The following is a 57,671-nucleotide window of genomic DNA, read 5'->3' as shown; positions in this document are numbered from 1 at the left end:
TTGAATATAAGCAGCGTGCTGGTGATACCTTTTATCGCGCCACAGGTCTCAAAACTGAGTGGAGATGGGGAATTACCTCCCAAACAGCTCTTAATATTGAACTTGAGCACAAACAATTGCGCCATCAGCAACATTACCGCAGGAAAGATGGTGAACTCACCTCTTCTTACCTCACTTTATCCCACGCCATCAACAAAGAATTTATCCTGTTTGGCGGCGGTGACTGGGTTTACCGAGATAACGATCTGCATCCCGCAGACCGTTATCAACAATGGGGTGGACGTGCCGGGATTGCCGGTCAAATCTACCCCGGTATCAATGGCTCACTGTTTGCCACACTGCGGGATCGGCGTTTTGGCGCTTACAGCCCGATGCTTAGGGCCAGACGTCAGGATACGGAGCAAATTTACACTGCTGTTATCAAAATTCCTGCCGCTGAAATATTGGGCATGACTCCCTCTGTGACTTTCCGCCACCGACGCAATCACAGCAATGTGGATTGGCTGTACAGCTTTAACAAAAACGAAGTGCTAATCAGGCTGGAAAAATATTTTTAAGCAAAATCTGATGATTTTCATTGGCGCGATGATAATTGATAAATGAGACGAGGGATATCAATGGTATATCGAATTAAAACCCGGCTTACCCCCATCACAGTAGCTCTGTCACTGACATTTTCACTGGCAGCACCACCTCTGTTTGCTGAATCCAAACCTGCCACCACTGCCCCAAACGGCAAGACTGATTTAGGTAAGATTCGGGTTACAGATAACAGTAATAAAGATGAAGCCGGTTATGATGCGGTCTATGACAAAGATATCTCTAATATTTATATCGGCAAAAAGCAGATAGAACGCTACAAAGGTGCATCTCCTGCCGATGTAATTAAAGGTGCCGCGGGTGTATACAGCGGTGATGCCCGCAATAGTGGTGCCTTAGATATCAATATCCGTGGCGTTCAAGGGCAAGGGCGTGTTCCCGTCACTATTGATGGAACGGAACAGGCCATTACCGTTGGGCGTGGTTACAACGGTGCCAATAACCGCAACTATATTGACCCTAACTTAATCAGCAGTATTGAAATCGAAAAAGGCCCCTCCCTGAATCGTAAAGTCAAAGGATCTATCGGTGGTGCAGTCGCTATCAAGACACTAAATATTGATGATGTGGTGCCGGAAGGTGAAACATTTGGCATCAATACCAAACTGGAAACCAGCAGTAACTCAGTCAGGGAACGAATTCCTTCTTTGTCACTAGGGCAAGATTACCGTGATATTCCCAACTTTACCTACAAAGATGCTGAAACTGATCCTGTCTTGAAAATCACGCCACATTCGTCAAAAGACAGCAGGCTGTTTGGATTCAAAGACAATGCGTTCCGCATCGCCGTGGGCACAAAGCAAGAGTATTTTGACCTAATGCTGGCTTATGCTTACCGCCGTCAGGGGAACTATTTTGCCGGTAAAGGTGGTGCCCATCGTTATGATGAAGCCGTTACAGAAGCTGATAAAAAACTGATGACTGAACCAAAAACAAGTTTAGATCCTTATTTGCCCTTTGCTGCCCGCATCTACCGCCCCGGTAATGAAGTTCCTAATACTTCCAGTGAGATGCAATCTGTGTTAATTAAAAACACCTGGCACTTCACCGATGATCAAGCACTACAACTCGGTTTTCGCAATACTCGCATGGATTTTGGCGATATTATGCCTTCAAGACTGGCAATGGTACTTGCTGAAGATAATGTGGTTCCTCAATGGCCGCTGGCCAATGTCCGTCAACAAGCGGCCAACCTGACTTATAAATGGCACCCTGCTGAAAATCCCTATATCGATTTCGATATGAACTTGTGGACAACCCGTACGACAAGTAATACCAATACCGCAGGTGGATATCCCCGTAGCCCGGTTAGCCGGGATTATAAATGGGAACAAGAGCGCGACAAAAAGACTCCCAATATTGATGGCACACTGATAAATACAGCTGTCACCAATTCCCAAAATAATCGCTGGGGCGTGGATATTTCTAATAAATTTGAATTAACCCATAATCTGGACTTGACCCTGATGGGAAATTTCCAACGCGAACACCTGGATTCCAATGATGAATATAATCCCCAAAATATGTATTTTTTCCAGTCACCGGCAAGAAAAGGACAGCGCCAAGAAGTCAATCTCGCCTTTAACTTTGATTGGCGTCCTGCTTCATGGCTGGCATTAAGCGCTGGTGCTAAACGTGTTTCCTATTGGTCCAAAGATGATTTTCTCAATGAACGTCGTGCCGCGAGAGATGGACGTTATAAAAAAGTGGGTGATACCATTGGGCATGAGATGAGTTATTGGCGAACACCAACGACAGAAGAATCGGAATATTTTAAGAAAAAGCAGAATAACGATTATTATTCCAAACTCAACAGAAAAGAAAAAAAAGAGTTACGTAATAAAGTAAAAAAAATTAAATCCAGAATTGATCGCCATGAGCAGATGCGTTGGATGGTTCAAGAAGAATTCACTTGGGAATATGATTCCAGTAATGGTCAGCTTAAAAAGAACCAAAACCCCTATTTCAACGGTCAACTTGATATGAATGAGAGAATCATCGATCCAATAAGTGGCAAAGAAGTTTATAAATATGAATATGGGATGAAAGTCGATGCAAATAGTGTATCTGGCTCTGATGCTACCGATCCCTGGGAACCGGCTCCAAAACGTAAGGATCATGCATGGGCCCCGACATTTTCTGCTACGGCCTATATCACCGACAATTTCCGAATCTATACCCGTTATGCTGAAGCAGTAAGAATGCCGAGTATTTTTGAAGATACTGTCGGTTTTTCAGGCGTTAAAGAAAATTACACAGGCCTAAACTTCAAACCAGAACGAGCCAAAACCACAGAAGTGGGCTTCGTTTATGATTTCAGCCAATTAGTTAATGCTGAACGCAATGCCGATATCAAACTCTCCTATTACAACACCGTCATTGAAAATGTGTTCGACCGGGATAATACCTATCGTTTCTCCCAATTGGATAAACAAAAACTGGCTGGTCTGGAATTACAAGCGCGTTACGACAACGGTAGCGTCTTTACCGATATTGGCTTGGTCTACAATATGAGAAACAAGGTATGTGACAATAACTCAGTCGCAAGAATGGACTCCCAGAATCGTTACGGTATCTCTGAATGTATTGATGGCGGTTTTCCGGGGGGTTATTTGCGTACTTCCATTCAACCGAAATATTCAGCTAATCTGAATATCGGCGGACGTCTATTTGATGAAAAACTGGAACTGGGCAGCCGGATGCTCTACCACAGCGGAGCAGAAAACAAAGATGAAAAATGGCTGATGGATATCTTACCCAATGAATACAAAGGGCAATCTAACAACCCAATGCGCTGGAATCCGGTATTCACTGTTGATGCTTATGTTAGCTATCAGATCACCCCTACCATATCAATGGAGCTGACTGGTACTAACTTAACCAACCGCTATTATCTTGATCCGTTGACCCGCTCAATGATACCGGCACCGGGCAGAACCTTTAAACTCAGTCTTACCAGCCAATTTTAGAGAACTATATGATCAATACAGCCATATCGGACAATTCTGTTAACTATGTTCCGTTGACGCTCAATAAACGCTTTCTGGTTGGTATCCTGATTGCTGTTTTAGTGCATACCAGTCTGATATGGCTGTTAAACCGACATACAGATTCTTACGATGATAGTGCTCACTATCTCAACCAAAATTTGCCTGAGAAAGAATTTTCGATCACTATGATAGCGGCTTCAACATGGATGGAGGAACCGGAACCTGTTGAATTATCTCAGCCACTGCCAACTGCTCCTGAATCACCAACAACGCCAGCAATTACACTAGATAAAGAGGTACAAACAGAAAAAAAGATCGAGAAGCCTGTCGAGCCAGTCAAAACTCAAAAGCTGAAAAAGCAGCGGAAAGAAAAATCAAAAGAAAATGTAGAAAAACAATCTGTTCAACCCGCTCAGAAACAGAGCCTAAAAGAGCTGGAAACCAATGGCATTGAGCAGATCAATTCACAAGGCGGCATGAGCAGAGCGACAACTTCACAACCAGTGATGGGTCAAGGTAATAGTGAATCGGATAATTACCGCACAAAACTCAGACAGGAAATTGAACGCCATAAACGTTATCCCCGCAAAGCAAAACGAATGAGACAGGAAGGTACAGTTACCGTCAATTTTATGCTGCAAGATGATGGTTCCATCACCACAGCCAGAGTCACTCAATCCTCCGGTTACAGTGCAATGGATAATGAGGCTTTAAAAGCCCTCGGTCTTGCTAAATCCGTTGGCCCGAAACCTGCAAATCTGGCAGCAGATATAACACTGAAAATTAGCTTTGAGTTGAATTGACAAATAAAAAACCCTCCTGAGTTTAATATGTCCAAAGGGTTAAAGGGTAAAGTTGCACTAGTCACGTTCCTTGCGAGTGATAGTGCTGTTTATATTACCGGGCAATCAATTATTACAAGAAAATAAGTCAATCCTTCCAAATAACTTTTTCAATATCTGATTAACATGTTACACAGCTTCATGTCTTGGTTCCAAAAAGATACCCAGTACAATTGAAGGAGTTCTTTTCAGGAAACTCCAGATTCTGGATGCCGCAACTCAGGAGTCAGATCTGAGGATCCCGCCAGGAAACCGTTTTGAGCACCTTCAGGGTAATCTTTCGGGATGGTGTTCCAGCCGAGTGAATAAGGGGGTTTGGGTGAGTAGACCTATCCGGTCACCCAGATAGGCCCCTTGTATCTTGAAATTCGACTATCATAAAAATGATTTGGCACAGTGTATGCAACTCGCCAGCCCCTGAGGGTTTTAAGCCCGTTGAGGAGCTATTGACGCCTACACTGAGCCACTCATCTGAAACCCGAACAGTTGTCCGTCATCCATCACGTATTTGCAAGGCAGGGTAATATGAGTCAGCCAAATCCACTTTGCGTGGGCATTGATGTTTCTAAAGCTTCTTTGGATATTTCTGTCAGCAGTGGCGCAGAGGTATTCACCGTCAGTAATGATATTGACGGCTTTGATGCCATTCTGTTCGCACTTAAGCAACACACGGTGTCTTTGCTTTTGATGGAGGCAACCGGTGGGCTGGAAGCGGCTGTCGCTTGTGCACTACAGGCTGAAGGTTTTGATGTCGTTGTCATAAATTATTGTTCAAGACAGTTGCTCCGCAGAACCGGACGTGCGGAACTACCGCATCCGGCTCCCGACAAATCTGTGTCCCCACACATATTCAGCGAGAACTGAACATTGAATGCGTTTTCCAGCGCGATGGATAACCCAGCATTTTCAGGATCAGATTCAGCTTCTTCCACGTCAGTCGGCGACGCCCACCTTGACGGTTGAACCATCGGTAGATTATTCGCGTACTTTGGTAGATAAACTGTCCGACTCGCCTCTGGTTATCAGATATACCGTGATAATTTATCCAGCCTCTAATTGCCCTGATGACGATATTCAAGGTAAGCCTTTTGTCGGTTGTATTCAGATTCTTCCAAAGGAAGTCCCTGAGTCCCTTTAATTTGGCGGCAAAACGGTCTTTTCGGCTGGTTAATTTCAGCCGCCAGTGCCCTTTTCGCGTTTTCCCTCAATAGCAGGTAAATCCCAGAAAGTTAAACGTGGGCAGGCGGTTCCCTGACTGATTGGCTCTCATTGCCGCTATGTGACCCGCAGGAATTAATTGCGATTTGTCACGGTGTAATTCCAGCCCATATTTATTCAGTCTTTTGGGTAACACCTTATAGAAACGTTTGGCTTCGCTCGGGTACTGGAAGGTAAATACCATGTCATCAGCATACCTCACCATCTCTGCCCGCCCGTGAACATGTGAACGGTTGATTTCATCAAACCATTCATCTATTACATGATGCAGGTAGATGTTGGCCAGTACCGGCGACAGGATTGAACCTTGTGGGCATCCGCGCATATTGCTGGATGTCTCTTTACCCACTATAACGGGTGCCGTAATTAATACCTCGATCAATCTGAGGAAACGGCGATCTGATATTTTCTTCCGCAGTAAATTCATCAGCTCATCATGAGGTATCATGTTGAAATACTTTCGGATATCAATTTCCACTACGGCACCATTCCAGTTACGGTAGGTTTGCTGCTGTAGTGCCTTTAATGCCGCATGACAATTTAGTCCCGGTCGGAAACCGTAGGAGCAGGGCATAAACAACGGTTCATAAATCCGGCTGAGGATATCACTGACTGCAAGCTGGATAAGTTTGTCCTCTATGCACGAAATGGCTAAAAGCCGTTTACTGCCGTTCTCTTTTGGAATTTCAGTGATCCGGGCGGCTTTCGGGTGGTACGTCCCTCTGCGTAACCGCAGGATGAGATTTTGGATATTCTCATCAAGATGTTCACCGTAAGCGGCTTTTGTCATGCGATCGATACCCACGGCTTTATTCCCGTCAAACCGCAGAAATTGCCCTTTCAGCATGTCACTGTTCAACAGGTGCCCCAAATTATTGAACACCCGTTGTTTGTTACCTGCTGACTTCTCGCCTATACGCTCAAGTTTTGTTAACCATGATAACCCGTCGTTGCTGTGTGCGGTCATTGTTGCCCTCTTACGTTCGATCTGTCTGCCGGCCCTTCGCTCCACGGTCATTACTCGCTTCATTGCTACTATGGCTGACTTCGACTTCCTGATATTCATTTCTCAGGCCTTGTGTTTGGCACTTGTGCCCGAAATACTCATTCCATTGAGAAATATCAGGATCTCCTGGGTTCGGCACACACGATCAAATGTATTTCGGAGCTATCACGTTCACCCTGTGGTTTCGGCTCGAATGTTTCGCTGTCTACGCTTCGTCTCCTTTGTTACCGCCGGAAACGCAAGACTCGCTACGTAGTGGTCTGGCTAACCCCTTTCTACGACGGGACTCTCACCCGCAAGATCAGTACAGCTTTGCCCAGCGCACCGTTCATTACATTCTTCCGGAAGAAGCGCATTTAACAGGAAAGGCGTTTACCCAACGTATAAAGATAAATAATCTCACTCATCGAACCCGCATAAAAAGGTTAAATCGAAAAACGATTGGCTATTCAAAATCGGAAGAAATGCACGATAAAGTGATAGGGACGTTTATTGAGCGTGAGAACTACGTTTAATGAGCAATCTAACTATTTAATACATGACCAAAATATAGAGTCTAAATAAAAAAACAATCAAATAATTAACTATTGTATAATTTACAGATGCACTATTATACGCGCGAAATTTATTAAAAAATTAATTGAAAATATAGAGGACAAATAAAAAAACAATCAACTAATCAACTAATCAACTAATCAACTAATCAACTAATCAACTAATCAACTAATCAACTAATCAACTAATCAACTAATCAACTAATCAACTAATCAACTAATCAACTAATCAACTAATCAACTAATCAACTATTTTATAATTTACAGGTGTATTATTATACGCACAAATTCATTGATAAATTACCTATATTGCGTTAATTTACAAAAAATAATACTGATATATATATACTAATGTCATTTAGTTTTTTATTATTCTCATCTAAATTTATTTCTTCGAAGGTTAGTGCTTTAAATTTTAATTTAGATTATCGGTAATGTCAGCGATTATGTCACCTAGTGAAAAATTTAAACTCTTAAAGGAACGCTCATATGTTTTTTTATAAAAAAGCCTTGTACACGGAGGAGATAAATAACAACCTGTTTCTTGGCTCAGTCTAAAATTTGTCTTTGACTATTACACATTCATTTTCAATAGCCTTATTCAGACTGGGGTTACAGTAATGGTTCATTTCTTGGCAATGAACCATTACTTTTCATGTTAAGAAATCACTAAATAGAATGGAATATAAACGTTGTTTTCATGATTATTTGATGTGCGAATAATCACCAGACCTCCAACATTGTTAATGGGGGAGGAGTATAAAAAAGGAAATTGCTAATCATGAACGAAATGCCTGTCTTTGATTTTATTTGTAATGACTACCATCATTTCAATGCTGGAGCTTTAAAACGAGCATTGTTTGATTATCATAAACATATTAGTGCTGGCGGAAAAATGTTCTGGTCACTGGCCGGTGCTTTATCCACTGCACGTCTCGGTATTGTATTGGCTCCTGCCATACGTGCTGGTTTAATTCACGGTATTTCTGTTACTGGTGCGAACCTCGAAGAATCCCTCTTGCATATGCTATACGGAGATAGCTATCAATATGACTGGAATTATCGCTACTTGAGCTTACAGGACGATGCCGCTTACCTGGAAAAGGATTTTTCTAGAGTGACAGACACATTAGTACCAGCACAAGTATTTGATAAATTGGGTGCTTTGCTAAAAGAAAGTTGGCTTAATGCGCAACAGCAGGGTGAGCGCCATTTTTGGCATGAGTATTTTTATGAACTGGCTTTACGAATGGCACAAAAGCCGAATTATGCTGCGCGTGCTAAAGAATGCTGGTTACTTGCAGCAGCACAACAACAACTGCCCATATTAGTAGGGGGTCATGCAGACTCATCCCTAGGTAATTTTTTTACATCGGAATGTTATCTGAAAGAACTAACGCCAGGCATCATTAAATCCGATATTGAATATATGATGGAATTCTATGATACCTATCAGCATCAACTTGCACCGGATTCTGGCTGTGGTTATATGCAAATCGGTGGCGGTATAGCAGGTGATTTCGCCATGTGTGTCGTGCCCGCCCTTCGACATGATTTGAACCTGTCGGTTCCGCACTGGGCATATTACTGCCAGGTTAGTGACTGTACCACCTCTTTTGGCTCGTACTCAGGAGCTGGGGCCAACGAAAAAATAACCTGGGACAAAACTAATGCAAATACACCAGCCCATTTGATAGAAAGCGATGCCAGCTTGGTAGTACCGCTTTTGCTTGAGGCCCTGCTGGAAGCAAAACAAAACCCCCACGCGGCGGCACAACGTATCGCACAATTTATCTGATTCTCCGGTGAGGATAGCGCAATGCATTCCGGTTTAATACAGGGCAAAATGGGAACTGTCTATGACACTCAGTCTCAAGATGGTGGTCTTGCAGCAATCAGTCGCTTGGCAAAATTGAACGAACCATCGCAAGCAGATACACCTCTCTTGCAAATGGCTGCGCTCAATTACTGGAGACAACAAAGAAGTTCGTTGCTGGCGGCACCATTCGAAGATGCACAATTAGTACGAGAGAAGCAGTTCGCTCAATTGCGATTGTTGGTGGATTACGCATTTCAGTACATTCCCTTTTATCGTTCTCTATATGGCAATGTCGGCTACGAGCTTGGCGATCTGCAAACCTGGCGAGATTTCGAATTTCTACCGGTGATCAATAAAAGTATGCTAGCAGCGCAACCGGAAGCCATGCGACTAGCTCCAGGAATGTTGAGAGAAAGTAGCTTTTGTAGCCGCAGCTCTGGTTCTAGTGGTATCCCATTCACCACATGGCTTGATCAACAAGATGTAATCCGAGATTTCGCCGAGCAAATTCGCTTTTTGCACTTCGCTAGCGATGGTCGCCTGCTCCCACAAGATTGGATTTACACCTTACATCACGGAGGTTTTTGGTATTCCTCTGTGCTCAGCCAATACCGTGTGTTCCGTTTGATGGATATAAAGGCAACAGATGTTCCCGATCTCGCACGCCATTTGCAATGGATGCGGCCAGCTTTATTGACTACTTTGCCCTCATATCTGACATATTTAGCGGAGCTTGGCCCTCTAGAGAAATATGGAATCCGCGCCCTTACTACAAATTCCGAAATGAGCAGTCCATCTGAGCGTCATCGCTTCTGTCGCATATTTGGAGTGCCAGTATTGGATGAATACAGCTCAGAAGAAATTGGCTTAATGGCAACTGAATGCCTGCATGGCAGTTATCACGTTGTTGAAGATGGGGTGTATCTAGAGATTTTAGACCCTGATAGCCAAGGGTTAGGGCGTGTAGTGGTGAGTGATTTGGGTAATTATCTGATGCCGTTAATCCGCTATGACCATGGGGATTTAGCGAGTTTCGACAGCACACCTTGTTCTTGCGGACAACGTTTTCGCCGCTTGTCAACGTTGCACGGACGAAGCGATGACGCTTTTCAAACCGCTAACGGTCAATACATACCCAGCGCATCGCTGCTAGCAATTTGTGACGATGTACTGACTGATGAGTCATCTGGTATACACGAATATAGGCTGATTCAACAAGGTCCAGCACATGTGGAACTTCAATATACTGGCTCCATCAATAATGCTAACCAAGCAAAATTGATATCCGATTTCAAACAGCGTTTAGAAGTACTCTTCGGCTACAGAATTGAATTACGCACAAAGTACCAGCAAAAATTGCCAGCAAACGCAAGTTTTAAACGACGCTGCCTGTTGCGCATTTGGAATCCAAGTTTATGAAAAAGAAACACAACTCCACCTTGTTGCTGACGGGTTGCAGTTTAAGTAAAGAACAATATTATCGATATGAAAAAAATTATCAGAGAATTATTGAGTTACCTCAACCGATCAGCAAGTCTGCTATTTTAGCTCAAGGGGCTTGTGTTACCGACTATATCTTGGGCGGGCCAGAATATATCGATGATGCCGCTTTAAAGAATTTCCCAAAATTGCAACGTTTGGTTTTGCTTGGCACAGGAATACCATCATTTGTTGATCAGAAAGCGGCAAAAGAACATGGTGTTCTTGTCATGAATACTCCGCATATGAATGTGCAGAGCGTAGCTGAATTCGCCTTGTCAATGATAATCACATGTGCGCGGTGCACCGGCGGCAGCTGAACACGTGCGAGAAGGCAGCAGTTGGCCACAACAAGCGTGGAAAACCTTAAACGAGCAGCATATAGGTATATTTGGCATGGGACATATCGGTCAAGCCTTAGTAGAGAAGTTGTACGCATTAGGGGCTCGCCAGCTGACATACACGAGTCGAAGTAGGAAACCACAATTAGAAGAGAGATACGCCTTGCGCTTTGTAACACAAAAGGAATTGCTTAATGAGTGTGATAGTGTCTCCTTGCATTTAAGCTATAACGAGCAAACACATCATTTAATTAACCAGTCTGCACTTCAAAAGTGTAACCCCAGATTACGTTTGCTGTGTTTTTCTAACCCACATGTTATTGACCCAAAAGCGGCACGTGCTGCGCTGTTAAAGGGTAACTTAAAGCAACTGTATATAGATGGTTATTATCGAGAGTGGCAGGAAAATCTTGGCCAAAATCACGATCCCGAAGGTTTGCTAAATCTGCCAAGGGAGCTCTTTTGGGCTACTTCACATTTAGCTGCGCAAACTAACCGCGCCATTGAGTGCCAATTGGCGGCAGCACTTGACTTATTACATCCTGGCACTAATTAAACGGTGCATCTGCGCCCACCTTTCCCGATCGGCGCTGCGTTATTAACGAAAATAATAAAGAGTAAATAATGATGTATGATTTACATAGAAAACAGCTACAACAGAGTTTAACCGATCCGAACAAATTGACTTCAAATGAAGAACTCCAAAAAAATTATCCAGCTAGCGGCTTTCATATGATGGCTGATGTCTGGGGAGCTTCCAAAACACAGCTTAATGATGTCCATGCCTTGCAAGAACGCATGAAAAATGCCATCGTCAAAGTTGGTGCTACTTTACTAAAATTGGAGGCTGTACAATTCGAGCCAAACGGCGTGACCATAGTAGCAGTATTGGCAGAGTCTCACGCTTCGATTCACACTTACCCTGAAAAAGGCGTTTTGATGGCAGATGCCTTCACATGCGGAGACATTGACCCAGAACCACTACTGCTCGAACTTGTAGAAGGTCTGGGAGAAGAGCGTGTAATCCGACGCACTGCACGTGGAGATAGTTTCCCCTGCCATATAGAAGAAGAGTTGAGTCCGGGTTTATCACGTATCTGGGAGTTACAAAGTGTCATAGCACAGAAAAAAACGGATTATCAGAATGTACTGATAGCTCGTACCCACCAGGGTGTCACCTTATTTTGCAACCAAGAGCGCCAGAGTTCTGAATTAACACAACTAATTTATCACGAGGGGCAATTTATTCCAGCTGCACTATTGGCTAGCGAGTGCCAAAACGTATTGATCATTGGCTCAAGTGAAGGTGTGATAACACAATTAGCACAATGGTGTGGAGCCCAACGAGTAGTCCACGTAGATATTGACCGCGAATGCGTCGAGTTGTGTGCTGAACACTTGCCTTATGGATATAAACCGTTTGATGTTGAACGTTACGCTGAAGGTACCCCAGAAGTACAATTGATTTTTGCTGATGGCTTTGAAACCGTTCGCAAAATGCAAACCGAAGGTGCAACATTTGATATCATAGTAATGGATTTACCTGATGAGGAGTATGACCCGAACTTACAGCATAATCGGCTTTATGAACCCGATTTTTTGCGTGACTTGCAAACTTTGCTCACTCCACAGGGGGTACTGATCACTCAGGCTGGTTGCGCCAGTTATTGGCGAAATCAAACGTTGCTTCGAACCTATCAACGATTCTCCAACCTATTCCCAACCACAGTGTATTTTGAAATGACCGAACAAGACTGGGTTTGGGTTATCGGCTGTCGTTCCAAGCTGGAAGATCCATTGACCAAAATGCAAGCCCGCCTGAAAAATCTAGACTACACCCCTGAATATATTGATAGCAAGTTGCTAGGGGCAGCTACTGTGCTCCCTACTGGTTTACGTCGCCTGTTAAATCATACTGTATGAGGAAGTCAAGATGAATTCTATGGTTACCCAAAACTCCGACCTATTACAAGCAATAGGGCAAAATCTCGACTGTCCGGTGCATGTAGACAATGAATGGGACAGTCTGCAGGAAGTTATTGTGGGCACGATTGAAACCGCGCGTTACCCAACCTGGCACGTAAGTGTGGAAGCACCGTTACCTCGAAAATCGCACCCAGAATTCATCCGCAAACAGGGGCAACTCTTTGATGCAGAATTATTAGATCGTGCGAGAAGAGAAGTTGATGGTCTTGCCGAATTTTTGCAGCGTTTAGGAGTGAAAGTACGGCGACCTAACTTCAGTGGTCTGGATTCGCCTTTCGTGACGCCAATGTTCTCTAGTCGAGGCGGTTTGTATTCTGCAATGCCACGTGATGGATTGTTTGCGGTAGGAAATAGTATCCTCGAAACCCCAATGGCTTGGCGCGATCGCTATTTTGAGAGCTTTGCCTACCGTGATATTTTAATGGACTATTTTAAACGTGGGGCGCGATGGCGAGCAGCACCAAAACCACAATTATCAGACGCGTTGTACCGCCAAGATTATGACAGTTCCGTGGAACATTTCGATTCGGTTTTAACAGAAGCAGAGCCTGTATTTGATGCAGCAGATTTTGTACGCATTGGACCAGACATCATTGGTCAGTATAGCCATGTGACTAACCGCACTGGGGCTCAATGGCTGGCGCGCGAACTAGGGCCAGATTACAAAGTACATATGTACAATTTTGATGATGCTGGTCCTATGCATATTGACACAACCTTACTGCCTATTGCTCCGGGGAGAGTCCTAGTCAATAAATCTTGGGTTTCGCGATTGCCTGATTTCTTTAAAGACTGGGAAATATTGACCCCACCGCCATCTACTCTACCTGACTCGCATCCATTACCTTTCACCAGCCGCTGGATCAGTGTGAATATTTTAATGTTAGATGCGCATCATGTTCTGGTAGAAGAAAGCGAAACACCATTGATAGAAGCGTTTAAATCCTGGAAAATCGAAGCGATTCCTATACCTTTTAAACATTTTCAAACATTTGGCGGCTCGTTCCACTGTGCGACTCTTGATGTGCGACGCGGTGCGTCTAGCGCGCCTATTTAAATTGGAGCATTAATGCGAGAACCCAACCCAATTTTCAGTAAGCTACCGGCACTGCAATTGCAAGCAGTCAGTCGTATTTACCGCAGTCGCCGCCATCAAGGAGCATGGTGGAAGCAATTGCTAAAACCGGAATTCGATCAACATTTGGTTCTCGATCAAATAGATTTAAAAATCTATGCCGGTCAATGCTTAGGTTTAGTCGGCCCCAACGGGGCCGGCAAATCAACCTTGGTTAAGCTATTAACTGGAATGCTCCAACCTGATACCGGACAAATTTCGGTGTTGGGTTTTGAGCCTTCGCGACGTCAAGTTGATTTTTTAAGCCAAATAGGCGTGGTATTTGGCCATAAAACCTCTTTGTGGTGGGATCTACCGGTTCGCCATTCTTTTGAGGCGATTCAAAAGATTTATCAAACCCCCTCTGAGGTTTTTCTGCGCGATATGCAGCACTATGCCAACTTACTACATATCGAACATTTGATGGAACGAGCGGTGCGCCAACTCAGTCTTGGAGAACGAATCAAGTGCGAGCTGGTATTGGCTTTGGCACACCAACCACGCGTTTTACTGTTAGATGAGCCGACCATTGGCGTTGATATGGAGTCTAAGCAGCAATTGCGCGCTGTAATAAATCACGTTGTGCAGGAAAAACAGATAGCGGTGTTACTCACCAGTCATGATGTTAATGATTTATTATCCTGTTGTAGCCATATAGCGCTCCTGCAAGCTGGTCGGTTGTTTGAAAATTGCACCTTAGACGAGTTGTTGAAGCGATTCAATATTAGCCCTAATAATAGCCGAAGTCTTGAGGAAAGTTTAATAAACACTTTTCGTGCGAATCATGCTAACGATGAGGAATTCATATTTGGTAATGAACTAATGCACGAAATTCCGGGGGAAGATGAAGATGATTGAGCGGCATAAACCGTATATGCTCAACGGATTGCGCTTATTAATAGTCGATCGCGGGGTGCTGCTGGTTGATTTTTTCATTGCCACTGGAGTCGCTTTTTTTATTCAGTTTCTCGTGTGGACTTCAATTTATACCCAAGATGAGGAAATTAACGGATTTTCCTTCAGTGCTCTGATGGTTTATTGTGCGTTAACGATCTTTTTATCGCGGCTACACAACTGTTATGACTTGATTGAAGAAATGGAGCACGAAATCATTGACGGTAGGCTAGAGGTTTTAATAGCACGTCCTACCCACTTATTAATTCAGAAGTTTTTTACCTATCTTGGTGGTGGTGTGCTGTATGTTTTTCCAGTTCTTTTGGTATGCACGCTATTTTGGATACGGCAAGACTTTTTTTTTGCTTCAACGTTTAGTAGCGCTCTTCTCTATCTAATAATACTTTGCTCTTTTTTATTAATAGGTGTGATTCTGAGCTTTTCTATCGGAATGATTCTAGCGACGAGCGTATTTTGGCTGATGAAAGCAGATTTTGTTCTTACATTCTTAACAGCGGTTGTGGCGTTTTTAGGTGGTGCTATTATTCCGCCAATGTTTTGGCCTGAGTTTATACGCCCATTGATGGAATACAATCCTTTTCAGTATTTCATTTCAGCACCTGCTCAATTCATTATTCATGGTGATATCCATAAGGGATTGCAAGACCTAGGTATTAGCCTGTTATACGTGTTTGCACTGTTGCTGCTATTAAGGTGCCTATGGAATCGAGCGCTCAAAAACTACAGCGGGGGAGGAGGTTGATATGTGGACGTTGTTGCGTAAAGCTTATGCTACTCAATGGCACTATCCCGGTAACTATGTGTCTTTTCTTGCTATACAGAGTGTGACTCAATTACTTACTCTTTTCTATCTGTATACAGTTTATACCTATACCGACCAGCTAAATGGTTGGAAACGAGAAGAAGCTGTTTTCGTCTTTTATTTGGCGAATATAGTGATTTTATGCGCGGAATGCTTTACCTGCTCGTTAGAGCAATATTACAGAAAATTAGTGCAAGGAAAGCTCGATCCCATGCTTGCCCTACCGATTAAACGACGCTTCTTGCAGCTATTACGATGGTCAGAACCAGGGTTTATGATACCGGTGTTATTTTTGCTCTGTATTTGGCCTTGGGTTGATCCTTCTCCTCAGCGAGGGTTACTAGAGTGGATTAGTGGCGTTCTGGCGCTTGGTTTAGGCGTGTTGACAATTATCATCCTCTTTGCGTTGATTTCGTTGCCAGCGCTTTTAACACAACGGCAAGCACCGGCTGATTTCATGATATCTGAGCTGAGTCGAATGGTGTTTCTTCCTTCCGGTATTTTACCTCAAGGCGGATGGAAATTCGTGCTTGGTATTTGCATACCGTTGCTGTTTTCGGCTAATGCTGCTGGGGAAATTCTGGTTAAGGGAGAATATGGGAGTGCCTTAGCATTGCTGATGGGCGGGCTCACTCTGGGTACGATACACCGGGTGCTGGAGGCACGTTTGCTGCGTTCTTATAGTTATCCTGGGAGTTAAGGTAGCGCTATGTCAAAACAATACACGATTTTTAATCAACAAAGCGATGCTCCACAGTTCTGGCTTAGTCAGCGTGATAGGAACTTTCAACCGAACACATTGGAGCATTGGTTAAAGCAATATGGTTCGCCTCTGCTAGTTTATTCTGAATACTCACTGCACGCTTTAGTGACGTCATTTCAAGAGTTTTGTGCAGCTAGTGGTCGCCATACACAAATTGCTTTTGCGTTAAAAGCTTGCCCCAACCTTAGTATTTTACGTCTTTTTCACGCGTATGGTTTGCTAATTGAAGTTAATAGCGCACAGGAATATAGAATAGCCCTTGACGCTGGTTTTAAACCTCAACAAATCCATATCAACGGGGTGGCAAAAAATACTGAACTGATTGATCTCGCAATCCTAAAAGGGTGCCGAGCACTGCATCTAGACAGCGTAGAGGAAATTGACATTATCGCCGCTCGTGTCGCTGCCAGAGGTAGTCGACTAGCTGTACAATTGCGTATCTGTCCAGATTATTAAAGAAATTTAGCTGGCGTACGGCTCTGGTTGAACCAACCTTCGACAATCTAGCGTTAATTTTGCGCCGCCGTGGCGTACCACCGCTTTGCGCAATTTCTGAGAGCATGGTTTTCGACGCTGAACCACAAGAGCTGCAACAGTGGCTTAAAAATAACCGTATTGATATATTATTTATCGTATCACCCACTAATCCGAGCGGACGCTGTTTGAGTGTTCAAAGACTTGATATAATTTCCAGTCTAGTACATAGACTGGGAATAACATTGGCTTTGGATTCAAGTTTTCGACTTTATAACCGAGAACTATTCGACGATGTTGACATTTTGCTACGTAATCAGACCCGTTTCATTGCCTTTGAAGATACTGGTAAAACTATTCCAACATTAGATACAAAGGCAAGTTTAATTTATTCCTCTGCAGACTTGGCAAAGGAATTGGAAGAGTTGTACAACGAAGTATATCTATGTTGCTCAGGCCTTTCGCTAGCGCTGATAACGCGTAGTTTTGAACTGGCAAAAGATGCCGGTCTCGAAAACGTTTTGTGGCATTTGGTTGACCAGCGTCGTAGTCGATTACGCTCGGCTTTAGTCGGCACGGGATTGTCGGTCGCACCTGAGAGTATGCATTCGGTGACTGGCTTGGAATGGCTGACCTTCGATGCTAAAGAATACAACGACTTGCAAGTCTGCACACTCTTGGAGGAGTATGGCATCGCGACTGTAAGTGGACGTCAATTTTATTGGGCGTCGTCATTTCTAGCAGAACATCAATCCCGTGTGCGTCTAAGCATGATGAAACCAGAGCACAATTTCGAGCGCGCTTTACAGATTTTGCGTTTACTAGGCAACCAAGGAGGCTTGTTCTGTCGCAGTAAGAAGTAACAAAGCTAGCTCAAAAGTGCCAATGATACGTCTGATAGGTTCTGTCGCATTAACAAAAATAGTGTGAAAGAAAGTAATGTGATGGATTTTTATGCTACCAATTGATAGAAAAAGGCAGCCGATGAAAGAGGAGATCCCGGCGCTTGCGAATATTGTCCTTTGCGCAACATGTTGACCTGTTCAATCGAGAGCATAAAAATCTATGGTCACTATATGAACGCATCCCATTTGCAAGACAGAAGTTATTGTGACATTAAAGGTAGATTTCTCACTGTTGTAGCTTACCGGCACAACAGATTGTGCCGGTTCTGCTGAATCACCATACAGCGATGCATATAATAATTCAGCATCACTTGCGGCCAGACTCTGGCCGCATATAGCAAATAGCATCATCAAAAGGGTAGGTTTTTTCATGGTGCAATGCCCGGAGCGGTGACGTTCTGGCTATGAGCACACCCGCACACCGTCGTCACGATATCTCTGACCGTGTTTGGCGTTTACTTGAACCTCACCTACCAAGACGTCAGGGCGCTTGGGGACGTGTCGCTTATGATAATCGACTATTTATTAATGCGGTATTCTGGGTTTTACGGACAGGCGCCCCCTGGCGAGATTTACCCCCCGATTATGGCGATTGGAAAAATACGCATCGCCGTTTTTGTCGGTGGCGTGACAAAGGCGTCTGGGAAGCGGATTCCGCCGAAGAATCCCCAAAAGTGACGATTCTGAGTTTATGACTTCCAGAATACTTGTTTTAAGTGCTGTTCCAGTAGGTCAGCCAGTGCAGAAATGTCAATGGCATTCTTACTCGCTTTTTTGAAGTTGTACCGACCGGTAAAGAACAGGTGCTGCCACGCAATGGGTGAAATTCTTACAAATTTATCCCGTATTTCCTTCGGAATACTTTCAGATACCATTTGCTCATACACTCGGTTAAGGATCATGGCGTTGTATGCCACAATACAGTTGGCGACCAACCTAGCGGCATGGGCGCTGACTCGGTTGTCGGTGATTTTTCTGCCTTTGAACACATTATTGTAGATTTTACGGATAATGCGTTGTAATTGATGGTACGACTCTGTACGATTTCTTGCCGTCCGTATAGCCTTTCTCAGGTGCATGTCATCAATGAGGTTGAGTACATGGGTGCTTTTGAATATTTTGTTGTACTCATATAATGCAGCCCGTAGCCGGGCATACCGCGTGTGAGAGTTTAGCTTTCTGATAAGGTGACTTTGCGTATTCTCCTGCAATACCAACGAGAGCAAAACATGCTTAATCCCCCTGCGTTGAGAACGAATAAGTCCGGCATCAATAGTGCCCACTGGACGCAATGGCCCTTCAAAATCCCCAATGGAATGAGTGGAATAAAGGTTTTCCGAAGCTTCGCGAACGTTTTTGATACTGGGAACATAGTGGACATCAATGGCATCCAGCGCCACAAAATTGATCTTATTCAGAGAATGGTTATCACCCGTTACCGAATGAATATCAATGTCAGTCTTGTTGCCGTACACCATGTCATAGAGACAATGGCCTTCGTATTCATTCAAACCCAAATTCGAAGCGTTCACAGCAACATGATTGGCGATCAAGGTGTAAAGCGATATGCCACGCCCCTTGCCCAGGTACTTTTTAGAATAGCGTGATTGGATCGTGCTATCCGTGGTCGCAAATTTTTGACCATCTGCATCAGCCAACAGCTTGTCGTCCAGCAGATCCCAAATTTTGAAGATAGACAAGCCGTTGACGAAATTGCTCACCCGGTCATTGGCTGTGCACAGCGTCTCAATCCGGACAAAGTCTTCGTGCGTTGAACGTAGTACACTGTAATTGATGTCTGACATTTCCGACATTTTAATGATGCCAAATCCAAAGGCTTCGGAAAGAATGCAGGCATTCAACGCCAATGGGGCAGGTTTTCTCCGTTTGGTGTAGCGCTCTTTCAGATGTGTGAAACCATGCCACATCCCTGTCAACTCGCCAATAAACATCATGACATCGGCGATTTCTGTCTTTGGCAAGGTGCGGAAAAAGCTATCATTAAGCTTTTCACTCCTATCGTACAATAGCCTCCAACGGAGTTTTCCGTCAGCCGTTTCTTGAATCTGGAATCCAGCGTTTTGCTCCAGGCGAATATTTTCTGTCGTCAATGTCCAGGCTTGATTGAGTGCCACAATCGCATCGTCCAGCCTTGACTCGCAGTACATGGGCAATTTTCTCGATATCATCAACCAGTGAGTCATTGATCAAATCATGATTGATATCGCAGTAAGAAACACTGGCATTGCAGCAGAGTTTGCCTCTATTAATCAGGTGATACCTTTTCTGATAAATGAAAAACTCAAACAGGTAAGGATCCAAGTTAGCCTCTTCCGGTTTGCGTTTCAAGTAAGCGCGTAGGCGCCTAGGAACTGTCAGACCCAGATCATCCGCGATCTTCAGGGTTTTGGGTGATTTTCCTTTGGTATAATGCGTTTTGATGAGATCAATGAGTTCCACTATAGCAGAATAAATATAATTAGGCATAGATTATGTATTCCATAAATAGTTCATCAATTGAGCACCTTTCTCGTCTTCTTATCGCTTTTGCTTCGGCCCATTTGGATTCGATGGGGTTCAAATCTGGACTGTAAGGCGGTAGCCATTCCAACTGGAACCCGTGGTCCGCTATCGCTTGTATCGTGTCATGTCGTTTATGGAATGAGGCATTATCCATGACAATCACTGCCCTGTTCGGGAGCTTTGGCAGCAAATCCTGTGTCATCCAGGCATGAAAAACATCAGCATTAATGCTCCCGGCAAACAAGCTTAAAGTGACGAAGGTCTTTTTGAGGATAGCGCCAATGACATTAATGCGGCCTTTGGCCTGCCAGTCGTGTGTACCGAAACAGCGCAGCCCTTTTGCCGAATAACCGTGTGTGCGTAGCATAGACTGCGTAAACCCGCTTTCATCCAGATAAACAATCGGTCTGCCCGCGTGTTCATGGTGGCGAATGCGCTCGACAAACGCCTAGCGAGTCTGAGCGTCAGCGTTGGGGTGTCTAAGCGTTTTTTTTGAAGGTAATCTTAAGCCGTTTCAAGGCGTAATGGATAGCTGACTGCGTGACCCCCAGGCGTTTTGCTCTTTCCCATTGATAGTCATCGGGGTAATTTTGGGCATCAATAATGAGCGTCTCATCACTGATTTTAGTGGGGGATTTATTACGCGTTATACAGGGTTCTATTTTGTGACTCCACCGAAATAAGGTACACATAGAAATGTCAAAATGGGATTCTCGTTTGTTCGAAAGTCAACGAATATTTGTCTTTGTACGCCAGTAGGAGAGCATAAAAAATCTATACAAGGCTTACGAACAGGAGGCAAAGAATGTCAAACTAAAATTTTTCAAATCAACCTATTAATTTGAAGTAGCTTTATGTTGTTGGGGCTTTCAGAATATTACTTCCCAATACAAAAACTCGAAAAAATCCGTCCAAGCAGATCATCGGAAGTAAATTCTCCCGTGATTTCACTCAATGCCTGTTGTGCCAAACGCAGTTCTTCCGCCAACAATTCCCCTGAACGGGCAAATACCAATTGTTGATGACCTTCCTGCAAATGTTCTGCTGTGGTATTCAGTGCCTGTAAATGACGGCGACGGGCAAGGAAGCCGCCTTCAATATTACTGTTGAAGCCCATGGTTTCTTTTAGATGATCGCGCAGCAAATCAATCCCTTTACCTTCACGGGCAGAAAGGCGGATCAATGAATGACCATTGCCCTCTGATACACCGATTTTTTCCCCGGTCATATCTGTTTTGTTACGAATAACCGTAATAGGCAGAGATGTAGGTAGTTTAGCCATAAATTCCGGCCAGATTTGTGCAGGTTCGATAGCATCGGTTGTCGTACTGTCCACCATAAACAGCACTCTGTCGGCTTGTTCGATTTCTTGCCACGCACGTTCGATACCAATGCGCTCCACTTCATCACTGGCTTCACGCAAACCTGCGGTATCAATCACATGCAGCGGCATACCATCAATATGGATATGCTCGCGCAAAACATCACGTGTTGTACCCGCAATATCGGTGACAATCGCAGCTTCACGACCAGCCAACGCATTTAGCAAGCTGGATTTACCCGCATTCGGGCGACCTGCGATCACCACGTTCATTCCTTCACGCAAAAGACTACCTTGACGTGCTTGTAAACGAACATGTTCAAGTTCTGCAATCACTTCATCCAACTTGGCTTCTATCTTGCCATCGGAAAGAAAATCAATTTCTTCATCAGGAAAATCAATCGCCGCTTCAACGTAGATGCGCAGATTAGTCAGCGCTTCTACCATTTGATGAACCTGTCTGGAGAATGCTCCTTGCAAGGAATTCATTGCAGAACGGGCAGCCTGCTCCGAGCTGGCATCAATCAGATCCGCAATTGCCTCAGCCTGAGCTAAGTCAAGTTTATCATTCAGAAATGCGCGCTCAGAAAACTCCCCCGGATTCGCGATACGCACACCGGAAATTGCCAGAATACGTTTCAACAGCAAATCAAGAATAACCGGCCCGCCGTGCCCTTGGAGCTCCAGCACATCTTCACCAGTAAACGAGTTAGGACCTGGGAAATAAAGAGCAATACCTTGATCTAATACAGAACCATCCAGATCACAGAACGGCAGGTAATCGGCATAACGGGGCTTCGGGAGTTTTCCCAATACCACCTCAGCAACTTCCGCAGCTTTGGGGCCAGAAATACGCAGAATGCCTACACCGCCTCGTCCCGGAGGAGTGGCCTGAGCGACTATAGTATCGGTGGTATTCATGAAATTCTCTCTTTTACCAATTTTCTGAAATAGCAAAGGCGGCCAATGACCGCCCTCTATATATTTTTTTAAAAAATCTATTTTTAAAAGACTTATTTTTTAGAAAGGTCTGCTTTCTTTTCGCGAGTATGTAAACCGCGTTTTTCCAGACTGCGGAAAATAACCTGCTGCTGGATAATAGTAACCAGGTTACTGACGATGTAGTACAGCACCAGACCTGACGGGAACCACAGGAAGAAGATAGTAAACACGACAGGCATGTAAGTCATGATCTTCTGCTGCATTGGGTCAGTCACGGTAGTTGGTGACAGTTTCTGGATCACAAACATAGTCACACCCATCAGCAATGGCAGGATGTAGTACGGGTCTTGCGCAGACAAGTCCTTAATCCAGCCCATAAATGGTGCATGACGTAATTCAACAGATCCCATCAGCATGTAATACAATGCCAGGAAGATTGGCATCTGAATCAACAGAGGCAGACAGCCACCCAATGGATTTACTTTCTCTGTTTTATACAACGCCATCATTTCCTGACTCATGCGCTGACGGTCATCACCGTAACGCTCACGCATCGCAGTGATTTTCGGCTGCAACAGACGCATTTTCGCCATAGAGGTATATTGCGCCTTAGTCAGCGGATACATGATACCGCGCACGATAAAGGTAATGGCAATAATGGAGAAACCCCAGTTACCAATGAACTCATGCAGGAATTTCAGTAGCTTGAACAGAGGCTGGGAAATAAACCACAACCAACCGTAATCAACAGTCAGATCCAGATGTGGAGCAACCGCTGCCATTTTGTCCTGAATTTCAGGGCCAACCCACAGGGTAGAGGAGATATTCTGCTTACTGTTTGGTGCAATATCAATGGTTTCACCTTTGTACCCGATAATCGCCATTTTCTGGTTTTTCAGGTCAATGGTATAGAAATTACTGGTTTTACCTTCTCCCGGAACCCAGGCTGTAGCGAAATACTGCTGGAGCATCGCTACCCAGCCGCCTTTTGTGGTTACGGAAAGCGGTTTACTTTCAATTTCATCAAATTTGTATTTTTCGTATTTTGCTTCATCAGAAGAATAAGCAGCACCACGATAGGTATGCAGAGCAAAGTTACTGCTGCTGGTATCGCGATGTTTCGGCAGGTTAACGCTCTGCTTCAACTGACCAAAAAACGCCATCTGCAACGGTTTATTGGTCACGTTATCAATGCTGTAATCAACAGAAACAGCATAGTTACCACGTTTCAACACAAAAGTTTTAACATATACAACACCATCTGGTGCGGTATAAGTCATCGGAATACGCAACTCATTCTGACCATCAGCCAAAACATAACTATTCTGAGTGGTAGTATAGAAAGGACGCTCAGCTTGATTATCTGGGCCATTAATGCCAGTTAATCCACTTTGAGCCTGATAAGTGAACTCTGGGGTCGTTTCCAACAGTTTAAACGGCGTTTGGGAACCAAGAGTATCAGGATAGGCCAGCAGGTCAGCCTCTTCAATATCACCACCATGGGTATTAATGTGCAACGTAAGCACATCCGTTTTCACGGTGATCAGTTTGCCTTGCCCATTGCTTGCTTCGCTACTCAGCGTATTTGCTTGTTGCGTGATCTGCGTCGCCGGTTGTGGGTTCTGGTCCTTCTCCCACGCCTGCCAGACCAAGAACGAAACAAACAGCAAAGCGATGAGAAGAAGATTGCGTTGCGAATCCATCGTTAATGTTCTCTGTTATCTTCGTTTTTTCTAGGTGGGACAGGATCATCACCACCTTCGTGTAAAGGGTGGCATTTTAATACGCGTTTCACCGTTAACCAACTGCCTTTTATCATTCCAAACCTGCGTAATGCCTCAATGCCATATTGGGAACAAGTAGGGTTGAAACGACAACGAGGCCCCAGTAGTGGACTAATCACTAACTGATAACCTCTGATTAAAGTAATCAAGAGGCGCGAGCCAACCGACTGTGACGACGCCATAATTTGCCTAACGTTTCCGTTAGCTCACGATTATCAAGCTCAGCGACCCCTTTCCTCACCAAAATCACAAAATCCATGGAAGGTAATTTATGTTGGTTTAAACGAAAACTTTCACGAGCCAATCGCTTAATACGATTACGCTCATGGGCGCGTTTAACATTTTTTTTGGCGACGGTTAGACCGATGCGGGGATGCCCCAGCTCATTAAGGCGTCCAAGGATGGTTATCTCTGCGGAACTTGCCCGTTGTGGCTGCTGGAAAACATAAGTGAAATGCTCGGGAGTTAACAAACGTAACTCCCTCGGAAAAGCGAGCTTAACCACTTGGATGGTTAGCTTTATTACTTAGAAACAGTCAGACGAGCACGGCCTTTCGCACGACGGCGAGCCAGAACCTGACGACCATTTTTAGTGGCCATACGAGCGCGGAAGCCGTGAGTACGGTTACGCTTCAGTACGGATGGTTGAAAAGTGCGTTTCATAGCGATTTCTACCTAACTTAAAATTTGTAACTGATTCAGCAAATGCGTTGGCGACCAGTGAGAAATAAGTAGACACCGATGCCTCAATTGCAACATCAATATATAGAAAGAGGCAGGATTGTAATAAAATGTACTACCCTTAGTCAATCCAAGATGACGCGAGCCTGACCGCGTTTCAATCGGTGTCAGGCTTGTTGCTACCCAATATTTTGCTATCTAAAGTGTTAACCCTGACTTCTACCAGCCATAGCCGGAAAAAATCGTTCGGCATTACACACAGGGTGCAAGATTATACGGACTGTGTAATAAAGCGCAAGGATCCAACACGGATCCTAAGATTTGAATAATAATTATACTGCTGTTTTCCCTTTGAATTTTAAACGATAGCTAAATGGAATTTGCTATATACCATGATTACACTACAGTATCTTCTATGGGCTTTATATTCTACGAGTACCAAAGCGTGGTGATCTCCCTGTGGATAAAAAGCGTCAAAGCTGTGTAAAAGAATGAGGATTTATGTCGTCTTTTGCGTTATGATCATTGGTCACGATTCCGATCTCGCTGTACGGATCGTTGGGAGAGCGATGAAATTAAAAGTCGCCACAAGGTACTAAGGTACTGCGAGCTTTCTCATCGGTAGACGTTCTTATCGGTAACATTCTTATTGATAAATAGTAATACCTTGTGCCCAGTATAACGTATCTATTTTTCCAGTTTCTTTTATTGGTCTTGTTTTAGGGGAGTTCGCCGTGTCACTTTCGCTTTGGCAGCAATGTCTTGCCCGTTTGCAGGATGAATTACCTGCCACAGAATTCAGTATGTGGATACGACCCCTTCAGGCAGAACTAAGTGATAACACTTTGGCTCTCTATGCACCCAATCGTTTTGTATTGGATTGGGTTAGAGAGAAATATATAAATAATATCAATTTGTTATTAAATGATTTCTGTGGTCCTGAAGTACCACTACTACGTTTTGAAGTGGGTAATAAGCCTGTTTCACCGAGCCAGTCTACGTCTCAGAAAACCATTGCTGATATGCCGATGGCTACTGCTCCATCCAGTTTATCTGTACGTCCGAGCTGGGATAATGCAAAAGCGCAGCCGGAGTTATCCTATCGTTCAAATGTGAATCCCAAACATACATTTGATAACTTTGTTGAAGGTAAATCCAACCAACTCGCCAGGGCAGCAGCCAGACAAGTGGCCGATAATCCGGGAGGAGCATATAACCCGCTATTCCTTTATGGAGGCACGGGACTGGGTAAAACTCACCTTTTACATGCCGTCGGCAACAGCATCATGGCACGTAAAGCCAATGCAAAAGTGGTATACATGCATTCTGAACGTTTTGTTCAGGACATGGTTAAAGCATTGCAGAACAATGCGATAGAAGAGTTTAAGCGTTATTATCGTTCAGTAGATGCCCTGCTTATTGATGATATTCAATTTTTCGCTAATAAAGAGCGATCCCAAGAAGAATTCTTTCACACGTTCAATGCTCTGCTGGAAGGTAATCAACAGATTATTCTGACATCAGATCGCTATCCAAAAGAGATTAATGGCGTTGAAGATCGGTTGAAATCCCGTTTTGGCTGGGGATTAACTGTTGCTATTGAACCACCGGAGCTGGAAACCCGAGTTGCGATTCTGATGAAGAAAGCAGATGAAAACCAGATTCAGTTACCGGGGGAAGTGGCCTTCTTTATAGCTAAACGCCTACGATCCAACGTCCGTGAACTCGAAGGCGCTTTGAACAGAGTCATCGCCAACGCCAATTTTACTGGCCGGGCGATTACTATTGATTTTGTACGCGAAGCATTACGTGACTTATTGGCTTTACAGGAAAAGCTGGTAACTATTGATAACATTCAGAAAACAGTCGCTGAATATTACAAAATCAAAGTTGCTGATCTGCTTTCCAAGCGCCGCTCACGCTCTGTTGCCCGTCCAAGACAGATGGCAATGGCGCTGGCAAAAGAGCTGACAAATCACAGCTTGCCTGAAATCGGGGATGCCTTTGGTGGTCGTGACCATACAACAGTACTGCACGCATGTCGTAAAATCGAACAACTGCGTGAAGAAAGTCATGACATCAAAGAGGATTTTTCTAACTTAATCAGAACATTGTCTTCCTAGCGCTATGAAATTTATCATTGAACGTGAGCAATTATTAAAACCCTTGCAACAGGTCAGCAGCCCTTTAGGTGGCCGCCCTACCCTGCCTATTTTAGGCAATTTATTGTTGCAGGTGACAGCCGGCTCCCTGTTACTGACAGGTACAGATTTAGAAATGGAAATGAAGGCCCGGGTAGCACTCACTCAGCCACATGAAGAGGGAGCAACCACCATTCCCGCGCGTAAATTCTTTGATATCTGGCGTGGGTTGCCTGATGGAGCGGAAATCAGCGTTGAGCTGGATGGTGACCGTATTCTGGTTCGCTCCGGGCGCAGCCGTTTTTCACTCTCCACCCTGCCTGCATCCGATTTCCCCAATCTGGATGACTGGCAAAGCGAAGTTGAATTCCCACTACCGCAAGCAACATTAAAGCGTCTGATTGAGTCTACTCAATTCTCAATGGCACATCAGGATGTCCGCTATTACTTGAACGGTATGCTGTTCGAAACCGAAGGGGAAGAACTACGTACTGTTGCCACAGATGGTCATCGTCTGGCGGTCTGTTCAATGCATATCGGCCAGAGCTTACCTTCACACTCAGTGATTGTCCCTCGTAAGGGTGTCATTGAATTAATGCGATTACTGGATGGTGGAGATACTCCACTCCAATTGCAGATTGGCAGCAACAACATTCGCGCTCACGTTGGTGACTTTATATTTACCTCAAAACTGGTTGATGGACGTTTCCCTGATTATCGTCGTGTCCTGCCCAAGAATCCTGATAAAACGCTGGAAGCAAATTGTGACATGCTTAAGCAGGCATTTTCACGGGCTGCGATTTTATCCAACGAAAAATTCCGTGGTGTTCGCATTTACCTAAGCGAAAACCAGCTCCGAATTACCGCAAATAACCCGGAACAAGAAGAAGCAGAAGAGATCGTCGACGTCAAATATCACGGCACTGAAATGGAAATTGGCTTCAATGTCAGTTACGTGCTGGATGTCCTCAACGCATTAAAATGCGAGCAGGTTAGTTTACTGCTGACGGATGCCACATCCAGTGTGAAAATAGAGAATTCAGCCAGTCAGGCTGCAACTTATGTCGTGATGCCGATGCGTCTGTAAAGAATGTGCCTGTAACAGTATTAATTCATAACTCATGATTCTCTCGCGTCTGTTGATCCGCGATTTTCGTAATATCGCAAATGCCGATTTGCCGTTGGCAACGGGATTTAATTTTCTTGTTGGGCCAAATGGCAGCGGCAAAACGAGTGTATTGGAATCCATTTACACATTGGGCCACGGACGCGCTTTTCGCAGTATTCAGGCAGGAAGAGTGATCCGTCATGATTGTGAGGAATTTATTCTTCATGGGAGGCTGGAGCAACAGTCCCATGAACGAACGCTGTCTATTGGATTAAGCAAAAACCGTCAGGGTGACAGCAAAGTCAGAATCGATGGCAGTGATGGGCACAAAATTGCCGAGCTGGCAAAAATGCTGCCGATGCAACTTATCACACCAGAAGGTTTTACGCTGCTGAATGGCGGCCCGAAATACCGTCGTGCTTTTATTGACTGGGGTTGTTTTCATAATGAACCGCGTTTTTTTACTGGCTGGGTCAACCTGAAAAGGCTGCTCAAACAACGAAATGCGGCATTACGACAGGTAACCCGTTATAACCAGATCCAGCACTGGGATCACGAACTTGCACCGCTTGCGACCCAGATAAGCCAATGGCGGGCTGAATATATTGCAGGTATTGCCGAAGATATTGAAAAAACCTGCAAACAGTTTTTACCTGAATTCACTCTCAATATCTCTTTCCAACAAGGCTGGGATAAAGAGAGTGAATATGCAGAACTACTCGCGCGGCAGTTTGAGCGCGACAAAACATTAACCTATACCGCATCCGGCCCCCACAAAGCCGATCTGCGGATCAGGGCAGACGGCGTATCTGTAGAAGATATGCTCTCACGTGGTCAGCTTAAACTACTGATGTGTGCCCTTAGGTTAGCACAGGGTGAATATTTCACCCGACAGAGCGGGCAAAAATGCCTGTATCTGCTTGATGATTTTGCTTCTGAGTTGGATGCCGGTCGTCGTAATTTATTAGCCGAGCGTCTGAAATCTACGCAAGCCCAGGTGTTTGTCAGTGCAATAACTCCTGAGCAAGTTGCAGACATGATTGATGTAAATAGCAGGATGTTTCGCGTAGAACATGGCAAAATAGAGGTTCAACCACAGGATTAAGATGAGCGAGAAACGTTGATGTCGAATACATATGACTCCTCAAGTATCAAGGTATTAAAAGGGCTGGATGCTGTTCGTAAACGTCCAGGCATGTATATCGGTGATACCGATGATGGTACTGGCCTGCACCACATGGTCTTCGAGGTTGTTGACAACGCTATCGACGAAGCCCTCGCAGGCCATTGTGACAAAATAATTGTCACAATCCATGCAGATAACTCAGTTTCTGTACAGGATGATGGCCGCGGTATTCCTACCGACATACACGAAGAAGAAGGTGTTTCAGCAGCGGAAGTCATCATGACCGTGCTGCATGCGGGGGGTAAATTCGATGATAACTCCTATAAGGTTTCCGGCGGCCTGCATGGCGTAGGGGTTTCTGTTGTTAACGCCTTATCTGAAAAACTGGAACTGACTATCCGTCGTGACGGTAAAGTACATGAACAGACCTACCATCATGGAGTTCCGCAAGCACCACTGAAAGTCGTTGGTGATACAGAACAGACAGGAACAACTGTGCGTTTCTGGCCAAGTATGGATACGTTCAAAATTAACACCGATTTCGAATTTGATATTTTGGCAAAACGTCTGCGCGAATTATCATTCCTGAACTCCGGCGTTTCCATCCGTTTAGTTGACAAGCGCACCAATACAGAAGATTTCTTCCATTATGAAGGGGGTATTAAGGCGTTTGTTGAATTCCTGAGCCGCAATAAAAACCCGATCCATCCGAATGTTTTCTATTTCTCCACCGAAAAAGACGGTATTGGTGTTGAAATTTCCATGCAATGGAATGATGGCTTCCAGGAAAACATTTATTGTTTTACCAACAATATACCTCAGCGCGATGGGGGAACCCACTTAGTGGGCTTCCGTACAGCGATGACCCGTACCCTCAATAGCTATATGGATAAAGAGGGTTACAACAAAAAATCCAAAGTCAGTGCTACCGGTGATGATGCCCGTGAAGGCCTGATCGCGGTTATCTCAGTTAAAGTTCCAGATCCGAAATTCTCTTCACAAACGAAAGACAAACTGGTTTCTTCTGAAGTGAAAACTGCGGTTGAAACGATGATGAATGAGAAGCTGGTGGAATACCTGCTGGAAAACCCGAACGATGCCAAAACTGTTGTTGGCAAAATCATTGATGCAGCACGTGCCCGTGAAGCTGCCCGTAAAGCGCGTGAGATGACCCGCCGCAAAGGCGCATTAGATCTGGCAGGTCTGCCTGGCAAACTGGCTGACTGTCAGGAGCGTGATCCTGCACGGTCCGAACTCTATCTGGTGGAGGGTGATTCTGCGGGCGGTTCAGCCAAACAGGGGCGCAACCGTAAAAATCAGGCTATCCTGCCACTGAAAGGTAAAATTCTGAACGTTGAAAAAGCGCGTTTTGACAAAATGCTCTCTTCACAGGAAGTAGCAACCCTGATTACCGCGTTGGGTTGTGGTATTGGCCGTGATGAATACAATCCGGATAAACTGCGTTATCACAGCATTATCATCATGACCGACGCCGACGTTGACGGTTCCCATATTCGTACTCTGTTGCTAACATTCTTCTATCGTCAGATGCCGGAGATCATTGAGCGTGGTTATGTCTATATTGCTCAACCACCACTGTACAAAGTGAAGAAAGGCAAGCAGGAGCAATACATCAAAGACGACGATGCAATGGAAGTCTACCAGATGTCCATTGCACTGGATGGTGCATCACTTTACACCAATCCACACGCTCCGGCGCTGAAAGGCGAAGCACTGGAAAAACTGGTAACTGAATTCAATGCTACGCAAAAAATAATCAAACGTATGGAACGCTTGTATCCGCTGGCGTTACTGAATAACTTAATCTACCATCCGGTATTGACCGAAGATTCCTTAACCGATCAAACCAAAGTGGAAGAATGGGTAAGTGCACTGACCATCCGTCTGAATGACAAAGAGCAACATGGCAGTACTTACAGCTACCAAATCCATGAAAACCGCGAGCGTCAGGTTTACGAGCCGGTTCTGTGCATCCGCACACACGGTGTTGATACTAACTACAATCTGGATTTCGATTTCATCCACGGAGGCGAATACCGCCGCATCAGCAAACTGAGTGAATTGATCGGTAATCTGATTGAAGAAGATGCCTATATTGAACGTGGCGAACGTCGTCAGGCAGTAAGCAGCTTTGAGCAAGCACTGGAATGGCTGAGCAAAGAGTCACGCCGCGGTCTTTATATCCAACGTTATAAAGGTCTGGGGGAAATGAACCCTGATCAGTTGTGGGAAACTACAATGAACCCAGAAACTCGCCGTATGATGCGTGTCACTGTGAAAGATGCCATTGCGACGGATCAACTGTTCACCACCCTAATGGGTGATGCCGTTGAACCTCGCCGTGCATTTATCGAAGAAAACGCCCTGAAAGCAGCGAATATTGATATCTAATATTCCTACGCCTGCCCCGGATAACTAAAACGTTATCCGGGGAAAAAGACGGTTCAAAATTTATCTATAAAATATCCATTGGTTACTTGGAAAACCATCTAAAACTGCCTTATATTACTTCTCAAATTAATTGAAAAATCCTTCATTTATTTACCCTGATAAGGAGCGATTATTTAAGGATATTTCGTCATAAAAAAATGATCTTATTAATAATATAAGAAAAATTTCACTTTCATTATATAAATCGGGAATTTTTAATTCTTAATAACATATTGAACCTAAATGTTAAGAGTAGCTTAAATTTATTAATCATATTCAATTTCTATTATAAAGGTTATTATTATGTTAAAACGAAATTCTTCTTTTAATAGCTATATACATAAAACGCCATCTGGAGCTTTATCCCGCTCAAACTCTTTCCATACTCTGCCACCCAAAAATATATTGAATATCAATGTTAATCATCACAACCCCAGATTGATAAATGGATATATTCCAATAGTTAAAAAAGCAACATTGCAAGAAGCGGAAATAGCAGTCAGGAAATTATATAATTCAATTAAACAGGATGGATGGATGTCACATATCGAAAATACATATCGAAGAAGAGACAATATAGAAGCAAAATCGAATCTTTCCACCGAAGAATTATGGGATCTTAGATGTTGTATAACAGATAGCCTATTATGTACAGTGAAAGATAATTTATCATTTCGCATCAGAAAAAAAGATAGTACCTTATATCAAGGTTGCAATTATACCTACTTTGTCTGTTATACAACTCACTTTCCAACAGACTCAGTGTCTTCTCTGATGGTGCCCATTGGAATAATGTTATTTACCTACAATGAAGATGATCACTATCCATATTATCCTGAAGTCAGTTACCTGATTACCCATCCGGGGATCCAAAATTGTGCTTATTTATTGATAGAAAAAGCAGCCAACTTATCCTACCAAATGGGCCATAATGGAAAACTAAAATTAACAACTGCAACGAAACACCTTTCAAATGCTTACAACAGGCTTGGGTTTATTGATGATGCACCAGGTTCGATGATATTAGACCCAAATAACAGTAAATTATGGATATTTTCTGCCGCAAATGGAGGGTATCGATTTACTGGGTTATGTCCTTAATTTTTATTGAGAAACTGAACTATGCTAGCAAATAATACTCATCAATTATTCGGAAGATACATTCAAAATGCAAAAATAACAATTGGACAATGTAATAACTTCGATGATATAAAAATCCGTCTTTCGGATTTTTATAGAGCATTACGAAATAGTGAATGGTTTAAATATATAAATGACAATGAATACAACTCGTTACTTAGCATAAATAAAAAAGATTTACCTCCAAATAAATCATTAGATCTTAAGTTTTATTTAACAAAACAATTACTCGAATCTCTCATAAACACTTTATCTCCTTCTGATTATTATATTTATTTTTTGGATTATATTGATCTCAGAGGACAAAGAAAAATCCCCATAGGGATCATGAAGATTTTTTTGAATTCCACAAGAACGCCTGAATACCCTGCAGTAGATAGTTTGATCATACAGCCGGGAATCCAAAGTTGTGGGTGCTTATTTATAGAGGAAGCCGTTAACTATTCTCACTTGAATAACCAGAAAGAAAATCTAAAATTATCAGTAGCAGCAAACGCACTATTAGATGTTTATTCCAAAATGGGTTTTATTCCGTATAACAATCTAGGCGGAATGGTGCTAACTCCCAAAAATAGAGAAGGTTGGGCATTCTCTCAGCCACTGGAAAAATATTTTTTTATACAAAAAAGATGAATATTAATTTTACACCAATATATCTAAAGTAAGGGACGCTCTCGTTCTGGTCACCAACGTTGCCTTTTCCAGTCCTACCGCCATTCTTGGCAACTGGAGCCGCATGTATGTTCTGATACACATAAACAAATCGTAGATATGGCTCTGAATGGAATGTCGGGAGACAGTACATGTCATGGGTCATGGGTCATGGGTATTGGCTATTATCTAAACATTCATCACCATCAATAAATTGGATTCATGACCTTCTTCCCATTGGTCACCCTAAGACTGTCTTATTTTTCTTAAAATCATTGGTTTTTTGACTTTATAGTTTTAATATAAATCAGAATGAGATAGATAACACTAAGGATATTTAGATGTCAAACATGGTTTATTGCCGTGGCTGTGGAAAAGAAATCCACACCTCCGCAGGCTCTTGCCCTAGCTGTGGTGCAGTTCAAAAAGAAGAAATACAAGGTGAGAAAAGCAGAATAACTGCAGCTCTATTAGCTTTCTTTCTTGGTTTTATCGGGGTGCATAAATTTTATCTAGGAAAAATAGGATCAGGGTTTTTATACCTTATTTTTTGCTGGACGTTCATTCCTTATATCATTTCTTTTATTGAATTTATTATCTATTTATGCATGTCAGATAAAGATTTCGCTAAGAAGTATGGTTAATTAAACTCCTTTTATGTTAAACGGGCGAATTAAACCGCCCGTTCATACCATTTAAAACACCTCAAATCAGTTTCAAGCTACTAATCACTCGCCTACCGAGAACAACTCTTGTTTGTGCATTTGCCAAGTATCGAAAACCGGACAGTTACCCCTTGATGAAGGTGCTTTTATCGGCGCATTGACGAAATTAGCCAGCACTCCACCGGAAGAGCGGCAGGCATTAAAAATGCCTCGGTGATAAGTTAATTGCGGAAAGTGAAAAACAACGCTGAGATCTAAATTATTTTAAAATCAATAGCATGAGAATTTACAAAAAACCAGCATGCAAGAACCAACATAATGGCAACATGTCCTGATTGCCCCTATTATGTAAATGTAAGATATAAAAAAATAAAACAACCGCCAATATTTATTCAATAATGGCGGTCTATTAAATGCTTTACTACAACAAAATACGCAGCATACGACGCAACGGCTCCGCTGCACCCCACAGTAACTGATCACCAACAGTAAAGGCAGACAGATATTCCGGCCCCATGTTCAGCTTACGCAGACGACCCACTGGCGTATTCAAAGTACCAGTCACCGCCGCCGGTGTTAATTCACGCATTGTCAGTTCGCAATCATTCGAGATCACGCGAACCCAATCATTATGGGATGCCAGCAACGTTTCAATTTCGTGAATCGGAACATCTCTTTTCAATTTCAGGGTAAATGCCTGACTATGGCAGCGCAATGCTCCAATACGAACACACAAACCATCAATCGGGATGATATTCTCACCTGTATTCAGAATTTTGTTGGTTTCCGCTTGGCCTTTCCACTCTTCACGGCTCTGGCCGTTTTCAAGCTGTTTATCAATCCACGGGATCAAACTGCCAGCCAAAGGTACACCAAATTGCTCCGTTGGCAATGCACCACTGCGGGTGAAATCTGTTACACGTTTTTCAATTTCCAGAATTGTAGAAGCTGGGTTTTGCAGTTTATCTGCAACTTGATTATGCAGCATTCCCATCTGCACCAGCAATTCACGCATATGACGCGCACCGCCACCAGAAGCTGCCTGATAGGTTGATACTGATGCCCATTCAATCAAATCATTGGCAAATAGGCCACCTAATGACATCAACATCAGGCTGACAGTACAGTTACCGCCAACAAACGTTTTAATCCCTTTATTCAGGCTGTTCTGAATATGTTGATGGTTAACAGGATCGAGAATAATGACAGTATCATCATTCATGCGGAGTGCAGAAGCTGCATCGATCCAATATCCCTGCCAGCCCGTTGCTTTCAGTTTGGGGTAAATTTCATTGGTATAATCCCCACCCTGACAGCTAATAATAATATCCATCGCATTAAGTGCTTCAATATCAAAAGCATCCTGCAAAACACCCGACTTGCCTGTAAACTCTGGGGCTGGTTGTCCATGTTGGGAAGTCGTAAAAAAAACAGGATTGATCTGGTTAAAATCCCCTTCTTCGATCATCCGCTGCATCAATACTGAGCCAACCATCCCGCGCCAGCCGATAAAACCTACACTTTTCATCATATTTACCCTGCCTTGAAAAAGTCGTTGTCAGCACCCCTGACGGTACTAACGCTGACAAAATATGAGAAAAGGTGCAAGTAAATTTATACGCTACAGAGCTAACCGTTCTGCAGCAATCCGCGCGCCATTTTTAAACCATATCGAAATTTATTCAGGTATTACTTTGCAAATATATTTAGCCACAAGAAAATAATTCATTAATTGATAATTTAGTAAATAAATTATATCAACTAATATCCCCTTCTGAATTTATATCTTAAATACGTCGTAGCTTTCCCTGATTTCAATACAGAATAACAGCCAATCAAAAAATTAAATGATTTTGTTTTATTATTCCAAGAGTATAAATAACAGCTATTAATTCCTCTGGTAAAAATTCGAAAAATATTTTTTTAACTATTAACTTATTCTTAAATCTGATTTAATTAAATATAACTTTACAATCACTTACCACCGTTTTGAAACAGCATTCTAATGGCGCTTTTCTTACAAAACTGTTTAGCTTTTCCGGTTATTATCCTCAGCGGACTATTACTGATTATTTTGTTTTATTGGATATGTGCCGCTTTTGGTTTGCTTGATATTGATATTCTGAATATGGATGTAGATAGTTTCGACGCAACCTCTCTGGCGGGTTGGTTAACGAAACTCGGCCTGACCGGAATTCCGGTCACCATTATTATCACACTAATGACTCTGATTGGCTGGCCACTGAGCTATTTCAGCGAGCACTTAATGCTTCGTTTTATTGAAACTGATGTGCTCCGTTATTTACTTGGAACAGCCACACTCTTTATCGTGGGTTTCATTGCTCTATTACTGACAACAATACTCTTACGCCCACTGCAACCAACGCTATCAAGGCTCAATCGCTCCAATAGTGTTGATAATCTGATTGGCAAAGTCGCCGAAGTCCGTTCTCCCATTGTCACAGAACAACGTGGAGAAGCATTAATGAATCACAATGGTGCCAACCTTATCTTGCAGGTACGGGTACCAGAAAGTGACGGTATCGTTCGCGGAGATCGTGTCGTGCTGATCAGCTATGACGCCACAACTAACAGTTATAGCAGAATCATATTAATATGACATAATATCTGGATTCAAATAGCAAGGGATAAAGTAAGATGGGTTACAGTTTAGATTTCCGAAAGAAAGTCCTGGCGTACAAAGACAAGCATTCGTTGACTTTCGAACAAACGAGTGCCCATTTTGACATTTCTATGCGTACCTTATTTCGCTGGAGTCACAAAATAGAACCCTGTATAACGCGTAATAAATCCCCCACTAAAATCAGTGATGAGACGCTCATTATTGATGTCCAAAATTACCCCGATGACTATCAATGGGAAAGAGCAAAACGCCTGGGGGTCACGCAGTCAGCTATCCATTACGCCTTGAAACGGCTCAAGATTACCTTCAAAAAAAACACTCAACCATCCCAAAGCTGACCCGGGTTCGTGAGGTATTTATTGAGCGTATCAACGGCTATGAGCAGGCGGGCAAACAGATTGTTTATCTGGATGAAAGTGGTTTTGCCCAGTCCATGCCCCGCCTGCACGGGTATTCAAAGAAAGGGTTACGGTGTTTCGGAACACACGATTGGCACGCGAAAGACCGTCTTAATGTCATTGGCGCGATCATAAAAAATACCTTTCTCACCTTATGTTTGTTTACCGGAAACATCAATGCCGATGTTTTTCATGCCTGGGTCACCCAAGATTTACGGCCAAAACTCCCGAACAGGGCAGTGATCGTCATAGATAATGCCCCTTTCCATAAACTATATGACCCGATACAAGCAATAGTAGACAGCGGATGCCAATTGGAGTGGCTCCCGCCTTACAGCCCGGACTTGAACCCCATCGAACACAAATGGGCCGGAGTAAAAGCGATAAAAAAAGATGTTCAGTTGATGAGTTATTTATGGAGCATGTAGAGTGCGCCAAATTATATTGATTCCGCTATATATCGAAAACAGCCTGACCTCAAATCCGGTATTGGCTCCGCTGGTATTACGTGACATGAACGATTTGTACCTGTTTATTGATAAAGCGATGGGCAAGCCGTTCTCCAGCAATGTGTTAAGCTACCCCTATAGCGAAGCTGAAATCACCGAAATCGTCGCTATCCTTGAGCGTTTGTTGATCATGCGGAATATCGTTTTCAAAGTGAATCAACAATATATTGCCAGTGCCGCTCAGTCAGACAAATACCGGACAGAGCCGCCATTCAAACTACAAGGTAGTTACCGCAATATGAATAAACTCAGCGAAAAAGTTTCTGCGGTAATGAATGAAGCAGAGATACGTAATATTATGACACCAAAACAACAACAACGTTGGCAACAGATAAAGCGCGATTTTATGCGCAATAAAGCACTAGGTGGTGATAATGCTGATATCGGTGATCGGGTTATTGCCCAACTTGCTGATTTGGTTGAAATTGTTCAGGCATTAGGGAATTGATCTGTATATCCAAAAAATATAGATCTACATTCATGAAGAATGGAAACGAAATTTATTAGCATAAGATAATTCACAAGACTACTTTGTTTTTAATTCAGCAAGTAATCTAACAATAAAAACAAAAGATTGATGTGATAAATAAGATTAAGGCAACATATAGTGAAAATATGGCTCCAGCAACGCTTTCATATCATGATCGGATTGATATTTATACTTGTTTTAACTCAATTTATTAATAGCTTAAACGGTGGAACATTAAACAATTTCGGCATTATCCCCCGATATATTCAGGGATTGATTGGCATTCCATTCTCTCCATTCCTGCATAGCAGTTGGGCACACCTATTCAGTAACCTCCCTGCTTTACTGGTACTCAGTGCGTTACTGATGACTCACTCCATTCGTTACTACATTCTGGCCAGCCTGTTTATTATTTTTACCGAGGGTACGTTAGTTTGGTTATTCGGCCGAACGGCCATTCATATCGGTGCCAGCGGCTGGATTTTTGGTCTGTGGGGGTTATTACTGGCGAATGCTTACTTCCTTAGAAGAGCTAAAGATTTTTTCTTTTCCATTCTGGTAATTATCTATTATGGTGGGATAGCTTTCAGTCTATTACCATTACAAGAAAATATTTCTACAGAAGGTCATATTTTTGGTGCGATCTCAGGTGTAATTTTCTCCTGGCTTTCCAGGAAATGGTTAATCAATCAAAGTTAAGAACATAAAATTAAAAAATAGAATTGGGTTTTACCGTACCATCTTTCATCTCCCTTATTACTCTAAAATCTGATAAAAAATAATTTGCCCGTTATCATAACGGGCTGATTATGATTACATCCATTCCAGAGCCGGATCATCCACTGGCTGCCGTAAGACTTGTTTATCTTTTTGATAATCATGTGGCACACGCCAATTTAGACTGCGTCCCTGACGAGGAAGTGCATCTTCGCCTCGTTTCACATAACCAGATTGCAAGGCACCAAACAAATGTTTATCAGGCACTACCTCATCCGGCTGAGCATGTGGTGTCACAACCGTAGCATGGCGGCGATCCATTTCATTTAACAAACGACAAATATATTCCGCTGAGAGATCAACTTTTAATGTCCAGGCGTTATTAATATAACCAAATAGATAAGCAAAATTAGGAATATCCCTTATCAATGTTCCTTTATAGAACATAAGTTTATTACCTTGCTGTGGTTGACCATCAATAGCAATCTCAGCTCCCCCCATCAGTTGTAATTGAAACCCTGTCGCTGTAACTATGATATCAGCAGGTAATTTCTTACCTGATTGCAATAAAATCCCGTCTTCAGTAATACGCTTAATTTGATCAGTAACGATAGAAGCTTTCCCCTCTTTCAGTACCTTAAACAGATTGCTGTCGGGCACAAAGCACAACCGTTCATCCCATGGCATATACTTGGGTGTCAGGTGTTTCATGTCAAAATCAGGGCCAACTTTTCTACGGGCTAATCCCAACAATAACGATTTCAAAAAGTTAGGGAAATACCGGCTGATTTTATATAACAAGCTGAAAAATAAGATATTGCGATTTCTGCTTAATGTATAAATCCAACGTTGTGGAATAATGCCATTCAGAAGCTCAGATATCTTATCCCTGCCCGGTATTGAAAAAATATAACTTGGGGAACGCTGTAGCATAGTAATATGCTCAGTCTCATATGCCATTGCCGGAAGTAAAGTGACTGCGGTTGCACCACTTCCAATCACAACAACCCGCTTTCGTTTGTAATCTAATGTCTCAGGCCAGTGTTGTGGATGAACTATTGTGCCTTTAAATTCTTCAAGGCCGGGGAATTTAGGTACATAAGGTTCATCCTGATTGTAGTAACCTGTCGCACCGATAAGAAAATGACAAGTAAATTGCCGAATTTCTCCACTGGTTTCATCTATTGCGGTAACAGTCCATTGGCGAGTTTCATTTGACCAGTTATTTTGGGTGATCTTTAATCCAAACTGGATTTTTTTATCAATTCCATAATGTTCCACTGCTGAATTCAGATAGCGTCTAATTGAAGGCCCATCAGCAAAAATACTGGTATCTGTCCAGGGACGAAATTTATAGCCATAGCTCATCATATCTGAATCTGTGCGAATCCCCGGATAGCGAAATAAATCCCAGGTTCCACCTATCGCGTGGCGACGTTCTAAGATCCCTACTTTTTTGTCAGGACACTCTCTTGCCAGATGGCATGCCATACCAATGCCAGAAACGCCCGCTCCCATAATCAAAACATCATAATGGTTATCCATATTACCTCCCCTATATAAAGTACTCTTTTGATTAAATCAGTCTCCCATTACTGATATATGTTATTTTTTATCCATTAGAACAACCATTTGTATTTATGAGGCAGGAGTATCATGATTAGATACATAGGTGATTATTAAACAAGTTTCTTTTAATTAATCAGTATTGAAAAATTATGGATAAAAAATTAATTATCACTTAAAGTGCTTATAATTATTAAAACCTCCAATATGGAAAGCACACTTTGAATAATTACAAATTACTACCCGCTCTAATATCAATACTGAGAACACTTAATTTGACGGAATCAGCAAAACAATTAAATGTGACACAGTCTGCGATGAGTAAAACATTAAATCAGCTCCGTGAAGATTTTCATGACAAGATTATTATAAGAGAAGCAAATAAATTTATCCTTACCCAGAAAGGAGAGAAGTTAAAAGCACAGCTTCCAATATTGATGCAGCAATTAGATAATCTATATGCACCAGAATCAATAGAACTAAATCAATGTAAAAGGAAATTTACCTTAGCCTCCAGCGACTATGTCGCCCAAGCCATCTTACCTTCTATCTTTTTTCATATTGGAAGGGAAGCACCTAAAGTCAGTATCGAATATAAATTGTGGTATAAAAACAACCTTAATAAACTTGCCGGGCAAGATCTTGACTTAGTGGCAACTATTGCTGACTCCATACCTGATAATTTATATGGCAAGTTAATGGCCGAAGACCAACTTGTTGTTGTATTCAGACATGATCACCCTAAATCTGATAGTGAGCTAACCATTAACAACTATATTAACAGTCGGCATATTCTTATTAGTGGTGGCGGAGATAAAGATAGCTTCGTTGACCATACATTAGCAATGATGGATCTCCACCGTAATATTTTGGTTACAGTTCCCTTTTTCCAATCAGCCATTGAGTTACTGTTAAAAACAGATGCCATTCTCACTATACCACTACATATCGCTGCTGATTTTGCACAAAATTATGCTTTGCAAATAAGACACTTGCCCATTGATATCCAGCCGCAGCAATACTACTTACTATGGCATGCCAAGTATCATCAGGATCCAGAGCATAAATGGTTCCGAGAAATTTGTTTTCCTCTAATTAAAGCTCACCTTGAAAGGACAATCAGACATGGTATGAAATTAATTCATACCCGTAAGTAGATTTTCCATCTTTTACACATCATTTAATTTAATTAGTATAATGATATCAATTCATTAATAGTAAAATAGCGGTGATTATTATGCCATCTATAGAAACATTAATTACATTTATCAGTATTTCAACTTTTTTATGCTTTTTACCAGGCCCTGATAATCTTTTTATATTGAGTCAATCGGCAATAAATGGGCGAAAAGTTGGAATATTAATAACCATTGGTCTATGTATTGGTTTGGCAATACATATTTCTTTAGTATCATTAGGCATTGCAGCAATGCTACGAGAAAATGCAATAGCATTTGAAGTTATTCGGATTTTTGGCATAATTTATCTAACTTATCTTGCTTGGGGTGCTTTCAAAGCTAAACCTGCTTTTATTCAAGGAAGCACTGATAATTTTCATGATACAAAAAAACTCATCAGCAAAGGGATACTAATGAATTTATCAAATCCCAAGATTATCATTTTCTTTTTGGCTTTTCTGCCTCAGTTCACCAATAAAAGTACAAATATTATCCCAGTTTCACTCCAGTCATTATATCTGGGTATGATATTTTCTATCATCACTTTTATTGTGTTTTCCATTATTTCATATTTATCAGGGTATTTAAGTGAAGTAATATCTCATAAACCAGAAATACAAAATATTTTAAATAAAATCACTGCCTTAATATTTGTAGTATTGGCAATTAATTTATTAATTTCAGGCGGATTTGCCTAATAAATGCAATTTTTCAGAAAAACGGTCAGTTGCTATAGTTGGTATCTTTCTCGCCACAATAAAATGCGCTATGGCCTATATACAACGGTTAGAAATAGAAAGATACCCGATATTCAGCTCAAAAAAAGCAGGCTTTTAAATTACAAATCAAGTACCAATCGTTTTCCTTTAGCTCTGGAACAACAAATCAGCATTGATGTTTGGCTCTCTTTTTCCTCATCAGTAAAATATTGGTCACGGTGGTCTGCTTCGCCTTCTAAAATTATGCTTTCACAAGTACCGCATACTCCTTCGCGACACAAACTTTCAACCGACGCTGCGTTATTTCTTTCGATGACTTGTAGTATTGTCGATTCACTATCAACCTCCAACTCAACGCCTGATCTGGCAAGCACAAGGGTAAATTCATCCCCAGTTTTATCTTCAACAGTAAACTGCTCAAAATGTAACTGATGTTCAGAAAACCCGGCTTTTTTTGCAGCTTGCTTTACGCCTTCGTTCAGTGAATTCGAACCACATGTATAAACATGGCTTCCTTCTGGTAGCTGAGCAATAAAGGTATCGAGTTCAAGACGAGAACCTTCGGATGAAACATAGAAAACAACTTTATCCTTAAATTCCGATGCCATTAATTCTTGCTGAAACGCATTTTCATTCATATCTCGGCAGCAATAATGCAGTTCATATTCTGCATTTTGTTGTTCCAATTCATGTAAGTGGGACATAAATGGCGTGATCCCAATTCCACCCGCGATTAATATATGTTTTTTAGCTTCGGATACTAATGGAAATAAATTATTCGGTTCGGAAACAACAAGCTTGTCGCCAATAACCACTTTTTCGTGCATAAATGCCGAGCCACCTTGAGAATGTTCTTCTCGCTTAATGGCAATTTGATAGCGCTGTGAATCAAAAGGAGAATTTAATAAGGAATAAGCATTACTATAATGACTGTCACCATCCTGCATCTGTACAAAGATGTGACTGCCGCCAGTAAAAGAGGGTAAATGTGTATTTTGCTCAGGTATTAATGTAAATCGTTTTATCGTAGGTGTGATAGTTTCAATGTCACTGACAATAACACCGACCATCTGATAAGCAGACATAAACGACTCCTGACTATTCATCATAACCTCACTGACTGTGCCTGATTCCGGCTTATTCATGATAAATTTGAGCAACAAGATTGTGGAAATAAGCAATACCGTGTTCACTAATTCCACTTCCGGTACTATCCGCCATGATACGCCCCTGACCGCGATAACCACGGGATTTCAAACCTTTTTGTACACTTTCAACCAAGCGCAGATCTTCCGGGCGAAAAACATCGCGATACCATTCGATTAAATCTTTTTGCTCTTGAGTGAGATCTTCATTAGTAAAGTAAATTTCGTAATGTTGCAACGTTGTTTCTGCATCGGCCGGAAATTCATAAATAACCGTCATCATCCCTCTAATGGGCGTAACGTTATACATCGTACAAGGCCATAGCCAAAAACCGTGGAATGAAGACTCGCCTTCAAATTTGAAAGATTGATCAGAGGGAATGGCATAGCCAAATTGCAATGACCATTTCTCATGCATGGTATGCCAATAGCGATCAACCTGAACGGAAGTTGAAAACCCCGGATGCGCCGGGCCACAGTGATAACATTCCAGATAGTTATCAACAATACTTTTCCAGTTAGCCGGTGTTGCTGTCGTGAAACGTGCCGCCAGCTTTAAATCGTAAACATCAGGGCAGGCTTCCAGTACTTTCGCACCTAATCCAGATAGCTGTTCTTCAACTGTATCTGCTTCCATGTCCATATTAATAAAGACAAAACCTGCATATTCTTCCAGTTTTACCGGAGTTAGTGCCGCCAAATCTTTATCAAAATTAGCCACATTTTCACAGTTACGTGCATGTGCTAAAGAACCATCAAGTTTGAATGTCCATGCGTGATAAGGACAAGTGATCACATTTTTTGCTTTACCAGCTCCCTGTAATAATTGATGCCCGCGATGAGGACAAACGTTAAAAAATGCACGTAATACTTTGTCGCGCCCACGCACGATGACAATGTTTTCACCAATAATTTCACGTGTAACATAATCATTCGGATTAGCCAGCTCACTGATATGTGCAACACAGATCCAACTTTTGGCAAAAATCGCTTCTTTCTCATAATTAAATATATCCTGAGAAGTATAGAAACGAGCAGGCATGGTGTAGGCATCTGTCGGGTTTGCACAGAAATTTTTGGGCAGTGTGAAATCTGGGTGTTGGATACTCATATCAATTCCTTATTAATATCAATAAGATGTACAGGAATATGTGCATAATCCTGTTTTATCCAGCGAATAAAACCATAAACCTTAAACAATAGGATCACTAAAAATGGCAATGCAGTAAGCACTACTGTGGTTTTCATTGTTTCTAAAGAGGCTTGTGTAAATAGAATCGAAAGTGGAATTAGCGTGATGACTACGCACCAGAAAAGACGTAATTTCCGGCTAGGATCCTGACCTTCACTTAAATTGCGGGTGCTGGTTGCAGCCATCGTATAGGCCACGGCATCCATATGTGAGGCTAAGAAAATAATCATGATAATGAGATAAGCAGCAAGGAAAAATTGGCCGAATGGCAGTGCGCTTAACAATTGATGAACGGCCGTTTCACCACCTAACGTACTCAATATTTCAGGTACATTAATAGATCCGGTAATAAATTGGTGCATCGCATAACTTTCCAAAACACCAAAGAAGAACCAGCAACCAAAAGTACTGCCTAATAACAGTGCCCAAATCACCTCTTTAATTTTGCGTCCATGAGAAACCCGAGTTACAAACATCGCAACACCAGGAGTATATGAGATCCACCATAACCAATAGAATACAGTCCAACTGCGGGTAAACTGCCCATCCCCCATAGGATCGGTAAATAAGCTCATCTGCAAGAAATTCTGCGTCGTCAGACCAACCGCATGAATAATATTATTCATGGTAAATTCTGTAGGCCCTGCAATTAAAACAAGAAAGGCAAAACCCAACGCTCCCCAACCTACCATCTGGCTTAAACGCCGCATACCATTATCAATGCCAATATAAGAACTTAAGCTGAAAATTAATGCCGCTAATAATGTTATTCCAGCCTGAATCATAAAATTATTCGGTATGCCGGTTAATACAGAAATTCCGCCACTTAATGTAGATGCAGTCACCACCAGAGAAATAGTTAATGCTCCCACAGTTGCAATTAAAAATGTCATATCAATAAGACGCCCCCAAAACCCCTGGGGATTAATTTTTATAATTGCAGAAATAACTCCTGAAAGACTCAAACCTTTATTTTTTCTGACATGGAAATGATAAGCCATAACCAATGAAGCAAGCGCATAGGTTGCCCAGGCACTGATTCCCCAGTGGAAAAAAGAGTAACTGATGCTATATTCCAATGCTTTAGGGGTTTGAGGAGCAATATTAAGTCCTGGAGTCTTATAATAATAAGCCCATTCCATCACGCCCCAATATAAAGTTGACGAGCCAAGACCCGCACATATAAACATACATAACCACGGAGCAGTGGCATATTCTGGCTTTCCTTCACCAAGCCGAATATTGCCGTATTTACTCATCGCCAGATAAAGCACAAACATCAAAGCAGCAAGAACTAAAATTTGAATGGTTGAACCAAGTAAACGAGTCAACCCATTAAATATTGCATTAGCAATAACACTGGTTTTTTCTGGAAATATACTGAGTGTTATTGCTATCACAACAATACAAGCCAGGCTTATTGCGATTAAGGGAATATCTTTCTTTGTGTTGCTCAGCATGAAACCTCCGTTTCGTCACTTTATGTATATCCTGTTCTTCATTGGGTATACATAAAGTGCCTGTTATCGTTGTTATGATGACTTTTATGTTGATATCGACACGACAAAAGGAAAACGAGCAATAAGTGGGAACGATACTTACCGCTTCTTTTGATTAACAATAAAAATATAGTGTTGCTACAGAATTTAAACAATTGGCAAAACAGTAAATAGATAAAACACATATCGTAATTAATGTTTTGTGACATGCGTTAAAAATCAGGAAGATAATATTTATGGCTGGCAGTAAAAAATCACACTCTGAAAAAGTGTGATTTTTATAAAAAGCAAAAAGTGATTAAAATTTTTAATTATTCAGGTGGTTAATAATGGCTTCACCTACTTGTTGTGTCAATGCGTTACCTTTCATATCCGGTGTGACGATTCCTTTCGTTATTATCGCCTCAATGGCAGCTAAAATATCATCATGGGCATCTTGATAGCACTTATCACCTTCACCTAAGAACTGTAACATCATGGCACCAGCCCAAATCATCGCGATTGGGTTGGCAATATTTTTGCCATAAATATCGGGGGCTGAGCCATGAACAGGTTCGAATAAAGAAGGGAAATTCCTTTCAGGATTCAAATTGGCAGAAGGAGAAAGCCCGATCGTTCCGGTACATGCAGGCCCAAGATCAGAAAGAATATCGCCAAATAAATTGGAAGCAACAACGACATCAAATCGCTCCGGATTTAACACAAATCGGGCACAAAGAATATCAATATGCTGTTTATCCCATTTAATATCGGGATACTGTTTTGCCATCTCTTCGACTCGCTCATCCCAATAAGGCATGCTAATCGATAATCCATTTGATTTCGTGGCAGACGTTAATAACTTACGGGGACGACTTTGTGCTAATTCAAACGCATATTTCAAAATGCGATCAACACCACGGCGGGTAAAAACTGACTCCTGGATCACTATTTCATGTTCTGTACCTTCATAAAGACGACCGCCGATAGTGGAATATTCCCCTTCAGTATTTTCCCTGACTACATAAAAATCGATATCTTCCGGTTTCTTATTCGCTAACGGACAGGGAACTCCCGGTAAGAGACGTACAGGACGCAAATTGACATATTGTTGAAAATCACGACGAAATTTAAGTAATGAGCCCCAAAGCGAAATATGATCAGGCACCGTTTCAGGCCAGCCAACAGCGCCAAAATAAATAGCATCAAACTGCGTTAATTGATTAAACCAATCATCGGGCATCATTTTGCCGTGTTTAAGATAATAATCGCAACTGGCCCATTCAAAATGTTCAAACGATAAACGAAGATCCCATTTTTCAGCTACAGCCTGCAATATCCGAATGCCTTCAGGAAGAACTTCATGACCAATTCCATCTCCCGGAATCGCAGCAATTTTAAACATTTTTTTCATCGAACATCTCTCATTTATCAGGATACAGAATTGACTTTTCAGATATCTTATAATTGACTGATTTGTATTCAATATAAAAAATGTAGAAACATAATTTACAATTTATGAATAATCTCCCCTTTTTACAGGATCTACGCATCTTTCTTTTAGTGGCTAAAAGAGCAAGTTTTGTCGCCGTTGCGGAAGAAATCGGGGCCTCTCCTGCTTTTATCAGTAAACGCATCGCCATATTAGAGAATGTATTGAATGTCAGCCTGTTACACAGAACAACCCGTCGGGTATCAATTACGGAAGATGGTGAGCGGATATATGAATGGGCGCAGCATATCCTGAATGATGTTAATCAGATGCTTGATGAACTTTCCGAACTTCGGCAAGAACCTCAAGGGAAAATCAGAATTACCAGTAGTTTTGGTTTTGGCAGAAAATTTGTTGCCCCTGCATTATCAGCATTGATCCAGACTTATCCACAGCTAGATCTTCGCTTTGATGTGGAAGATCGTCTTGTCGATCTGGCTACTGAGGGGATTGATCTGGATATTCGTATTGGCGACGATATTGACGATAATCTTATTGCCCGCAAACTGGCTTCTAATCGTCGGATCCTTTGTGCATCCCCGGCTTACCTTGCCCGCAACCCGATGCCGAAATCAATTAATGAATTCCCTTCTCACGCCTGTCTGGTGATCAAAGAGCGGGATCATCCTTTCGGGATCTGGAAATTGCAAAACAGTACCTGCACTCAATCGGTGAAAGTCACCGGGCCGATGTCATCCAATCATGGTGAAATTATTCACCAATGGTGTCTGGATGGTCACGGTATTACTTTGCGATCGTATTGGGATGTCAGAGAAAATATTAAATCGGGCGCTTTAGTCCATATTCTGCCTGAATATTACCAATCAGCGAATATATGGGCAGTTTATGTGACACGTCTTGCTATGTCTGCCCGTATCAGAGTAACGGTTGAATTTTTAGAGCGCTATTTTAAGATGCATTATTTGGAGCAGAAAGACGATTTTCAAACCAGATGCTTATAGGTAATTGATATAACTGATCTTTCTATTTTTCTATCTATCTTTGTCTGTTTACCTTCATTGATTGCTCATTTTTCATTTTTGACAAATATCATAGGTCAACTCAGATACCTCCTCTATTTTAGTCCTTCAAATGAAAATAATAATCATTAACTCCATAAGGGCTAAGGAAAATGCGTAATCTGACAAAACAGCGCCAACTTATAGCGGAATCATCGCAGTCACATACCACAAAAGTTGAACCTCTGACCGCAGCAGAGCAAATTAACAGGCTATCCGAATCAAATAAAGATTTGCTATTGAAATCTTTATTTGAGTAAGGGCAGCTCACTGCAAATCAGGCTCGTGCGTTGGTTTATAAACCGTTAACCAGCAATGATTATAAATATTGGTTGAGTCCTTCGTCACTTAATACCTATTTGCAAGCGGCGAATGAGGAAGTCACTCGCGAACGTTTACTAGCTGAAGAACAAAAACGCGAACAAGAGTGGATTGCAACAATTAAGCGGCTCAATGCTGTCTTTTCCTCAAGAGAAGTTCACTGGGAAAATGCGAAGAAATACAGTGAGCAAGGCCATTCAAGTGCTTATGATAAAGCGGCCAGAGAAATGAAAGATCTGTACGATGCTTATCGCGTTAATAACGCACTGGCAGAATTCGTTCCACTCTATCGGATATTTGTCAAGCATATAGAGAGAAGAAGAACACTGGTACAACGATTAGAATTACTCAATCAGGAAATCGATAAATATCAGGGTGGTATTTGATATTATCGGTAAAGGTATGGTACGCACGATGCCTGGCACAACACTAAAGCAAGGCGCCGGATAAGAACCATCGTTTTGTCAGTAACCTGAAGGCACTATTGCTAGTGCCTTGACATTATTAAGAGCAAAAATTAGCACTGAACGTATCAAAGTTATCGGCTTTAACAAACTTGGCAGCGTTGGGCACCTCTTTGCCATCTTTGTCTTTACTTAACGCATTGAAATGCTCAACGCCACACTTGATCTTGGCCTTTTCAGCCTCACGCAAATCATCTGAGAATATGCTTGATTTCGTTTCAACCACAAAGTAAAGCTTCTCCCCCGTTCCATCATCTTTGTCAATTAATACCGCCCAGTCAGGATTGTAACTGCCCAGCGGGGTATCAATCTTGAACCAAGATGGCAGTTTGGAATAAATCTTCACTTCTTCAGCACTTTCTAGCTTTTCAGCGAAGCTAAACTCGGTATCTGAATCGCAAATGATGTAGTCATATACCGACTTTTCAGCTTTCACCATATCTTTGAAGTAACCAGTCAGCTCTTCTTCTTGGAAAAGCTCTTGGGCATAGTATGCCTTGTCACCAATACGGTTATATTTAATGCCATCTACAATGGCAATACGCATCTGTTTACGGATAACTTCACCAGCTAATTCGATAAAGCGCTGAGGATTGCTTTTGAAGGCTTCCAGCTTATCGCCTAAACCTAACAGAATATCGATAATTGTCTGGCGGGTTAGATTGGTCTGATCGGTCAGATAAGTCACAATATCTGGCAACTGGAAGTTGCGATTGCGGTAATCCTGAATCTTGGTTTTTTCATCATAAGCTTCCAGTTCAGCTTCAGTAACAGCAACCTTAACCTTGGTATACTGAAACCTGGCTCTGGCTACTACCACATTCGCTCTAATTTCCTTGATGCAGTTTTCAACCAGCTCATTGATATTAAAGTTAACACGATAAGTCGTTTTGTATTTAATACGCCCCCAAAGGGCCTTGAAGTCTTCACCAAGTACAACCTGTTTACCGTTTGTATCTTTACACAAGGCTACAGAGCGCTTCTCTTCGTGTTTTTTCACATTCAAGCCTTTTGCCAGCTTCTTCAACGTGGCAACGATGGCGTCAGTATGCTCAGCAACACAGGAAGGCAGATTCACCTCGTTATTATTGATGGCAATTTTCAGCACATCCTGAATCTTGCCTTTACCATCAATATAACCTTGAGACAGAAGATGCTGGAAGATCTCTTCTGACTTTTTCGCTCCTAAGAAGACTTTCTGATCCAGCTCGCTAGAAACAACAATATTGGCAAATTGGTGAGACTCAACCACACCAAATTTAATGCCTTCTTCTGCTTCAATCTCTTTTTGTAGTTCAGAAACAAAGCTTTCATAAGACTCATTTGCCATAACGGTCAGGGTATTTACCTCAAAACCGTAAGGCACGCGTTCACCAGATTGATCAACGGCTAAACGTAGACCACGACCGATTTCCTGTCGTTTTTTAGTGATTGAGCTGGTTTCATTCAATGTACAGATCTGGAAAACATTTGGGTTGTCCCAGCCTTCTTTCAGTGCTGAGTGTGAAAAGATAAAGCGCAGCTTCTCATCCATAGATAGAAGCTTTTCTTTGTCTTTCATGATCAGATTATAAGCTGACTCATCAGCCGCGGTTTTCCCCCCTTCACCTTTAGCTGAAAACTTCGAGTCAGCGAACTGAGGGTTGCCAGAAGCATCTTTTTTCTTGTCCTGTGCAAAGTAACCACCATGCACTATTTGAGTGAGTTCTTGCAGTGCTATTTTGTTGATAGTGTATTTATCGCCATCATTGTCCCAGATTTTCGGGTACAACACGCGATATTTGGGCTTACTAACCTGTCTAGCAAACTCTTCTTCAAACCACTTGGCAAACTTACCCTGAACAGGAACGCCATCTTTAGAGTAGCCCCGGTAGTTGGCAACCTTATCGATAAAGAACAAACTCAGCACTTTAATACCTTTCTGGCTTAGGATTTTCGAGTGGTCGAGCTTGTCATAGCCTGTTGTTACCTTGTGGTAGAACTTCAGCTCTTTTTCCAGGTGCTCTTCAATAGTTTTAGCTATTTGAATGCGCTTAAAGACCTCCGAATCCACTTCACCAATAGCTTGCCCTAGGCGCACAATTTCATCGCGACTGGTAAAGTCAATATACTCATTACCTTCTTCGCAATATATATCGTTAACAATATAGCCTTCATAAACACTACGCCCACCCGAAAGTTCAAATAAGTCATTGAGCTGACCATCTTTGATGGTTATTACCTTACGTGGTTGTAGCTTGCCTGTGCGCGTTTGAGCGTCAATTGCAATTTTGGCAGAAATGGGGGACTTCTTATTATCAACACTCACTAGCTTAATGTAAGCTTGGTTATGCCCATCTTTAACATCCAGCGAAGCAACTTCAATTTGCTTAACCAGTTTGCGCTCATAGGCATCAATAGAGTCGAGTTTATACAGCAGGTGTGGTGCCTCCTTCAGCGTGGCTGAATAACGGAATGTACACAATGGCGCTAAGTTACCAATAGCTTCTTTTCGGTTTGCCGTTGATACAACTGACTGGGGTTCGTCAATAATGACGACGGGACGAGTAGCCTGAATAAATTCAATAGGCTTCATTCCGTTCAATCTGTCATCTGTACGGTGAATCAGATTCGCCGTAGTTTCTTTCGTAGGATCGGTGAATGACTTACTGAACGCATCAATATTGATCACCATGATTTGGATGTAATCATTGGTAGCAAAGTTACGCACCTGTTCGCGCTTTGATGAGTCATAAACAAAATAGTCATACTGGACGTTTTTGTACTGCTCCCGGAAGTGCTGCTCTGTGATTTGCAGTGATTTATAGACGCCTTCTTTAACCGCAATGGACGGCACCACGATAATAAACTTTGTCAGTCCATAATGCTGATTTAGCTCAAAGATAGAACGCAGATACACATAAGTTTTACCTGTACCTGTTTCCATCTCAACACTAAAATCTAAACTTGGCAGTTCTTGCTTTACGTTTTCAACCTGTGGCAAACCATTCTTTAACTGAACATTCCGTGTGTTGGTATAAATCTCATCAGGCAATAAGGTAAGCGCATTACCGACACCGATTTCGTTGTTTTTACCAAAGATATCCAGTTGCTGATTCGCCCACATATTATCAGCCACAGTAAAATTAGATTGAAATGTTTCCTGCTCTGCAAACACACCTAAAACAGCATCAACTGCATCTATTTGGTGTGATAAGTCCGATCTAAATTGAATCTTCATCATCATTACCTTAAATGCTCTTTACATCATCAATGCCGGATTGTTTTAGGATCTGAATCGCATTAGTTTTAACTACACTGTCTGCAAAGCCTTGGTCTTTAAAAACGACTTGAGTACTTTCTGGATTGAGTTTTTCTTTCAGTTTAGCGATACCCTCAACCACCTGTTCAGTGATGTCATCATCCAGGCAAACCATTAAGGCACCTGCGCCAACAACAAAGACTTTTTTACCCTCTATAGTTGCTTCTTCAACATGGGTAGTTAATTCAATACCGTACTTAAGTAGGATTTCATAAAGAATATCTTCTGCATTACGACTATTTTTCAAGGAATCAGAAGCCTTCTGAAGAACCTGTTCCAAATTATCAAAGTCTACATCCCATACTCGAATATTAGTTTCGTCTAGCTTAAATACCTTAAATCCATATTTTTGGTTAGGTTCTGTTAGTTTCATCCGTGCCTTTGATACATCAGAAATCCTCTTGTAACCATTTTTCCTTGCAACGCTTTTCTCAGGTGTCATCTCAGGAAGCTGCACACCAATAAAGTGAATATTTGTTCCAAGTTTTTCATTTAAATTATTAATTGCACAAAAAGCTGTAGCACTACCAGAGAAAACGTCTAGTACTATATCATTATCTTTGGTTCCAGAGGCCTTAATCAAATGCTCCATTAATGCCACAGGTTTCGTATAATCGAATACACTCGCACCAAAGACCTTTATAATATCTTGATTTCCTTGAGTAGTGTTACAAATTGAAGAAGTAATCACACTACGGTATGGATAGTTTCTCTCAACCACATTGTTATTATGATCAACCTTTTCATATTGCTTTGAATAAACAGCCCATTCACCATTAGTGCTTTTTTTTATCTCAAGGAATTTACTTTCAATCCCCCAATGATATTTTTTTTTGCTCCATCGCCAGTTCCAGTCTGGAGATTTTTCATTTTTCCCTCCTGGCCAAATTTGGCTCCCATCTGGGGCTACAATTGGATAATTAAGTGCTTCGCTGTAATGACTTGGCTTCATGCTCCTATCTAGTTTGTTTAGTAGATATTTTCCTCGTTCAGAAACAAATTCATCTTGCAGTTTATAATTTGAGTTTTCTATTTCATATCTACCAAAATGCACGCTATTTTTATTCTTTGCAAAAACAAGAATATATTCATTCTCACGAACTATATTCTTTTCATCATGGCCACCACCACTTTTTGATTGCCATACCATCTCAGCTACAAAATTCTCTTCACCAAAAACTTCATTACATATTTGGCGCAAATTGTGGATCTCTGCATCATCAATAGAAATGAAAATATTCCCATCTTCTCGCAGTAGGTTTCTCGCTAATTTTAAGCGAGGATAAATCATATTTAGCCAATCAGAATGATATCTGCCCGACGTTTCAGAGTTAGTAGATAGTTTATGACCATCACTATCTACTTGTCCTGTTATCGAAAGATAATTTCTGATGTTATCCTGAAAATTATCTTTATAAACAAAATCCTTACCTGTGTTATAGGGCGGATCGATATAGATCATCTTTACCTTTTTATGGTAAGACTTCTGTAATATTTTAAGTACTTCAAGGTTATCACCTTCAATAAAAAGGTTCTCTGTGGTATCCCAATTCACACTTTCTTCTTTACAAGGGCGTAGAGTTCCTGTTGAAGGTGTTTGCGCAATCAAACGTGATTGCGCCTTACCATACCATGTAAAGTTGTAGCGTTCGTCGCTATCGTCAATCGCCTCACCAAGAACCGCTTTCAAAGCATCAAAGTCAATTTTTCCTTCAGAAAATACCTCAGGGAAAAGTTGTTTAAGTTGATCGATATTTTTTTGAGTGATATCCGCACTTTTGGACTCAGGGTAGCTCAGGGTGATCTTTTCAATTGTCATCAGAGGAATTCCATTTATTGCCAACTGAGCAAAACTGATGCTCGTGGTTCATATTCTTCGTTAAACTGTTAAATCATTGCTTTAATCACAGCAATTTACTGTTTAAGTGTAGTAAAGAATTCCTAATATATTGAAAGCCTGATAATCCTATTAACATAAAAACTACGGGCCATGCCCGGCGCACTAATAAAAAATCCGGCCAAGCTTACGCATATCTGGATAATAGGCGTCGTGTTGTTTCAGACCGATGCAATCTAGATTTGACAGTTCTTGCTTCGCATTTTCAACCTGTGGCAACCCATTTTTTAACTGAACATTCTGTGTATTGGTATAAATCTCATTAGGTAACCGCATCCATTTGGTGTGATAAGTCCGACCTAAATTGAATCTTCATCATCATTACCTTAAATGCTCTTTACATCATCAATGCCGGATTGTTTTAGGATCTGAATCGCATTAGTTTTAACTACACTGTCTGCAAAGCCTTGGTCTTTAAATACAACTTGGGTGCTTTCGGGGTCAAACTCTTGTTTCAGTTTAACAATGCCCTCAACCACCTGTTCGGTAATATCGTCATCAAGGCAGACCATTAAGGCACCTGCACCAACTACAAAGACTTTTTTGCCTTCAACTGTAGTTTCTTCCACTTGTTCAGTCAGCTCTAAACCATATTTCAACAAGATTTCATAAAGCACATCTTCAGGTATACGGTCATCTTTGATAGATTTAGCCGCTAGTTGCAGAGCAGGTTCTAAGCTTTCAAAGTCAGCATCCCAAGAGTGAATATTTGTTTGATCTAATTTGAAAAACTTAACACCTTGAGTTTTATCTTCTTCTAAAATGGCATTTTTTATTCTTTTTAGGGAAATTCTGGAAATCAATTCTGGTATTGATTCTTTAGTACAATACTCTGTTGCGCCAGCATTTTTTGAGACAGACTCAGGCAATTGAACTAATATAAACTTTCTTCTACCGCTATCTTTCTTATTTTGTTTTAACACAGCATGACCTGTAGAACCACTTCCAGCAAAAAAGTCAAGAATGATATCTTCACTATCTGTGACCTTCATTAAGTGTTCAATTAATCCTGTCGGCTTTGGATAATCAAAAACAGATGAACAGAGAAGGGCTTCAACCTCTTTACTTCCTTGCTTCGTTGTAAAATCTGTTATTATTGTTTTTGGATGTTCGGTGCCTCGCTTTTTAACATACTGAAGAACACCATTGGGTTTGAAGAAGAACTCAATAACCTGCTGCCCTTTAGAGTCAAAAGTATCATTTCCTGATAGCCAATTTTCTATTTGGCTCTTCATTGTCCAACCTGCTTTTAGAGTGACTTCACTAGCTAAGTATCCATTCTTACATTCAAATACACCGGAAGTAACTTCAACGATTTCTTTATCTCCAAATATTGATGGAAACGTTTTATTTTCACCTAAAAACTTGACTCCAGCAGGGAAGGTTATTTCTGACGCAGGGTTTTTAAAGCTAACCTTTTTTATTGCACGATCAGAAATTAAGCTATCATCTCCCTTATAAACAATATGAGGTAATTGAGATATATCTTTTGCATATGCCAAGATATATTCATGTTCTCTGGTAAAAGTTGATGCTGAGGTTCTTCCACTCTTCCAAATAAATCTTTCAACAAAATTATCTTCACCAAATATTTCATTGCACAAATTGGACAAATTAACAACTTCATGTTCATCTATAGATATAAATATAATTCCACCATCGGATAATAAATTTCTGGCCAATTTCAATCTTGGGTAAAGCATATTTAGCCAATCTGTATGATACCGACCCGATGTGTCAGAATTAGTGCTAAAAGGCTTACCTTGATTATTTACTTGCCCCGTTAATACCTGATAATTTCTTATGTTGTCATGGAAATTATCCTTATAAACAAAGTCATTACCCGTGTTATAGGGCGGATCGATATAGATCATCTTTACCTTTTTATGGTAAGACTTTTGTAATATTTTAAGTACTTCAAGGTTATCACCTTCAATAAAAAGGTTCTCTGTGGTATCCCAATTCACACTTTCTTCTTTACAAGGGCGTAGCGTACCTGTTGAGGGTGTTTGAGTAATTTGGCGAGCACGAGTCTTACCATTCCAAGTAAAGTTAAAGCGTTCGTCTGAATCATCAACAACTTCACCAAGAACCGCTTTCAAAACATCAAAGTCAATTTTTCCTTCAGAAAATACCTCAGGGAAAAGTTGTTTAAGTTGATCGATATTTTTTTGAGTGATATCCGCACTTTTGGACTCAGGGTAGCTCAGGGTGATCTTTTCAATTGTCATCAGAGGAATTCCATTTATTGCCAACTGAGCAAAACTGATGCTCGTGGTTCATATTCTTCGTTAAACTGTTAAATCATTGCTTTAATCACAGCAATTTACTGTTTAAGCGTAGTAAAGAATCCCAAAAACCTCTCATTCCTGATAATCTTATTAACATAAAATGAGAGGTGAAACTGAAACCATTGAAGTATCAATATTCCGCTGAATTGAAGATCGCATTGATGGTTGTGATGCAGCCTCGCAGATAGCTTCTGCATCAATGAAATCATTTTTATTGCTTTTAACAAAAGGCCGGACAAACTGGGGGATAAATTAACTTGGCTTCATGCCCTAAGTCAGCTATCCCCCTCAATGTTTGTATTAATCTGCTTTTTTTGATCTCAGTTTTTTGCATCCTGTTAAATCACCTAGCATTCCAATTAATGCACACCAATCAAAAAGACGATTAAATAATCAATTATAAATATCAGGACAATTATAATGTTCTCTAATTAACCCGAATTCTGGATAAAGAATTGACGAGGGGCCTGTTCCAGGAGCAGTGTTTTGGTGCGCGCCGAAACAGCTCCGGGGAGGAACAGGCCATGGAT

At 41.8% G+C, this 57,671-nt stretch carries 49 protein-coding genes and 7 pseudogenes (1 of these 56 running past the window's edge); 34 read left to right on the top strand and 22 right to left on the bottom strand.

Features of this window, described 5'->3' with window-relative positions:
• The 5 genes and pseudogenes from Xbud_RS14890 to Xbud_RS14870 all read left to right on the top strand — a co-directional run.
• Nucleotides 1-557, top strand: partial view of a surface lipoprotein assembly modifier gene (locus Xbud_RS14890; protein WP_099136783.1) — the 3' portion only. It extends 919 nt beyond the left edge of the window; the window shows 557 of its 1,476 coding nt (coding positions 920-1,476); the start codon falls outside the window, past its left edge; it ends in the stop codon at nucleotides 555-557.
• A 60-nt stretch (nucleotides 558-617) separates the two neighbouring features.
• Entirely contained in the window at nucleotides 618-3,569 is a 2,952-nt protein-coding gene (locus Xbud_RS14885; protein WP_099136782.1) for a TonB-dependent receptor domain-containing protein, read from the top strand.
• Nucleotides 3,570-3,577: 8 nt separating this feature from the next.
• On the top strand, nucleotides 3,578-4,393 hold the full coding sequence (locus Xbud_RS14880; RefSeq protein ID WP_099136781.1) for an energy transducer TonB: 816 nt from the start codon (nucleotides 3,578-3,580) through the stop codon (nucleotides 4,391-4,393).
• 199 nt (nucleotides 4,394-4,592) lie between these two features.
• Nucleotides 4,593-4,742, top strand: a pseudogene (locus Xbud_RS14875) (type II toxin-antitoxin system RelE/ParE family toxin); the annotation flags it as partial.
• 215 nt (nucleotides 4,743-4,957) lie between these two features.
• Nucleotides 4,958-5,296, top strand: coding sequence for an IS110 family transposase (locus Xbud_RS14870; RefSeq protein ID WP_280176114.1), 339 nt, complete (start codon nucleotides 4,958-4,960; stop codon nucleotides 5,294-5,296).
• On the opposite strand, the pseudogene ltrA reads toward Xbud_RS14870, so the two are convergent.
• Together ltrA and Xbud_RS19870 are read right to left on the bottom strand one after the other, a co-directional pair.
• Nucleotides 5,283-6,617, bottom strand: a pseudogene (ltrA, locus tag Xbud_RS14865) (group II intron reverse transcriptase/maturase). The gene Xbud_RS14870 and the pseudogene ltrA sit on opposite strands and share 14 nt — an antisense overlap.
• A 10-nt stretch (nucleotides 6,618-6,627) precedes the next feature.
• Entirely contained in the window at nucleotides 6,628-6,795 is a 168-nt protein-coding gene (locus tag Xbud_RS19870) for a hypothetical protein (RefSeq protein ID WP_169923082.1), read from the bottom strand.
• 199 nt (nucleotides 6,796-6,994) lie between these two features.
• On the opposite strand from Xbud_RS19870, the pseudogene Xbud_RS14860 reads away from it, so the two are divergent.
• From Xbud_RS14860 to Xbud_RS14805, 12 genes and pseudogenes are all read left to right on the top strand, one after another.
• Nucleotides 6,995-7,171, top strand: a pseudogene (locus Xbud_RS14860) (IS1 family transposase); the annotation flags it as partial.
• Nucleotides 7,172-7,991: 820 nt separating this feature from the next.
• Nucleotides 7,992-9,008: a deoxyhypusine synthase family protein gene (locus tag Xbud_RS14855; protein WP_099136780.1), complete on the top strand. Its 1,017-nt coding sequence runs from the start codon at nucleotides 7,992-7,994 to the stop codon at nucleotides 9,006-9,008.
• Between the two features lie 21 nt (nucleotides 9,009-9,029).
• Nucleotides 9,030-10,448 carry a phenylacetate--CoA ligase family protein gene (locus Xbud_RS14850; RefSeq protein WP_099136779.1) on the top strand — a complete coding sequence of 473 codons (1,419 nt, stop codon included), beginning with the start codon at nucleotides 9,030-9,032 and terminating at the stop codon, nucleotides 10,446-10,448.
• Nucleotides 10,445-10,828 (top strand): Rossmann-fold NAD(P)-binding domain-containing protein, encoded by a 384-nt coding sequence (locus Xbud_RS14845; protein ID WP_099136778.1) that lies wholly within the window; start codon nucleotides 10,445-10,447, stop codon nucleotides 10,826-10,828. The genes Xbud_RS14850 and Xbud_RS14845 overlap by 4 nt, the downstream gene beginning before the upstream one ends.
• 4 nt (nucleotides 10,829-10,832) lie before the next feature.
• On the top strand, nucleotides 10,833-11,405 hold the full coding sequence (locus tag Xbud_RS14840) for an NAD(P)-dependent oxidoreductase (RefSeq protein ID WP_169923081.1): 573 nt from the start codon (nucleotides 10,833-10,835) through the stop codon (nucleotides 11,403-11,405).
• Between the two features lie 68 nt (nucleotides 11,406-11,473).
• Nucleotides 11,474-12,772 carry an adenosylmethionine decarboxylase gene (speD, locus tag Xbud_RS14835; RefSeq protein ID WP_244589980.1) on the top strand — a complete coding sequence of 433 codons (1,299 nt, stop codon included), beginning with the start codon at nucleotides 11,474-11,476 and terminating at the stop codon, nucleotides 12,770-12,772.
• Nucleotides 12,773-12,782: 10 nt separating this feature from the next.
• Nucleotides 12,783-13,892, top strand: coding sequence for an amidinotransferase (locus Xbud_RS14830; RefSeq protein WP_244589979.1), 1,110 nt, complete (start codon nucleotides 12,783-12,785; stop codon nucleotides 13,890-13,892).
• A gap of 12 nt (nucleotides 13,893-13,904) precedes the next feature.
• Nucleotides 13,905-14,807 (top strand): ATP-binding cassette domain-containing protein, encoded by a 903-nt coding sequence (locus Xbud_RS14825; protein ID WP_099136776.1) that lies wholly within the window; start codon nucleotides 13,905-13,907, stop codon nucleotides 14,805-14,807.
• Entirely contained in the window at nucleotides 14,794-15,606 is an 813-nt protein-coding gene (locus Xbud_RS14820; protein ID WP_211283530.1) for an ABC-2 family transporter protein, read from the top strand. Before Xbud_RS14825 ends, Xbud_RS14820 begins: the two co-directional genes overlap by 14 nt.
• Before the next feature lies 1 nt (nucleotide 15,607).
• Entirely contained in the window at nucleotides 15,608-16,366 is a 759-nt protein-coding gene (locus Xbud_RS14815; protein ID WP_099136775.1) for an ABC-2 family transporter protein, read from the top strand.
• Nucleotides 16,367-16,375: 9 nt separating this feature from the next.
• Entirely contained in the window at nucleotides 16,376-16,885 is a 510-nt protein-coding gene (locus Xbud_RS14810) for a type III PLP-dependent enzyme domain-containing protein (RefSeq protein ID WP_099136774.1), read from the top strand.
• Nucleotides 16,861-17,766, top strand: coding sequence for an aminotransferase class I/II-fold pyridoxal phosphate-dependent enzyme (locus Xbud_RS14805; RefSeq protein WP_145956643.1), 906 nt, complete (start codon nucleotides 16,861-16,863; stop codon nucleotides 17,764-17,766). Before Xbud_RS14810 ends, Xbud_RS14805 begins: the two co-directional genes overlap by 25 nt.
• Nucleotides 17,767-17,946: 180 nt before the next feature.
• Here the strand turns inward: Xbud_RS14805 and Xbud_RS20635 are convergent, their stop codons facing one another.
• Nucleotides 17,947-18,180: a hypothetical protein gene (locus Xbud_RS20635; protein WP_244589978.1), complete on the bottom strand. Its 234-nt coding sequence runs from the start codon at nucleotides 18,178-18,180 to the stop codon at nucleotides 17,947-17,949.
• A 32-nt stretch (nucleotides 18,181-18,212) separates the two neighbouring features.
• Here Xbud_RS20635 and Xbud_RS14790 point away from each other — a divergent pair.
• Nucleotides 18,213-18,455: pseudogene (locus Xbud_RS14790) on the top strand (transposase); the annotation flags it as partial.
• Nucleotides 18,456-18,497: 42 nt separating this feature from the next.
• Here the strand turns inward: Xbud_RS14790 and Xbud_RS14785 are convergent.
• The 9 genes and pseudogenes from Xbud_RS14785 to rpmH all read right to left on the bottom strand — a co-directional run bounded on the left by Xbud_RS14785 (nucleotide 18,498) and on the right by rpmH (nucleotide 25,041).
• Nucleotides 18,498-19,976 carry a Tn3 family transposase gene (locus Xbud_RS14785; protein ID WP_169923079.1) on the bottom strand — a complete coding sequence of 493 codons (1,479 nt, stop codon included), beginning with the start codon at nucleotides 19,974-19,976 and terminating at the stop codon, nucleotides 18,498-18,500.
• Nucleotides 19,858-20,295, bottom strand: a complete 438-nt coding sequence (locus Xbud_RS19865; RefSeq protein WP_169923078.1) for a hypothetical protein — start codon at nucleotides 20,293-20,295, stop codon at nucleotides 19,858-19,860. The genes Xbud_RS14785 and Xbud_RS19865 overlap by 119 nt, the downstream gene beginning before the upstream one ends.
• Nucleotides 20,288-20,764, bottom strand: coding sequence for an IS630 family transposase (locus Xbud_RS14780; protein WP_145956642.1), 477 nt, complete (start codon nucleotides 20,762-20,764; stop codon nucleotides 20,288-20,290). The genes Xbud_RS19865 and Xbud_RS14780 overlap by 8 nt, the downstream gene beginning before the upstream one ends.
• Before the next feature lie 46 nt (nucleotides 20,765-20,810).
• Nucleotides 20,811-21,105, bottom strand: a pseudogene (locus Xbud_RS14775) (IS630 transposase-related protein).
• A gap of 103 nt (nucleotides 21,106-21,208) precedes the next feature.
• On the bottom strand, nucleotides 21,209-22,573 hold the full coding sequence (gene mnmE, locus Xbud_RS14770; protein WP_099136770.1) for a tRNA uridine-5-carboxymethylaminomethyl(34) synthesis GTPase MnmE: 1,365 nt from the start codon (nucleotides 22,571-22,573) through the stop codon (nucleotides 21,209-21,211).
• A gap of 92 nt (nucleotides 22,574-22,665) precedes the next feature.
• A complete protein-coding gene (gene yidC, locus Xbud_RS14765) occupies nucleotides 22,666-24,297 on the bottom strand; it encodes a membrane protein insertase YidC (protein WP_099136769.1) in 1,632 nt (543 codons plus the stop codon).
• A gap of 2 nt (nucleotides 24,298-24,299) precedes the next feature.
• Nucleotides 24,300-24,560: a membrane protein insertion efficiency factor YidD gene (gene yidD, locus Xbud_RS14760; RefSeq protein ID WP_099136768.1), complete on the bottom strand. Its 261-nt coding sequence runs from the start codon at nucleotides 24,558-24,560 to the stop codon at nucleotides 24,300-24,302.
• The gene (gene rnpA, locus Xbud_RS14755) at nucleotides 24,524-24,883 is read right to left on the bottom strand and encodes a ribonuclease P protein component (protein ID WP_099136767.1); all 360 of its coding nucleotides are present in this window, start codon (nucleotides 24,881-24,883) and stop codon (nucleotides 24,524-24,526) included. Before rnpA ends, yidD begins: the two co-directional genes overlap by 37 nt.
• A 17-nt stretch (nucleotides 24,884-24,900) precedes the next feature.
• Nucleotides 24,901-25,041, bottom strand: a complete 141-nt coding sequence (gene rpmH / locus Xbud_RS14750; protein ID WP_038267117.1) for a 50S ribosomal protein L34 — start codon at nucleotides 25,039-25,041, stop codon at nucleotides 24,901-24,903.
• A 752-nt stretch (nucleotides 25,042-25,793) separates the two neighbouring features.
• On the opposite strand from rpmH, the gene dnaA reads away from it, so the two are divergent.
• The 7 genes from dnaA to Xbud_RS14715 all read left to right on the top strand — a co-directional run bounded on the left by dnaA (nucleotide 25,794) and on the right by Xbud_RS14715 (nucleotide 34,320).
• Nucleotides 25,794-27,182, top strand: coding sequence for a chromosomal replication initiator protein DnaA (gene dnaA, locus Xbud_RS14745; protein ID WP_099136766.1), 1,389 nt, complete (start codon nucleotides 25,794-25,796; stop codon nucleotides 27,180-27,182).
• A 4-nt stretch (nucleotides 27,183-27,186) separates the two neighbouring features.
• Nucleotides 27,187-28,287 carry a DNA polymerase III subunit beta gene (gene dnaN / locus Xbud_RS14740; RefSeq protein ID WP_099136765.1) on the top strand — a complete coding sequence of 367 codons (1,101 nt, stop codon included), beginning with the start codon at nucleotides 27,187-27,189 and terminating at the stop codon, nucleotides 28,285-28,287.
• Nucleotides 28,288-28,321: 34 nt separating this feature from the next.
• Nucleotides 28,322-29,413, top strand: a complete 1,092-nt coding sequence (gene recF / locus Xbud_RS14735) for a DNA replication/repair protein RecF (RefSeq protein WP_099136764.1) — start codon at nucleotides 28,322-28,324, stop codon at nucleotides 29,411-29,413.
• Nucleotides 29,414-29,431: 18 nt separating this feature from the next.
• Nucleotides 29,432-31,846 (top strand): DNA topoisomerase (ATP-hydrolyzing) subunit B, encoded by a 2,415-nt coding sequence (gene gyrB / locus Xbud_RS14730; RefSeq protein ID WP_099136763.1) that lies wholly within the window; start codon nucleotides 29,432-29,434, stop codon nucleotides 31,844-31,846.
• A gap of 342 nt (nucleotides 31,847-32,188) precedes the next feature.
• Complete coding sequence (locus tag Xbud_RS14725) at nucleotides 32,189-32,986, top strand: hypothetical protein (RefSeq protein ID WP_099136762.1); 798 nt, start codon at nucleotides 32,189-32,191, stop codon at nucleotides 32,984-32,986.
• A 21-nt stretch (nucleotides 32,987-33,007) separates the two neighbouring features.
• On the top strand, nucleotides 33,008-33,658 hold the full coding sequence (locus Xbud_RS14720) for a hypothetical protein (protein ID WP_099136761.1): 651 nt from the start codon (nucleotides 33,008-33,010) through the stop codon (nucleotides 33,656-33,658).
• Between the two features lie 359 nt (nucleotides 33,659-34,017).
• Nucleotides 34,018-34,320, top strand: coding sequence for a TM2 domain-containing protein (locus Xbud_RS14715; RefSeq protein ID WP_099136760.1), 303 nt, complete (start codon nucleotides 34,018-34,020; stop codon nucleotides 34,318-34,320).
• A gap of 442 nt (nucleotides 34,321-34,762) precedes the next feature.
• On the opposite strand, the gene asd is transcribed toward Xbud_RS14715, so the two are convergent.
• Nucleotides 34,763-35,869: an aspartate-semialdehyde dehydrogenase gene (gene asd / locus Xbud_RS14710; protein ID WP_099136759.1), complete on the bottom strand. Its 1,107-nt coding sequence runs from the start codon at nucleotides 35,867-35,869 to the stop codon at nucleotides 34,763-34,765.
• Between the two features lie 477 nt (nucleotides 35,870-36,346).
• On the opposite strand from asd, the gene Xbud_RS14705 reads away from it, so the two are divergent.
• From Xbud_RS14705 to Xbud_RS14685, 5 genes and pseudogenes are all read left to right on the top strand, one after another.
• Entirely contained in the window at nucleotides 36,347-36,961 is a 615-nt protein-coding gene (locus Xbud_RS14705) for a ubiquinone biosynthesis protein UbiH (RefSeq protein WP_099136758.1), read from the top strand.
• A gap of 38 nt (nucleotides 36,962-36,999) precedes the next feature.
• Nucleotides 37,000-37,323, top strand: coding sequence for an IS630 transposase-related protein (locus Xbud_RS14700; RefSeq protein ID WP_099136757.1), 324 nt, complete (start codon nucleotides 37,000-37,002; stop codon nucleotides 37,321-37,323).
• A complete protein-coding gene (locus Xbud_RS14695; protein ID WP_244589976.1) occupies nucleotides 37,218-37,811 on the top strand; it encodes a transposase in 594 nt (197 codons plus the stop codon). Before Xbud_RS14700 ends, Xbud_RS14695 begins: the two co-directional genes overlap by 106 nt.
• A gap of 28 nt (nucleotides 37,812-37,839) precedes the next feature.
• Nucleotides 37,840-38,340: pseudogene (locus tag Xbud_RS14690) on the top strand (DNA repair ATPase); the annotation flags it as partial.
• Nucleotides 38,341-38,499: 159 nt separating this feature from the next.
• Nucleotides 38,500-39,060: a rhomboid family intramembrane serine protease gene (locus Xbud_RS14685; RefSeq protein WP_099136755.1), complete on the top strand. Its 561-nt coding sequence runs from the start codon at nucleotides 38,500-38,502 to the stop codon at nucleotides 39,058-39,060.
• Between the two features lie 114 nt (nucleotides 39,061-39,174).
• Here the strand turns inward: Xbud_RS14685 and Xbud_RS14680 are convergent, their stop codons facing one another.
• Nucleotides 39,175-40,623 carry a flavin-containing monooxygenase gene (locus Xbud_RS14680; protein WP_099136754.1) on the bottom strand — a complete coding sequence of 483 codons (1,449 nt, stop codon included), beginning with the start codon at nucleotides 40,621-40,623 and terminating at the stop codon, nucleotides 39,175-39,177.
• A 242-nt stretch (nucleotides 40,624-40,865) separates the two neighbouring features.
• Between Xbud_RS14680 and Xbud_RS14675 the strand changes: the two genes are divergently transcribed.
• Both Xbud_RS14675 and Xbud_RS14670 read left to right on the top strand, forming a co-directional pair.
• Nucleotides 40,866-41,801: a LysR family transcriptional regulator gene (locus tag Xbud_RS14675; RefSeq protein WP_099136753.1), complete on the top strand. Its 936-nt coding sequence runs from the start codon at nucleotides 40,866-40,868 to the stop codon at nucleotides 41,799-41,801.
• An 80-nt stretch (nucleotides 41,802-41,881) separates the two neighbouring features.
• Entirely contained in the window at nucleotides 41,882-42,520 is a 639-nt protein-coding gene (locus Xbud_RS14670; RefSeq protein ID WP_099136752.1) for a LysE family translocator, read from the top strand.
• 140 nt (nucleotides 42,521-42,660) lie between these two features.
• Here the strand turns inward: Xbud_RS14670 and Xbud_RS14665 are convergent, their stop codons facing one another.
• The 4 genes from Xbud_RS14665 to Xbud_RS14650 form a co-directional block, all read right to left on the bottom strand.
• Complete coding sequence (locus Xbud_RS14665; RefSeq protein WP_099136751.1) at nucleotides 42,661-43,626, bottom strand: PDR/VanB family oxidoreductase; 966 nt, start codon at nucleotides 43,624-43,626, stop codon at nucleotides 42,661-42,663.
• Between the two features lie 52 nt (nucleotides 43,627-43,678).
• Nucleotides 43,679-44,797 carry an aromatic ring-hydroxylating oxygenase subunit alpha gene (locus Xbud_RS14660; RefSeq protein WP_099136750.1) on the bottom strand — a complete coding sequence of 373 codons (1,119 nt, stop codon included), beginning with the start codon at nucleotides 44,795-44,797 and terminating at the stop codon, nucleotides 43,679-43,681.
• The gene (locus tag Xbud_RS14655; protein WP_099136749.1) at nucleotides 44,794-46,338 is read right to left on the bottom strand and encodes a BCCT family transporter; all 1,545 of its coding nucleotides are present in this window, start codon (nucleotides 46,336-46,338) and stop codon (nucleotides 44,794-44,796) included. Before Xbud_RS14655 ends, Xbud_RS14660 begins: the two co-directional genes overlap by 4 nt.
• A 346-nt stretch (nucleotides 46,339-46,684) precedes the next feature.
• Nucleotides 46,685-47,770 (bottom strand): tartrate dehydrogenase, encoded by a 1,086-nt coding sequence (locus Xbud_RS14650; RefSeq protein ID WP_099136748.1) that lies wholly within the window; start codon nucleotides 47,768-47,770, stop codon nucleotides 46,685-46,687.
• Nucleotides 47,771-47,874: 104 nt separating this feature from the next.
• On the opposite strand from Xbud_RS14650, the gene Xbud_RS14645 reads away from it, so the two are divergent.
• Together Xbud_RS14645 and Xbud_RS14640 are read left to right on the top strand one after the other, a co-directional pair.
• On the top strand, nucleotides 47,875-48,810 hold the full coding sequence (locus Xbud_RS14645) for a LysR substrate-binding domain-containing protein (protein ID WP_099136747.1): 936 nt from the start codon (nucleotides 47,875-47,877) through the stop codon (nucleotides 48,808-48,810).
• A 347-nt stretch (nucleotides 48,811-49,157) separates the two neighbouring features.
• The gene (locus Xbud_RS14640; RefSeq protein WP_244589974.1) at nucleotides 49,158-49,574 is read left to right on the top strand and encodes a hypothetical protein; all 417 of its coding nucleotides are present in this window, start codon (nucleotides 49,158-49,160) and stop codon (nucleotides 49,572-49,574) included.
• Between the two features lie 118 nt (nucleotides 49,575-49,692).
• Here the strand turns inward: Xbud_RS14640 and Xbud_RS14635 are convergent, their stop codons facing one another.
• The 4 genes and pseudogenes from Xbud_RS14635 to Xbud_RS14620 form a co-directional block, all read right to left on the bottom strand.
• Entirely contained in the window at nucleotides 49,693-52,878 is a 3,186-nt protein-coding gene (locus tag Xbud_RS14635; RefSeq protein WP_099136746.1) for a type III restriction-modification system endonuclease, read from the bottom strand.
• A 4-nt stretch (nucleotides 52,879-52,882) separates the two neighbouring features.
• Entirely contained in the window at nucleotides 52,883-54,772 is a 1,890-nt protein-coding gene (locus Xbud_RS14630; RefSeq protein WP_099136745.1) for a site-specific DNA-methyltransferase, read from the bottom strand.
• A gap of 404 nt (nucleotides 54,773-55,176) precedes the next feature.
• Entirely contained in the window at nucleotides 55,177-57,081 is a 1,905-nt protein-coding gene (locus Xbud_RS14625) for a site-specific DNA-methyltransferase (protein ID WP_099136744.1), read from the bottom strand.
• A gap of 213 nt (nucleotides 57,082-57,294) precedes the next feature.
• Nucleotides 57,295-57,430, bottom strand: a pseudogene (locus tag Xbud_RS14620) (IS110 family transposase); the annotation flags it as partial.
• Between the last annotated feature and the right edge of the window lie 241 nt (nucleotides 57,431-57,671).

It is taken from the genome of Xenorhabdus budapestensis (assembly GCF_002632465.1).
GTDB lineage: Bacteria > Pseudomonadota > Gammaproteobacteria > Enterobacterales > Enterobacteriaceae > Xenorhabdus > Xenorhabdus budapestensis.
Note: the sequence above shows the minus strand (reverse complement) of the source record. Positions and strands in the feature narration are given on the sequence as shown.

What these genes read in the sequence shown, in the direction of transcription:
- Xbud_RS14810 (WP_099136774.1), top strand. Translation starts at nt 16,376, where the DNA reads ATGTCAAAACAATACACGATTTTTAATCAACAAAGCGATGCTCCACAG.
- Xbud_RS14630 (WP_099136745.1), bottom strand. Translation starts at nt 54,772, where the DNA reads ATGACAATTGAAAAGATCACCCTGAGCTACCCTGAGTCCAAAAGTGCG.
- Xbud_RS14705 (WP_099136758.1), top strand. Translation starts at nt 36,347, where the DNA reads ATGGCGCTTTTCTTACAAAACTGTTTAGCTTTTCCGGTTATTATCCTC.
- Xbud_RS14670 (WP_099136752.1), top strand. Translation starts at nt 41,882, where the DNA reads ATGCCATCTATAGAAACATTAATTACATTTATCAGTATTTCAACTTTT.
- gyrB (WP_099136763.1), top strand. Translation starts at nt 29,432, where the DNA reads ATGTCGAATACATATGACTCCTCAAGTATCAAGGTATTAAAAGGGCTG.
- Xbud_RS14820 (WP_211283530.1), top strand. Translation starts at nt 14,794, where the DNA reads ATGAAGATGATTGAGCGGCATAAACCGTATATGCTCAACGGATTGCGC.
- Xbud_RS14660 (WP_099136750.1), bottom strand. Translation starts at nt 44,797, where the DNA reads ATGAGTATCCAACACCCAGATTTCACACTGCCCAAAAATTTCTGTGCA.
- Xbud_RS14885 (WP_099136782.1), top strand. Translation starts at nt 618, where the DNA reads ATGGTATATCGAATTAAAACCCGGCTTACCCCCATCACAGTAGCTCTG.
- Xbud_RS14880 (WP_099136781.1), top strand. Translation starts at nt 3,578, where the DNA reads ATGATCAATACAGCCATATCGGACAATTCTGTTAACTATGTTCCGTTG.
- Xbud_RS19865 (WP_169923078.1), bottom strand. Translation starts at nt 20,295, where the DNA reads ATGCCTAATTATATTTATTCTGCTATAGTGGAACTCATTGATCTCATC.
- Xbud_RS20635 (WP_244589978.1), bottom strand. Translation starts at nt 18,180, where the DNA reads ATGAAAAAACCTACCCTTTTGATGATGCTATTTGCTATATGCGGCCAG.
- Xbud_RS14650 (WP_099136748.1), bottom strand. Translation starts at nt 47,770, where the DNA reads ATGAAAAAAATGTTTAAAATTGCTGCGATTCCGGGAGATGGAATTGGT.
- yidC (WP_099136769.1), bottom strand. Translation starts at nt 24,297, where the DNA reads ATGGATTCGCAACGCAATCTTCTTCTCATCGCTTTGCTGTTTGTTTCG.
- Xbud_RS14830 (WP_244589979.1), top strand. Translation starts at nt 12,783, where the DNA reads ATGAATTCTATGGTTACCCAAAACTCCGACCTATTACAAGCAATAGGG.
- Xbud_RS14815 (WP_099136775.1), top strand. Translation starts at nt 15,608, where the DNA reads ATGTGGACGTTGTTGCGTAAAGCTTATGCTACTCAATGGCACTATCCC.
- Xbud_RS14825 (WP_099136776.1), top strand. Translation starts at nt 13,905, where the DNA reads ATGCGAGAACCCAACCCAATTTTCAGTAAGCTACCGGCACTGCAATTG.
- Xbud_RS14785 (WP_169923079.1), bottom strand. Translation starts at nt 19,976, where the DNA reads ATGTACTGCGAGTCAAGGCTGGACGATGCGATTGTGGCACTCAATCAA.
- Xbud_RS14725 (WP_099136762.1), top strand. Translation starts at nt 32,189, where the DNA reads ATGTTAAAACGAAATTCTTCTTTTAATAGCTATATACATAAAACGCCA.
- Xbud_RS14700 (WP_099136757.1), top strand. Translation starts at nt 37,000, where the DNA reads ATGGGTTACAGTTTAGATTTCCGAAAGAAAGTCCTGGCGTACAAAGAC.
- Xbud_RS14645 (WP_099136747.1), top strand. Translation starts at nt 47,875, where the DNA reads ATGAATAATCTCCCCTTTTTACAGGATCTACGCATCTTTCTTTTAGTG.
- Xbud_RS14850 (WP_099136779.1), top strand. Translation starts at nt 9,030, where the DNA reads ATGCATTCCGGTTTAATACAGGGCAAAATGGGAACTGTCTATGACACT.
- Xbud_RS14635 (WP_099136746.1), bottom strand. Translation starts at nt 52,878, where the DNA reads ATGATGATGAAGATTCAATTTAGATCGGACTTATCACACCAAATAGAT.
- dnaN (WP_099136765.1), top strand. Translation starts at nt 27,187, where the DNA reads ATGAAATTTATCATTGAACGTGAGCAATTATTAAAACCCTTGCAACAG.
- Xbud_RS14720 (WP_099136761.1), top strand. Translation starts at nt 33,008, where the DNA reads ATGCTAGCAAATAATACTCATCAATTATTCGGAAGATACATTCAAAAT.
- Xbud_RS14855 (WP_099136780.1), top strand. Translation starts at nt 7,992, where the DNA reads ATGAACGAAATGCCTGTCTTTGATTTTATTTGTAATGACTACCATCAT.
- speD (WP_244589980.1), top strand. Translation starts at nt 11,474, where the DNA reads ATGATGTATGATTTACATAGAAAACAGCTACAACAGAGTTTAACCGAT.
- Xbud_RS14845 (WP_099136778.1), top strand. Translation starts at nt 10,445, where the DNA reads ATGAAAAAGAAACACAACTCCACCTTGTTGCTGACGGGTTGCAGTTTA.
- mnmE (WP_099136770.1), bottom strand. Translation starts at nt 22,573, where the DNA reads ATGAATACCACCGATACTATAGTCGCTCAGGCCACTCCTCCGGGACGA.
- asd (WP_099136759.1), bottom strand. Translation starts at nt 35,869, where the DNA reads ATGAAAAGTGTAGGTTTTATCGGCTGGCGCGGGATGGTTGGCTCAGTA.
- yidD (WP_099136768.1), bottom strand. Translation starts at nt 24,560, where the DNA reads ATGGCGTCGTCACAGTCGGTTGGCTCGCGCCTCTTGATTACTTTAATC.
- Xbud_RS14870 (WP_280176114.1), top strand. Translation starts at nt 4,958, where the DNA reads ATGAGTCAGCCAAATCCACTTTGCGTGGGCATTGATGTTTCTAAAGCT.
- recF (WP_099136764.1), top strand. Translation starts at nt 28,322, where the DNA reads ATGATTCTCTCGCGTCTGTTGATCCGCGATTTTCGTAATATCGCAAAT.
- Xbud_RS14665 (WP_099136751.1), bottom strand. Translation starts at nt 43,626, where the DNA reads ATGTCTGCTTATCAGATGGTCGGTGTTATTGTCAGTGACATTGAAACT.
- rpmH (WP_038267117.1), bottom strand. Translation starts at nt 25,041, where the DNA reads ATGAAACGCACTTTTCAACCATCCGTACTGAAGCGTAACCGTACTCAC.
- Xbud_RS14680 (WP_099136754.1), bottom strand. Translation starts at nt 40,623, where the DNA reads ATGGATAACCATTATGATGTTTTGATTATGGGAGCGGGCGTTTCTGGC.
- Xbud_RS14715 (WP_099136760.1), top strand. Translation starts at nt 34,018, where the DNA reads ATGTCAAACATGGTTTATTGCCGTGGCTGTGGAAAAGAAATCCACACC.
- Xbud_RS14655 (WP_099136749.1), bottom strand. Translation starts at nt 46,338, where the DNA reads ATGCTGAGCAACACAAAGAAAGATATTCCCTTAATCGCAATAAGCCTG.
- Xbud_RS14625 (WP_099136744.1), bottom strand. Translation starts at nt 57,081, where the DNA reads ATGACAATTGAAAAGATCACCCTGAGCTACCCTGAGTCCAAAAGTGCG.
- Xbud_RS14695 (WP_244589976.1), top strand. Translation starts at nt 37,218, where the DNA reads ATGGGAAAGAGCAAAACGCCTGGGGGTCACGCAGTCAGCTATCCATTA.